The 56,016-nt window shown below is 37.6% G+C and carries 50 protein-coding genes and 2 tRNA genes (1 of these 52 cut by a window edge); 35 read left to right on the top strand and 17 right to left on the bottom strand.

Annotation, left to right across the window (positions count from 1 at the left end):
• Positions 1 to 240: hypothetical protein (locus tag BM084_RS19275; RefSeq protein WP_218152241.1), on the top strand; the 240-nt coding region annotated here is incomplete at its 5' end.
• Between the two features lie 137 nt (positions 241 to 377).
• Here the strand turns inward: BM084_RS19275 and BM084_RS07260 are convergent.
• The gene (locus tag BM084_RS07260; RefSeq protein ID WP_093303955.1) at positions 378 to 1,808 is read right to left on the bottom strand and encodes a hypothetical protein; all 1,431 of its coding nucleotides are present in this window, start codon (positions 1,806 to 1,808) and stop codon (positions 378 to 380) included.
• Between the two features lie 36 nt (positions 1,809 to 1,844).
• On the bottom strand, positions 1,845 to 3,389 hold the full coding sequence (locus tag BM084_RS07255) for a SulP family inorganic anion transporter (RefSeq protein ID WP_093303952.1): 1,545 nt from the start codon (positions 3,387 to 3,389) through the stop codon (positions 1,845 to 1,847).
• 357 nt (positions 3,390 to 3,746) lie between these two features.
• Here BM084_RS07255 and era point away from each other — a divergent pair, with 357 nt between their 5' ends.
• From era to BM084_RS07240, 3 genes are all read left to right on the top strand, one after another.
• Positions 3,747 to 4,628, top strand: a complete 882-nt coding sequence (gene era / locus BM084_RS07250) for a GTPase Era (protein ID WP_075325885.1) — start codon at positions 3,747 to 3,749, stop codon at positions 4,626 to 4,628.
• A gap of 189 nt (positions 4,629 to 4,817) precedes the next feature.
• Entirely contained in the window at positions 4,818 to 6,125 is a 1,308-nt protein-coding gene (gene der / locus BM084_RS07245; protein WP_075325886.1) for a ribosome biogenesis GTPase Der, read from the top strand.
• A gap of 106 nt (positions 6,126 to 6,231) precedes the next feature.
• Positions 6,232 to 8,994 carry a TonB-dependent receptor gene (locus tag BM084_RS07240; protein WP_093303948.1) on the top strand — a complete coding sequence of 921 codons (2,763 nt, stop codon included), beginning with the start codon at positions 6,232 to 6,234 and terminating at the stop codon, positions 8,992 to 8,994.
• Positions 8,995 to 9,211: 217 nt separating this feature from the next.
• Here the strand turns inward: BM084_RS07240 and BM084_RS07235 are convergent, their stop codons facing one another.
• Genes BM084_RS07235 through BM084_RS07215 form a run of 5 tightly spaced genes read right to left on the bottom strand, consistent with a single transcriptional unit; the run spans position 9,212 to position 12,357 of the window.
• Positions 9,212 to 10,006, bottom strand: a complete 795-nt coding sequence (locus BM084_RS07235; RefSeq protein ID WP_093303944.1) for a TPM domain-containing protein — start codon at positions 10,004 to 10,006, stop codon at positions 9,212 to 9,214.
• Positions 10,007 to 10,447, bottom strand: coding sequence for a TPM domain-containing protein (locus BM084_RS07230; RefSeq protein ID WP_093303942.1), 441 nt, complete (start codon positions 10,445 to 10,447; stop codon positions 10,007 to 10,009).
• Positions 10,448 to 10,452: 5 nt separating this feature from the next.
• Entirely contained in the window at positions 10,453 to 11,049 is a 597-nt protein-coding gene (locus BM084_RS07225; RefSeq protein ID WP_093303939.1) for a LemA family protein, read from the bottom strand.
• Between the two features lies 1 nt (position 11,050).
• On the bottom strand, positions 11,051 to 11,380 hold the full coding sequence (locus BM084_RS07220) for a MerR family transcriptional regulator (RefSeq protein WP_057480627.1): 330 nt from the start codon (positions 11,378 to 11,380) through the stop codon (positions 11,051 to 11,053).
• Complete coding sequence (locus BM084_RS07215; RefSeq protein ID WP_075325891.1) at positions 11,380 to 12,357, bottom strand: M23 family metallopeptidase; 978 nt, start codon at positions 12,355 to 12,357, stop codon at positions 11,380 to 11,382. Before BM084_RS07215 ends, BM084_RS07220 begins: the two co-directional genes overlap by 1 nt.
• 132 nt (positions 12,358 to 12,489) lie before the next feature.
• Between BM084_RS07215 and alaS the strand changes: the two genes are divergently transcribed.
• The 3 genes from alaS to BM084_RS07200 all read left to right on the top strand — a co-directional run bounded on the left by alaS (position 12,490) and on the right by BM084_RS07200 (position 17,122).
• A complete protein-coding gene (alaS, locus tag BM084_RS07210; RefSeq protein ID WP_093303936.1) occupies positions 12,490 to 15,099 on the top strand; it encodes an alanine--tRNA ligase in 2,610 nt (869 codons plus the stop codon).
• Between the two features lie 171 nt (positions 15,100 to 15,270).
• On the top strand, positions 15,271 to 16,218 hold the full coding sequence (locus tag BM084_RS07205; protein WP_093303934.1) for a GSCFA domain-containing protein: 948 nt from the start codon (positions 15,271 to 15,273) through the stop codon (positions 16,216 to 16,218).
• A gap of 289 nt (positions 16,219 to 16,507) precedes the next feature.
• The gene (locus BM084_RS07200; RefSeq protein WP_093303931.1) at positions 16,508 to 17,122 is read left to right on the top strand and encodes a DUF4230 domain-containing protein; all 615 of its coding nucleotides are present in this window, start codon (positions 16,508 to 16,510) and stop codon (positions 17,120 to 17,122) included.
• 35 nt (positions 17,123 to 17,157) lie between these two features.
• On the opposite strand, the gene BM084_RS07195 is transcribed toward BM084_RS07200, so the two are convergent.
• From BM084_RS07195 to BM084_RS07185, 3 genes are all read right to left on the bottom strand, one after another.
• Entirely contained in the window at positions 17,158 to 18,912 is a 1,755-nt protein-coding gene (locus tag BM084_RS07195) for an aromatic amino acid hydroxylase (protein ID WP_093303929.1), read from the bottom strand.
• A 129-nt stretch (positions 18,913 to 19,041) separates the two neighbouring features.
• The gene (locus BM084_RS07190; protein ID WP_093303927.1) at positions 19,042 to 19,584 is read right to left on the bottom strand and encodes a DUF4136 domain-containing protein; all 543 of its coding nucleotides are present in this window, start codon (positions 19,582 to 19,584) and stop codon (positions 19,042 to 19,044) included.
• Positions 19,585 to 19,595: 11 nt separating this feature from the next.
• Positions 19,596 to 21,593 carry a urocanate hydratase gene (locus tag BM084_RS07185; RefSeq protein WP_093303981.1) on the bottom strand — a complete coding sequence of 666 codons (1,998 nt, stop codon included), beginning with the start codon at positions 21,591 to 21,593 and terminating at the stop codon, positions 19,596 to 19,598.
• Positions 21,594 to 21,698: 105 nt separating this feature from the next.
• On the opposite strand from BM084_RS07185, the gene BM084_RS07180 reads away from it, so the two are divergent.
• Positions 21,699 to 22,157 carry a copper resistance protein NlpE gene (locus tag BM084_RS07180; RefSeq protein ID WP_093303925.1) on the top strand — a complete coding sequence of 153 codons (459 nt, stop codon included), beginning with the start codon at positions 21,699 to 21,701 and terminating at the stop codon, positions 22,155 to 22,157.
• Here the strand turns inward: BM084_RS07180 and BM084_RS19155 are convergent.
• On the bottom strand, positions 22,152 to 22,322 hold the full coding sequence (locus tag BM084_RS19155; RefSeq protein ID WP_177195671.1) for a C1orf53 family protein: 171 nt from the start codon (positions 22,320 to 22,322) through the stop codon (positions 22,152 to 22,154). The two genes, BM084_RS07180 and BM084_RS19155, sit on opposite strands and share 6 nt — an antisense overlap.
• A 32-nt stretch (positions 22,323 to 22,354) precedes the next feature.
• Here BM084_RS19155 and BM084_RS07175 point away from each other — a divergent pair, with 32 nt between their 5' ends.
• The 4 genes from BM084_RS07175 to hemL are packed head-to-tail and all read left to right on the top strand — an operon-like array spanning position 22,355 to position 25,779.
• A complete protein-coding gene (locus tag BM084_RS07175; protein WP_075325898.1) occupies positions 22,355 to 22,681 on the top strand; it encodes a hypothetical protein in 327 nt (108 codons plus the stop codon).
• 31 nt (positions 22,682 to 22,712) lie between these two features.
• Positions 22,713 to 23,651: a 1-aminocyclopropane-1-carboxylate deaminase/D-cysteine desulfhydrase gene (locus BM084_RS07170; protein WP_093303923.1), complete on the top strand. Its 939-nt coding sequence runs from the start codon at positions 22,713 to 22,715 to the stop codon at positions 23,649 to 23,651.
• Position 23,652: 1 nt separating this feature from the next.
• Entirely contained in the window at positions 23,653 to 24,483 is an 831-nt protein-coding gene (locus BM084_RS07165) for a glucosaminidase domain-containing protein (RefSeq protein ID WP_075325900.1), read from the top strand.
• Between the two features lie 6 nt (positions 24,484 to 24,489).
• The gene (gene hemL, locus BM084_RS07160; RefSeq protein WP_093303921.1) at positions 24,490 to 25,779 is read left to right on the top strand and encodes a glutamate-1-semialdehyde 2,1-aminomutase; all 1,290 of its coding nucleotides are present in this window, start codon (positions 24,490 to 24,492) and stop codon (positions 25,777 to 25,779) included.
• 166 nt (positions 25,780 to 25,945) lie between these two features.
• On the opposite strand, the gene BM084_RS07155 is transcribed toward hemL, so the two are convergent.
• The 3 genes from BM084_RS07155 to BM084_RS07145 all read right to left on the bottom strand — a co-directional run bounded on the left by BM084_RS07155 (position 25,946) and on the right by BM084_RS07145 (position 33,314).
• Positions 25,946 to 27,406, bottom strand: coding sequence for a glutamate synthase subunit beta (locus BM084_RS07155; protein ID WP_093303917.1), 1,461 nt, complete (start codon positions 27,404 to 27,406; stop codon positions 25,946 to 25,948).
• Between the two features lie 2 nt (positions 27,407 to 27,408).
• The gene (gene gltB, locus BM084_RS07150) at positions 27,409 to 31,932 is read right to left on the bottom strand and encodes a glutamate synthase large subunit (RefSeq protein ID WP_075325903.1); all 4,524 of its coding nucleotides are present in this window, start codon (positions 31,930 to 31,932) and stop codon (positions 27,409 to 27,411) included.
• A gap of 239 nt (positions 31,933 to 32,171) precedes the next feature.
• Positions 32,172 to 33,314: an acyl-CoA dehydrogenase gene (locus BM084_RS07145; protein ID WP_075325904.1), complete on the bottom strand. Its 1,143-nt coding sequence runs from the start codon at positions 33,312 to 33,314 to the stop codon at positions 32,172 to 32,174.
• Positions 33,315 to 33,407: 93 nt separating this feature from the next.
• Between BM084_RS07145 and BM084_RS07140 the strand changes: the two genes are divergently transcribed.
• From BM084_RS07140 to BM084_RS07105, 8 genes are all read left to right on the top strand, one after another.
• Positions 33,408 to 34,472 (top strand): anhydro-N-acetylmuramic acid kinase, encoded by a 1,065-nt coding sequence (locus BM084_RS07140; protein WP_075327914.1) that lies wholly within the window; start codon positions 33,408 to 33,410, stop codon positions 34,470 to 34,472.
• 65 nt (positions 34,473 to 34,537) lie between these two features.
• Positions 34,538 to 35,764 (top strand): Glu/Leu/Phe/Val dehydrogenase dimerization domain-containing protein, encoded by a 1,227-nt coding sequence (locus BM084_RS07135; protein ID WP_075325905.1) that lies wholly within the window; start codon positions 34,538 to 34,540, stop codon positions 35,762 to 35,764.
• 220 nt (positions 35,765 to 35,984) lie between these two features.
• On the top strand, positions 35,985 to 36,686 hold the full coding sequence (locus tag BM084_RS07130) for a MotA/TolQ/ExbB proton channel family protein (protein WP_057482149.1): 702 nt from the start codon (positions 35,985 to 35,987) through the stop codon (positions 36,684 to 36,686).
• Between the two features lies 1 nt (position 36,687).
• Positions 36,688 to 37,080, top strand: coding sequence for an ExbD/TolR family protein (locus BM084_RS07125; protein ID WP_075325907.1), 393 nt, complete (start codon positions 36,688 to 36,690; stop codon positions 37,078 to 37,080).
• Between the two features lie 8 nt (positions 37,081 to 37,088).
• Positions 37,089 to 37,907 carry an energy transducer TonB gene (locus BM084_RS07120; protein ID WP_075325908.1) on the top strand — a complete coding sequence of 273 codons (819 nt, stop codon included), beginning with the start codon at positions 37,089 to 37,091 and terminating at the stop codon, positions 37,905 to 37,907.
• Positions 37,908 to 39,128 carry a bifunctional folylpolyglutamate synthase/dihydrofolate synthase gene (locus tag BM084_RS07115; RefSeq protein WP_245764354.1) on the top strand — a complete coding sequence of 407 codons (1,221 nt, stop codon included), beginning with the start codon at positions 37,908 to 37,910 and terminating at the stop codon, positions 39,126 to 39,128.
• Positions 39,129 to 39,194: 66 nt separating this feature from the next.
• Positions 39,195 to 39,269: transfer RNA gene (locus tag BM084_RS07110), tRNA-Val, on the top strand.
• A 73-nt stretch (positions 39,270 to 39,342) separates the two neighbouring features.
• Positions 39,343 to 39,417 (top strand) — tRNA-Val (locus BM084_RS07105).
• 259 nt (positions 39,418 to 39,676) lie between these two features.
• On the opposite strand, the gene BM084_RS07100 is transcribed toward BM084_RS07105, so the two are convergent.
• On the bottom strand, positions 39,677 to 40,729 hold the full coding sequence (locus tag BM084_RS07100; protein ID WP_093303914.1) for a flavin-containing monooxygenase: 1,053 nt from the start codon (positions 40,727 to 40,729) through the stop codon (positions 39,677 to 39,679).
• Positions 40,730 to 40,823: 94 nt separating this feature from the next.
• On the opposite strand from BM084_RS07100, the gene BM084_RS07095 reads away from it, so the two are divergent.
• The 3 genes from BM084_RS07095 to BM084_RS07085 are packed head-to-tail and all read left to right on the top strand — an operon-like array spanning position 40,824 to position 42,641.
• Positions 40,824 to 41,597 (top strand): creatininase family protein, encoded by a 774-nt coding sequence (locus tag BM084_RS07095; RefSeq protein ID WP_075325910.1) that lies wholly within the window; start codon positions 40,824 to 40,826, stop codon positions 41,595 to 41,597.
• A gap of 7 nt (positions 41,598 to 41,604) precedes the next feature.
• A complete protein-coding gene (locus tag BM084_RS07090) occupies positions 41,605 to 41,937 on the top strand; it encodes a CidA/LrgA family protein (RefSeq protein ID WP_075325911.1) in 333 nt (110 codons plus the stop codon).
• Positions 41,937 to 42,641 carry an LrgB family protein gene (locus BM084_RS07085; protein WP_093303911.1) on the top strand — a complete coding sequence of 235 codons (705 nt, stop codon included), beginning with the start codon at positions 41,937 to 41,939 and terminating at the stop codon, positions 42,639 to 42,641. Before BM084_RS07090 ends, BM084_RS07085 begins: the two co-directional genes overlap by 1 nt.
• Here the strand turns inward: BM084_RS07085 and BM084_RS07080 are convergent.
• Complete coding sequence (locus BM084_RS07080) at positions 42,618 to 43,889, bottom strand: cation:proton antiporter (protein WP_093303909.1); 1,272 nt, start codon at positions 43,887 to 43,889, stop codon at positions 42,618 to 42,620. The genes BM084_RS07085 and BM084_RS07080 overlap by 24 nt on opposite strands.
• Positions 43,890 to 44,059: 170 nt before the next feature.
• Between BM084_RS07080 and BM084_RS07075 the strand changes: the two genes are divergently transcribed.
• The 5 genes from BM084_RS07075 (at position 44,060) to BM084_RS07055 (ending at position 50,481) form a co-directional block, all read left to right on the top strand.
• Positions 44,060 to 44,446: a hypothetical protein gene (locus tag BM084_RS07075; RefSeq protein ID WP_075325914.1), complete on the top strand. Its 387-nt coding sequence runs from the start codon at positions 44,060 to 44,062 to the stop codon at positions 44,444 to 44,446.
• Positions 44,447 to 44,457: 11 nt separating this feature from the next.
• Positions 44,458 to 46,824: a phosphoenolpyruvate synthase gene (ppsA, locus tag BM084_RS07070; protein WP_093303905.1), complete on the top strand. Its 2,367-nt coding sequence runs from the start codon at positions 44,458 to 44,460 to the stop codon at positions 46,822 to 46,824.
• A gap of 107 nt (positions 46,825 to 46,931) precedes the next feature.
• Positions 46,932 to 49,559 carry a cation-translocating P-type ATPase gene (locus BM084_RS07065; RefSeq protein WP_093303902.1) on the top strand — a complete coding sequence of 876 codons (2,628 nt, stop codon included), beginning with the start codon at positions 46,932 to 46,934 and terminating at the stop codon, positions 49,557 to 49,559.
• A 78-nt stretch (positions 49,560 to 49,637) separates the two neighbouring features.
• Positions 49,638 to 50,078 (top strand): hypothetical protein, encoded by a 441-nt coding sequence (locus tag BM084_RS07060; RefSeq protein ID WP_093303899.1) that lies wholly within the window; start codon positions 49,638 to 49,640, stop codon positions 50,076 to 50,078.
• A gap of 103 nt (positions 50,079 to 50,181) precedes the next feature.
• Positions 50,182 to 50,481: an HPF/RaiA family ribosome-associated protein gene (locus BM084_RS07055; RefSeq protein WP_075325918.1), complete on the top strand. Its 300-nt coding sequence runs from the start codon at positions 50,182 to 50,184 to the stop codon at positions 50,479 to 50,481.
• A gap of 102 nt (positions 50,482 to 50,583) precedes the next feature.
• On the opposite strand, the gene BM084_RS07050 is transcribed toward BM084_RS07055, so the two are convergent.
• Positions 50,584 to 51,081 carry a DUF456 domain-containing protein gene (locus BM084_RS07050; protein WP_093303896.1) on the bottom strand — a complete coding sequence of 166 codons (498 nt, stop codon included), beginning with the start codon at positions 51,079 to 51,081 and terminating at the stop codon, positions 50,584 to 50,586.
• A gap of 334 nt (positions 51,082 to 51,415) precedes the next feature.
• On the opposite strand from BM084_RS07050, the gene BM084_RS07045 reads away from it, so the two are divergent.
• From BM084_RS07045 to BM084_RS07015, 7 genes are all read left to right on the top strand, one after another.
• Positions 51,416 to 51,778 carry a BlaI/MecI/CopY family transcriptional regulator gene (locus BM084_RS07045; protein ID WP_057482135.1) on the top strand — a complete coding sequence of 121 codons (363 nt, stop codon included), beginning with the start codon at positions 51,416 to 51,418 and terminating at the stop codon, positions 51,776 to 51,778.
• Entirely contained in the window at positions 51,778 to 53,226 is a 1,449-nt protein-coding gene (locus BM084_RS07040; protein ID WP_093303894.1) for a M56 family metallopeptidase, read from the top strand. The genes BM084_RS07045 and BM084_RS07040 overlap by 1 nt, the downstream gene beginning before the upstream one ends.
• A gap of 22 nt (positions 53,227 to 53,248) precedes the next feature.
• Entirely contained in the window at positions 53,249 to 54,367 is a 1,119-nt protein-coding gene (locus tag BM084_RS07035) for a tetratricopeptide repeat protein (RefSeq protein ID WP_093303890.1), read from the top strand.
• 48 nt (positions 54,368 to 54,415) lie between these two features.
• A complete protein-coding gene (locus tag BM084_RS07030; RefSeq protein ID WP_093303888.1) occupies positions 54,416 to 54,814 on the top strand; it encodes an ExbD/TolR family protein in 399 nt (132 codons plus the stop codon).
• 68 nt (positions 54,815 to 54,882) lie between these two features.
• Positions 54,883 to 55,452 (top strand): hypothetical protein, encoded by a 570-nt coding sequence (locus BM084_RS07025; protein WP_245764353.1) that lies wholly within the window; start codon positions 54,883 to 54,885, stop codon positions 55,450 to 55,452.
• A gap of 71 nt (positions 55,453 to 55,523) precedes the next feature.
• Positions 55,524 to 55,688: a type II toxin-antitoxin system HicA family toxin gene (locus BM084_RS07020; RefSeq protein ID WP_093303973.1), complete on the top strand. Its 165-nt coding sequence runs from the start codon at positions 55,524 to 55,526 to the stop codon at positions 55,686 to 55,688.
• 6 nt (positions 55,689 to 55,694) lie between these two features.
• Positions 55,695 to 56,016 carry the 5' portion of a type II toxin-antitoxin system HicB family antitoxin gene (locus BM084_RS07015; protein ID WP_093303885.1) on the top strand. 83 nt of this gene lie beyond the right edge of the window, so only the first 322 of its 405 coding nucleotides appear in the window; the start codon lies at positions 55,695 to 55,697; its stop codon lies off the right edge, out of view.

Below are 56,016 nucleotides of genomic sequence, written 5' to 3'. Positions count from 1 at the left end.
CGAATGATGGTGATGAAAAGCTGGAAAAGCTGGAAACCTCTTCACCGACAACTAAGGCGTATGGGTTATAAGGGGAATTTTCTTAAGATATCGGTAACCCGATGGAGAAACTCCTCCACCAATTTAATACACTATGCCCTGCCAAATAAGTACTTCTCAGAATTAGGGTTGTACGCAATGGACACAGTTGAAGGGAACACTTTGCATCAGTACTATCAAACAGTACTGAATAAGATTTAACATGAGCCGTGTACGAGACCCGTATGCACGGTTCTGGAAGAGGGATGAAGGTAATAAATGCTCAAATATTTATTATCTTCACCCTACTTGATTATTCTTTACAAATACTTCTGAAAAAGGCAGAGGTGATTTTTTCTCTACTTTCCTCTAAAAAGTTCTTTTTCTTTAATCATTTTTGTAGTGCTTTCCGGCAGCATATCTTCCCATTCGGTTTTCCCTTCTCTAATCATTTGATGTACCTGCCTGGAGTGAATATCTAAGGTTTTAGGATCATAATCTTTAATATCTACAACCCGGCCATTATCTTTAAAATATTGATAAAGTTCCTGCATTCTTGGATGCACCTTTAGATTTTCACTGGTAATAATCTCGTCCGTTTCCTGGTCTTTAAGAGGATAAAGATAAATCTTTAAGCTTTTGAAGAATAATTTTCCAAAGGCTTCAAGAATTCCACCGCTTAAATGGCGGTAATATCTTTCGTCAAAAATGTCCTGAAGTGTACTTACACCCATGGTAAGGCCCATTCTTTCTTTTGTATGTTGGCCAAAATACTCTACCACCTTGTAATATTCCTGGAAGTTAGAAATCATTACCGTTTGGCCTAAAGAACCTAGTAAATCGGCACGATCCAGGAAATCCTGCTCGTCTATTTCTCCTTCGCCTTTTAAATTAGAAAGTGTAATTTCAAAAATAACTACCGTTTTATCCTTATCAACTTTTCTTTCATTCAGGAAAAGTTCTAGCGATTTTTCATACATCGCCATATTTACTTTAGTAACCGGTCTAAAACTTCCGCGTAGCGTTAAAATATTCTTTTTATAAAGTAAACTGGCCGGTAAAATATTGTTGCCATCGGGAGCGAACATAATGGCTTCTGTAATGCCTTTTTTAACCAATTCCAGGCTCATTAATCTATTGTCTACGTCTTTAAAAACAGGGCCGGTGAAATTAATAGCATCAATTTCAATCTTGTCGGTGGTTAGATGATCAAATAAATGATTGAGTAGCTTTTTAGGATTATCGTAGTGATAAAAGGCACCGTGAATAAGATTTACGCCCATTATCCCCAGGCTAATTTGCTGGTGCGAAGCATTGTTTTCGTGAAACTGCACATGCAGAACAATTTCGCTATAATCTTCTCCCGGTTTTGTTTGAAATCTAATTCCCAGCCAACCATGGCCTTTATATTTTTTTGCCCAGTCTATGGTTGCTACGGTATTGGCATAGCTAAAAAATAATTTATTAGGATGTTTTAGACGGGAAATACGCTCTTCAATAAGTCCGGTTTCGTAGCGCATCATACTCGTTAACCTGTCCTCTGTCACATAACGGCCATCATCTTCAATCCCGTAAATCGCATCGCTAAAATCCTTATCATAGGCACTTAGGGTTTTTGCAACAGTTCCGGAAGCATTTCCTGCCCGAAAGAAGTGCCGCACGGTTTCCTGCCCGGCACCAATTTCAGCAAAAGTTCCGTAGATATTTTCATTTAGATTAAGGCGCATTGCCTTGTTCTGCACAGAAGTTATTTCTTCGAACTTCTTTTCTCCTTCAGCAATTATAGACATCGTGTGTATTTTAGTTGAAGTATAAAGTTAAGAAACTTAAGCTTTATCTACCGCAACTTTATAGGTTGGATCTTCTAAAATGTTTACATCTATAATTGCATCTGCATTACTAAGCAGTCTTCGACAATCCTGACTTAAATGTCTTAAATGAAGTTTTTTGCCTTGTTTATGGTACCTCTCGGTAAGCTTATTTAAGGCTTCAATCCCCGACATATCTACTACACGACTCTCAGAAAAATCTATAATTACTTCTTCAGGATCGTTTAAAACATCAAATTTATCATTAAAAGTCTGCACAGATCCGAAGAATAGAGGGCCGTAAATCTCGTAATGTTTTATGCCATCTTCATCAATACGCTTTCTGGCTCTAATACGTTTTGCGTTGTCCCAGGCAAAAACAAGTGCTGAAATAATAACTCCTATCAATACGGCTAAAGCAAGGTTGTGAAGAATTACAGTTACTACGGTTACCAATACCATTACCAAAATATCAGATTTAGGCATTCTTCTAAAAGTTCTTAAACTGGCCCACTCAAAAGTTCCCACTGCAACCATAATCATAACCCCGGTTAAGGCCGCCATTGGAAGTAATTCAATAACCGAAGAGCCGAACATAATAAAGATTAATAAAAAAACAGCAGCAACAATACCCGATAATCGGGCACGTGCTCCAGAAGAAACGTTAATTAAACTTTGACCAAGCATTGCGCAACCACCCATCCCAGAGAAAAAACCTGAAAGTACGTTGGCAGTTCCCTGTGCCACACATTCTTTATTTCCGCTTCCCCGGGTTTCCGTAATTTCGTCTACAATATTTAGAGTTAATAAACTTTCAATTAAACCAACTCCGGCCATAATTGCGGCATATGGAAAAATAAGCATTAAAGTATTCAGGTTAAAAGGTACCATAGGAATATGGAAAGGAGGAAAACTACCTTTAATAGAAGCAATATCACCCACAGTTTTAGTATCTATTCCCAGGGCAGCTACAATCCCAAAAACCACTAAAATTGCAACTAGAGTAGCCGGCACTACTTTTGTAAGTTTTGGTAAAAGCCAGATAATTAAAATTGCAACACTTACAAGCGCAAGAAATGTATACATTGGTGGACCCGTCATCCATTCTAACTCGCCGGTAACAGGGTTTAAAGCTTTAAATTGGTCTAATTGGGACATAAAAATAATAATCGCCAAACCGTTTACGAAGCCAAATATCACAGAGTGGGGTACAAGCCTAATTAATTTCCCAAGTTTTAGAACTCCGGCTAAAACCTGTATTAATCCGGCTAAAACTACTGTAGCAAATATATATTCTGGTCCATGAGAAATTGAGAGACCCACTATAACCACAGCAACCGCTCCTGTAGCGCCAGAGATCATCCCTGGACGACCACCTAAAATAGCTGTTACTAATCCCATAACAAATGCGGCGTATAAACCTGTTAAAGGCGAAAGTCCGGCGATTAATGCAAAGGCAACTGCTTCTGGTATTAGTGCCAGCGCAACGGTAAGTCCGGCTAAAACTTCGTTTTTGTAATCTACTTTTTGTGAAAAATCAAACAGGTTGAAGATTTTTTTCATCAGAATATAATTTTAATAAATAAGGGAAAGCGGATTCTCTTCCGCAGGAAATAAATTTTCGGAATCTAATAGAAATGAAGACTTAACTGCCTAGGGCGGCGTAAGTGGAGACGATTGTATATTTCTTCTTTGCTTCATAAGAGCCGGCAAAATTAGCCAATTATTTTTGTTAGCCAAGTTTGTAGCCACTTTAGTAAGAATTTTTAATGTATTAATAATATGAAGCTATCTGATTATCAAATTACTAATAAATTTTAATAGAAAATTAATGCAAAACCTATTTATGAAATAAATTTAAATCAAAAGCAGATAACTGTAAGTGAATCGTCTTACCTTTGCAGCATAAAAATTATCAAAATGGCACATAAGGCAGGATTTGTAAATATTATTGGGAACCCTAATGTGGGGAAATCTACTTTAATGAATGCTTTTGTAGGCGAAAAATTGTCTATTATCACTTCTAAAGCGCAAACCACCCGCCACCGTATTCTGGGAATTGTAAATGGCGAAGACTTCCAGGTGTTGTTAAGCGATACCCCCGGAATTATTAAACCGGCTTACGAGTTGCAGGAATCTATGATGGGTTTTGTAAAATCTGCTTTTGAAGATGCCGATGTTTTGATATATATGGTAGAAATTGGGGAAAAGGAACTTAAAGATGAAGCCTTTTTTAATAAAATTATAGGAACCGATATTCCTGTTATTTTATTGCTGAATAAAATTGATAAATCTAACCAGGAAGAATTGGAAAGCCAGGTACAAATGTGGACAGAGAAAGTGCCCAATGCTGAAATTTTCCCGGTTTCGGCTTTAGAAGGTTTTAATGTTGCTGAAGTATTTAACCGAATTATTGAGTTATTACCAGAATCTCCGGCGTTTTATCCAAAAGACACGCTTACCGATAAGCCCGAACGTTTCTTTGTAAATGAAATTATTCGCGAAAAGATTTTAATGCATTACAAAAAGGAAATTCCTTATGCGGTAGAAATTGATACGCAGGAATTTTTTGAAGAAGAGAAAATCATTAGAATGCGTAGCGTGATTATGGTAGAGCGCGAAACTCAAAAAGGAATTATTATAGGTCATAAAGGTGCCGCTTTAAAAAGGGTTGGGGTAGAAGCCCGAAAAGATCTTGAGAAATTCTTTGGGAAACAGGTTCATCTTGAACTTTACGTAAAAGTGAACAAAAACTGGAGAAGCGATCAACGCCAGTTAAAGCGTTTTGGGTATAATGAATAATTTTTCTGAATTAATTTTCTAAAAGTTTTTATCTAAAATTTTCAATTTAAATACTTCAATTTTTTACAGAAAACTTCCGTTTTCTAAGTTTCGGGTAAACCCGAATTTTTACACTAATTTTGCAAACAATTGCATTTTCTGAATAAATTCAGAAAACAAACCTCTTTGAGGCAATAAAGAATAAATATTATGGGCAATATTGTAGCCATTGTAGGAAGACCAAATGTTGGAAAATCTACTTTTTTCAACCGATTAATTCAACGTCGTGAGGCGATTGTAGATTCGGTTAGTGGGGTAACCCGCGATCGTCATTATGGAAAATCTGATTGGAATGGTCGTAATTTTTCCCTTATAGATACCGGTGGATATGTTGTGGGAAGCGACGATATTTTTGAAGCCGAAATAGACAAGCAGGTAGAACTTGCTATAGATGAAGCCGATGCCATAATTTTTATGGTAGATGTTGAAAGTGGCGTAACCCCTATGGACGAGGATGTTGCGCAATTGCTTAGAAAAGTAGATAAACCTGTTCTTCTTGCTGTTAATAAAGTAGATAATAATAAAAGGCTGGAGAATGCTGTCGAATTTTATTCTTTAGGTCTTGGCGAATATTTTCCTATTGCCAGTACAAACGGTAGTGGTACCGGAGATTTACTTGATGCTTTAGTAGAAGCGCTCCCTGAAACCGAAGCCGAAGAAGAAACCGAATTACCAAGATTTGCTGTAGTGGGACGTCCCAATGCCGGGAAATCTTCTTTTATCAATGCACTTATTGGCGAAGAACGTTATATAGTTACCGATATTGCAGGGACAACCCGCGATGCTATGGATACTAAGTATAATAGGTTCGGGTTTGAATTTAACCTTGTAGACACTGCCGGGATTAGAAGAAAGTCTAAGGTTAAAGAAGACCTTGAATTTTACTCGGTAATGCGTTCGGTTCGAGCTATAGAAAATTGCGATGTATGTTTGGTAATCTTAGATGCTACCCGCGGATTTGACGGGCAGGTTCAAAATATATTTTGGCTGGCACAAAGAAACCGAAAAGGAATTGTAATTCTTGTAAATAAATGGGATTTGGTTGAAGATAAGGAAACCAATACCATGAAAGAGTTTGAGGCCATGATTAGGCGTGAAATAGAACCTTTTACCGATGTGCCTATCGTCTTTATGTCGGTGCTTACCAAACAAAGAATCTTTAAAGCTATAGAAACGGCGGTAAAGGTTTTTGAGAATCGTAGTAAGAAAATTAAAACCCGCGAGCTTAACGATATAATGCTTCCTATAATTGAGCAAAATCCTCCGCCGGCTTATAAAGGGAAGTATGTAAAGATAAAATTCTGTACCCAATTGCCTACCCCACAGCCGCAGTTTGCTTTTTTTTGTAATCTTCCGCAGTATGTTAGAGATCCTTATAAACGTTTTATAGAGAACAAGTTAAGAAAGGAATTTGATCTTACGGGAGTACCTATTTCAGTGTATTTCAGAAAAAAATAAAATTAGCTGTTAAACTTTGTAACAAATTGAGAGTCTAACTACCAATATAGTTAGTGAGGCATAACTTTGTCTTGATTTTTTTCAAATTTTAACACCTAAACCCTCCATGAGAATTCTTCTTTCCCTTGCCTTTCTGTTTTTGGCAGGAAATCTAACAGCCCAAAATTTTGAAATAAATGGTAAAATAACCGATCCGCAGGGAGCACCCCTGGAATCGGCAACGGTTTACCTGGAGAAACCGGCAGATAGTAGTTTGGTTACCTATACAATTTCAGACAATACAGGAGAATTTCAACTTTCTGGAAGTTCAGAAATTAAGGAATTAAATTTACTTATTTCCTATGCCGGCTTTAAGACTTATGCTCAGCAGGTGCAAATTAATAGCGAGGTAAATCTTGATGTTATAAAAATGCAGGTAGCCGATAATGCTTTAGATGAAATAACAATTACTTCTTCTCGCGCGCCGGTAACGATAAAGAAAGATACCCTGGAATTTAATGCAGCTTCTTTTAAAACGCGTAAAGATGCAAACCTGGAAGAATTACTTAAAGAACTTCCCGGGGTAGAAGTGGCTACAGATGGTAGTATTACCGTAAACGGAACCCCGGTTTCGCAAATTAAAGTGAACGGAAAAGAATTTTTTGGAGACGACCCAAAGATCGCTACCAAAAACCTGCCTAAGGAATTGATAAATAAACTTCAGGTGGTAGATAGCAAAACTAAATCTGAAGAATTTACCGGAAAAGAAGGAGATGCCGAAAACAAAACCATTAATATTACCATAGACGAAGATAAAAACCGCGGATTTTTCTCCAGGCTTACTGCAGGCGGCGGAACCGATGAGCGTTATGAATTAAGCGGAATTGGAAATTATTTTAAAAATGATATGCGCGTGAGCCTTTTGGCGAGTTCCAACAACATTAATTCTTCCGGGTTCTCATTCGATGAAATTTATGATGCGATGGGCCGTAATGCTTATTCCATCAGTAGGAGCAGAGGTGGAAATTTCAGCATTAACGGAAGTAATTTTGGATCAGCAAACGGGATTACAAAATCTGATAACGCCGGATTTAGTTTTGTAAACGAATGGCCACAGGAAACCGAACTTTCTTCTAATTATTTCTATAGTCGTGCTGATAATAGAACCGAAAGCCGAACTCAAAGAGAAAATATTTTGCCAGATAGAAGATTCTTTAATAATTCTGAATCTAGCGGAAACAGGGTGAATAATAATCACCGATTTAATTTAGGATTCGAGATTCAGCCAGATACTTTAACAAGGATTTCAGTGAGACCAAATATAAACACCAATAACGGTCGCTCTTCTAACCAATCTTTCACAGAATCTGTTGCAGAAGATGGTACCCCAATAAATACTGCTTTAACCGATAATTATTCTGAAGTTCACAGTGTGAATTTCTCGAACCGATTGAATTTTACAAGAAAATTTGGTAAAAACGGAGGTTATTATAGTTTAGGATTTAATAATCAGAATAATACACGTTCACAGGATAACAATTTCTTTTCTGAAAGAGAAATTTATAATCAGGAAGGTGAATTGGTAAATACAGATATTCAGGATCAATTAATTTCCGAAGAAAACAAGGATAATAATTATGGGGTTGATGTAAGTAGTCGTTTCCCTATTACCGAAAAATTAATGCTGGATGTAAGTTATAATTTTGATAAAGCCGACGGCCGAAATGAACGTCTGGTTTACGATGCTAATGATACGGGCGATTATACTTTACTTGATGATGAACTGAGCAACGATTTTAAATCTGAATCTTTTACGCATCGTCCGAGCTTAGGTCTTGCGTATAACGGAGAGAAATTAAGAACAAGTGTTTCTGGAGGTTTCCAGAGTATCAGGCTAAAGAATGAAGATCTTTTTACTGAAACTTCTATAGATAATACCTACGAAAATTTATTTGCAAACGCTTATTTTAGGTATAACCTGGCGCAGGGGAAAGCTATTTATTTTAATTACAATAATTCCTGGGATGCCCCGTCTTTAAACCAATTGCAGCCGGTTACAAATACTATAAATCCGTTGAATATCGTTACGGGTAACCCAGATCTTAGACCAACTTTAAGACATAGGTTTTACCTTAACTTCAATAATTTCGATTTTAAAACCCGTTCTGGTTTTTACGCTTATTTAGGTGGGAATTTTACTAATGACCAGGTGGTAACCAGAAGTACGGTTGACGAAGATTTAGTGCGAACCACCACATATACCAACGTAGATGGTGTTTACAGCTATTTTGGGGGAGGAAATATTGACAAAACCTTTGAGTTGGAAAACGAAAGCTCTATTAAAGTTCGAGGAGGACTCTATGGTAATTATAATAAAAATGTTGGCTTTACCAACGAGCAGCGTTTTATCTCTAAAACTTTAAATCTTACTCCTAATTTAGGGCTGGAATATAATTTTAGGGATTTGGTAACTATAGAACCCTTTTATAGCGTTGAATTTGTAGATGCTGAATACAGTTTTAACAACAGGGAAGAAAATTATAAAAATCAGAATATTTCATTGGCGCTAACTTCTTTTTGGCCAGAGAAATTTGTGATAGGAAGTGATATTGCGTATCAATCTATCGGGAACGCTTCTCCCGGGTTTCAAAATTCGTTCTACCTATGGAATGCAAGCTTAGGATACGAAGTTTTTGGAGATAATGGAACGCTAAAAATAAAAGTATTCGACTTGCTGGACCAAAACATTGCCACCCGAAGGTTTACCGGAGACGATTTTATTCAGGATACGCAAGAGCTTGTTTTAGAACAATATTTTATGCTAAGTTTTACGTATAAAATAAGCAAGTTTGGCGGGAAAGACCCGAATAATAATAGAAGAGGAAGGTAATTGAATTTTATCTGAAAGTGAAAAAGACTGTTTGAGATGTTTGTTTGAATCGTCATCCTGAACTTGTTTCAGTATCTAAGATGAAAATCAAGTTAGAAGCTGAAACAAGTTCAGTTTGACGGAACTAAAACCTATCAAACAGTCTTTATTTTTATAGGTGTTTCGGTTAAAAACATAGCCAACTGTAAACTCCCTACTAAATTACTACCAACTGAAATTACCAGCTTCCACCGGCACCACCGCCGCCAAAGCCTCCACCGCCGAAACCGCCACCAAAGCCGCCTCCGCCGCCAAAACCTCCGCCAGAGCTACCACCGCCAAAAGTACCGCGTCCCAGAGAACTTAAAATAATAGCATCTAAAAAAGTGCTGCCGGCACTTCTTCTGCCACCGTTTCTTCCACCTTTATTTTTATTGGCAAGGGAAACAATAATTACTAGCAAGATAATTCCCATTACAAGAAGCTGTACAGGTATTCCATTAGATTGGCTACGTCTTTGTGGTGTGCCTTCAAAAGTACCGGCCAGGACCTGGAAAATAGCAGTAGTTCCCGCATCAAGGCCGTTGTAATAACTGCCGCTTCTAAATTTAGGAAGAATAATTTGTTCTATTATTTGTTTACTTCGGGCATCAGTCATGTATTCTTCTAAACCATAACCTGTAGTAATCCAAATTTTTCGATCATTTTCAGCAACTAGAATTAAAAGTCCGTTGTCTTTTTCGCTTTGTCCAATTCCCCATTCCTGGGCCCATTCTGCAGCATAAACTCCTTCATATTCGCCCTGCAAGGATTCTATAGTAGCAATTACTATCTGGGTTGAAGTAGTATCTGCATAATTAACCAATTTCTGTTTTAATCGGCTTTCTTCCGAAGAAGATAAAATATCAGCCTCGTCATATACGCTCGTTTCTTCAGCTGGTTTTGGAGGAACATCGCGCTGCGCATATATAAACCCCGAGTAAACGAGGAAAAACAAAAATATTAGTTGGAATCTTTTAGTGAATTGTGGCATTTATCCTTTTGAAATTTCATTGGAGAGTTCGTCCCGGGTCTCGTCGCTATACGGGAAGTGTTTTTTAAGCTGCTGGCCTGCGGTTAAAATTCCGTCTACCAGGCCTTGCTTAAATTCTCCTTTTTTAAATTTTTCTACAATGGCATCTTTGGTACTTTCCCAAAAATCGTCTGGAACAACATCGTTAATTCCTTTATCGCCGTAGATCACAAAGTTATGATCTTCTACGGCAACATATATTAACACGCCATTATCGTGTTTGGTATTATCCATTTTCAGCATATGAAAAACCTCCATAGCGCGATCAAAAATATCCATCTCGCCAGTGGTTTTTTCCAGGTGAACCCTTACTTCGCCAGATGTATGGCTCTCTGCCGTTCTAATGGCTTTAATGATTTCCTCTTCGTCTTTTTTACTTAAAAAATCCTCTACTTTACCCATTTCGCTTAAAAATCAAATTCAACATCTGGAGCATTTTCTGCACCTTCTTCTGCTTCAAAAGCTGGTTTTCTTTCAAAACCGAACATTCCGGCAAAAATATTATTCGGGAATTTTCTAATATAAGTGTTGTATTGTCTTACCGCTTCATTGTAGCGATTTCTCGCAACGCTAATTCGGTTCTCAGTTCCTTCTAATTGCGACTGTAATTGAAGAAAATTCTGATTCGATTTTATATCGGGGTATCTTTCAACCGAGACCAAAAGCCTGGATAAAGCATTAGATAATCCGCCCTGAGCTTGCTGGAATTGCTGAATTTGCTGCGGATCTAAATTTCCCGCATCAACATTTACCGAAGTAGCTTTTGCTCGCGCCTCAATAACATCGGTTAAAGTTCCTCGTTCAAAATCGGCTGAACCTTCTACTGTGCTAACTAAATTCGGGATAAGATCACTTCTTCGCTGATAGGCATTTTCAACATCGGCCCAATTCTTAGATACATTTTCTTCATATTCTACTGCGGTGTTATTTACTCCTGCGGTGAGGCTGTAAACGATAATACCAAGAACTACGAGTACTATTACAGGGATTAACCATTTTTTCATTCTACAACTGATTTTTAAGATTGATTAGTTTTGCTTTTACTCCTTCCAACTTACGAATAATTTCGAAGTTGCTAAGGGTTTTGTGTTTTTCTTCTTTTAAATGTGTTTTGGCACCTTCCAGGGTGAATCCGCGTTCTTTTACCAGGTGATAAATAAGCTCTAAATTCTTAATATCCTCGGGTGTGAATTTGCGATTTCCCTTGGCATTTTTTTTAGGCTGAATTACATCAAATTCTTTCTCCCAAAACCTAATTAGGGAAGTGTTTACCTTAAAGGCTTCTGCAACTTCGCCAATGCCGTAATATCTTTTATCGGGTAAATTAAGATGCATTAATCCAGGGATTGGTTTTCTTGTTGTGCTTTTTCCAGAACCTTATCAAATTCTTCTGGCGAAAGGTTTCCATAGTAAAAATTAATCGGGTTAATTCGGTTATCATCTTTAAATATCTCATAATGTAAATGAGGTCCCTGGGATCTGCCCGTGCTGCCCACGTAACCAATAATATCCCCACGTTGAACCCGCTGGCCAACCCGTACATTATATTTATATAAGTGGGCGTAAAGGCTGGTGTAGCCATAGCCGTGATCTACTCTTATATGATTTCCATAACCGGTAGCGCGGTTATCTGCTCTTTCCACCCTGCCATCTCCTGTGGCGTAAACCGGCGTTCCTCGGGGCGCGCTAAAATCCATCCCGTGGTGAAATTTTCTCACTTTAGTAAATGGGTCGGTTCTCCATCCGTAACCAGAAGCAATTCTGCTTAAATCTTCATTTTTTACCGGTTGTATAGCAGGAACCGAAGCTAAAAGACTCTCTTTTTCCTTTGCCAATTCTGCAATTTCATCTAAGGATTTAGATTGTACCACCAACTGTTTGGTGAGAATATCCATTCGCTTGCTGGTTTCAATAATCAATTTAGAATTATCAAAACCTTCAAGGTCTTTGTAGCGGTTAATTCCGCCAAAACCTGCTCTTCTTTGCTCTTCAGGAATTGGGTTTGCTTCAAAATAAACCCGGTAAATATTATTGTCCCGATCTTCAATATTTGCCAGAACATTCTGGACCTGGTTCATTTTTTTATTCAGTAATCCATATTGTAATTCCATGTTTTGAAGTTCGCGTTTTAAGGCCTTTTCTTTTGGAGTTACAATCTGAGGAATATTTAAATAAATGACCAGTAATAAAAAACCAGAGAGGAAAGATCCCAGGATACTAAGCAGCACAATCCCTATGCGGCGGCCCTTTCGGCGCTCTATTTTTCTATAGGATTGCGTGTCGCTATCGTAATAATATTTAACCTTCGACATGAGTCAAATTTATGCTATTTTTGCCAACAATAATTAGCAATTACCGTGCTAAGTTTAGTCTGGTAAACGAACAAATATAGGAAATTGTTTCAGCACCAACACAAATTAATAATTTTAGATTAGAGCAGCTAGATGAAATCTCAGGAAATAAGAAGCCAGTTTTTAGAATTTTTTAAATCCAAATCTCATAAAATCGTTCCCTCAGCGCCTATGGTGCTAAAAGACGATCCCACTTTAATGTTTACCAACGCCGGGATGGTTCAGTTTAAGGAGTATTTTTTAGGAAATAGCGAGCCTTCCAGTTCCCGAATTACCGATAGCCAAAAATGCCTTCGCGTAAGCGGAAAACATAACGATTTGGAAGAAGTGGGAATGGATACTTACCATCACACGATGTTCGAGATGTTAGGGAACTGGAGTTTTGGTGATTATTTTAAAGAGGAAGCCATAAACTGGGCCTGGGAATTGCTTACCGAAGTTTTTAAAATTGCTCCTGAAAATCTTTATGTTTCTGTTTTTGAAGGAAGCGAAGAAGATAAATTAGGATTGGATACCGAAGCCCTGGAACTTTGGAAAAAGATTGTTCCTGAAGATCGCATTGTTTACGGCGATAAAAAAGACAATTTCTGGGAAATGGGAGACCAGGGACCTTGCGGACCTTGTTCTGAAATTCATATTGATATTCGATCTGAAGCTGAAAAAGCTAAGAAACCCGGTAAAGAACTGGTAAATGCAGATCACCCACAAGTGGTAGAGATCTGGAACCTGGTTTTTATGCAATATAACCGTAAAGCTGATGGTTCTTTAGTAGAATTACCGGCAAAACATATAGACACCGGGATGGGTTTTGAACGTCTTTGTATGGTTTTACAGGGAACACAATCTAATTACGATACCGATGTTTTTACGCCGCTAATTGCTGAACTGGAAAAAATCACGAATTCTCAGTACGGAAAATCTGAAAAAACCGATATCGCGATTCGGGTAATTGCAGATCACGTGAGAGCGGTAACTTTTTCTATAGCCGATGGGCAATTGCCATCAAACACCGGTGCCGGTTATGTGATTAGAAGAATTTTAAGACGTGCCATTCGTTATGGATTTACATTTTTAGATACCAAAGAACCTTTTATTTATAAGCTTGTTGAGGTGTTAAGTAAGCAAATGGGCGAAGCATTTCCTGAGCTTAAATCTCAAAAAACTTTATGCGAAAATGTGATTAAGGAAGAAGAACAATCTTTTTTAAGAACATTGGACCAGGGCTTGATTTTGCTGGAAAATATAATTTCAGAAACCAAAGGAAAAACGGTTTCGGGGAAGAAAGCATTTGAGCTTTACGATACTTTTGGTTTCCCTATAGATTTAACAGCACTAATTTTACGTGAACGCGGATTCGATCTTGATCAAAAGGAATTTGAAGTTCAGCTTAAGGAGCAAAAAGACAGGTCCCGTGCGGCAACCCAGGTTACAGCGGGAGACTGGGAAGAAATAAATTCGGTAAATGCTGAAGCCTTCGTAGGTTACGATCATTTAGAGGCTGAAACCCAAATTGCACGATACCGAAAAGTGGAAAGCAAAAAAGGTGCTTTTTATCAAATTGTGCTTTCGCAAACTCCGTTTTACCCTGAAGGTGGCGGACAGGTTGGAGATAAAGGTTTTCTCATGGATAGCGAAAACAACAAAATAGAGATTACCGATACTAAAAAAGAAAACAACTTAATTGTTCATTTTGCTAAATCGCTTCCTAAGAATCCAAAAGATAAATTTAGGGCGGTTGTAAATTCAAAAAACCGTGCGGCTACCGCGGCTAATCATACGGCCACGCACTTATTGCACCAGGCGCTTCGGGAAGTTTTGGGAACTCACGTAGAACAAAAAGGTTCTCTGGTTAAAGGAGATTATCTGCGCTTCGATTTTTCTCACTTCAGCAAAGTAAATAAAGAGGAATTAGAGCAGGTTGAAAAACTGGTAAATCAGCGAATCAACGAGCAATTACCTTTAGAAGAGCAGCGAAGTATTTCGTTTAAGGAGGCCGTTAACCAGGGCGCTTTGGCGCTGTTTGGTGAAAAATACGGGGATGCTGTTCGTGCCATTCGTTTTGGAGAATCTATGGAACTTTGTGGTGGAATTCATGTAAAAAATACTTCAGAAATATGGCATTTTAAAATCACTTCAGAAGGAGCTGTTGCTTCCGGAATTAGAAGGATTGAAGCAATTACCGGGGAAGCTGTAAAAGATTATTTTGCCACCCAGGATGAGGTTCTAGAGCAAATAAAAGCCGAATTGAAAAACGCCAAAGACCCGGTAAAAGCGGTAAATACTTTGCAGGACGAAAATGCAGCATTGAAAAAGCAGGTAGAAGCCTTACTAAAGGATAAAGCCAAAAACCTAAAAAGTGAATTAAAGTCTGAAATTTCTGAAATAAACGGGGTGAATTTCCTTGCTAAGAAAGTAGATCTTGATGCCGGCGGCATAAAAGATCTTGCTTTCCAACTTGGGGATGAATTCGAAAACTTGTTTTTATTATTCGGAACCGAGCAAAATGGAAAGGCACTTTTAAGTTGCTATATTTCTAAAGACCTGGCAAAAGAAAAAGACCTGCATGCAGGAAAAATTGTAAAAGACCTGGGCAAATATATCCAGGGCGGTGGTGGTGGCCAGCCGTTTTTTGCAACTGCCGGCGGTAAAAAACCGGAAGGAATAAACGAGGCTCTGCAAGAAGCACAGGCTTATTTAAAATAAAGCATGACGCTGTCTGAAAAGTCTATTTTCGTCAAGCTGAACTTGTTTAAGCTTCTAACATGTTTTTTGATTACCATTACGTTAGATCCCCGATAAAAAATCGGGACAGGCTTTGAAATAAATTCAAGATGACGTTTTTAAAACCTTTTCAGACAGCTTCTATATAATGCTATGGAATTCAGGACCAAAATACCTATAAAAAAGGCTGAGCCTAAGATAGATTATAAATCTAAAATCTTTCTTATTGGTTCCTGTTTTGTAGAGAATATCAGTAAAAAACTGGATTTCTATAAGCTGCAAAATTTACAGAATCCCTTCGGAATTCTTTTTCATCCTTTGGCTATTGCAAAGTTTTTTCGAAAACTTAACGAAGCCGCGTTTTATACTGAGAAGGATATTTTTCAGCACCAGGAGCGCTGGCATTGTTTTGATGCGCATTCTTCTTTAAGTAATCCTGATCCTGAGGTTTTACTAAATAACCTGAATTCCGCATTAAAAAACGCTCGTGAGTTTCTTCAGCAAAGCTCACATTTGGTAATCACTTTGGGTACTAGCTGGAGCTATTTTCATTTAGAAAGTGAACAGAGCGTTGCCAACTGTCATAAAGTTCCGCAGAAATCTTTTAGGAAAGAAATACAATCTATAGAAGAAATTGAGCGAGCTTTAAATGAGATTCTGGAAGAAGCACACCAAATAAACCCTGATGCTGAAGTGATTTTCACCGTTTCTCCAGTTCGGCATATTAAGGACGGATTTGTTGAAAATCAGCGTAGCAAAGCGCATTTAATTACCGCTGTTCATAAGGTTTGCGAAGAAAGCAAGAAAACCCATTATTTTCCATCTTATGAATTGATGATGGATGAACTTCGGGACTATCGGTTTTATACTGAAGATATGTTACACCCTTCTCAAACAGCCATATACTATATTTGGAAAAGATTTACGGAAACCTGGTTTTCAGAAGACTCTCTTTCGATTTTAAATGAGGTGGAAAATATTCAAAAAGGATTAGCACACCGTCCATTTAATCTCAATTCTGAAGCGCATCGTAAATTTCTAAAAAATTTGAATTCTAAAGTTTTAACACTCCAAAAGCGTTATCCGCATCTTCAGTTCTAAATTAAGTTATCGTCAAAAAAACATTAAATTAATTTCGGAATTGTTTATATATTAATTTTTTTTGTATTTTTATCTTAGAATTTTAGATATAAGTTATTGATAACGAATGGCTGAGAAGTCGTTTTTTATGACTGTATCTTAATTCGTTTTCTAAAATTTGTTGGGGTAGATTTTAGAAAGTTAAAAACTTATGGACGGGTGGGGCCGTCCATAAGTGTTTTAAAAAAGTAATGTTTTCTTCAAAAACTCCAAAATTCACATTCTTTGTACCTTTAGAAAAAATTGATAAATGAGAAATTTCCTTATAGGTGCCATTTTGGTCTTGCTTGTGGTTTTTGGTATTCGCTATTGTGAAAACAGAAATATTGAAAAAGATCAATTAGAAGAAAGTACAGCCTTACTTCAGCAGCAAATTAAAAATGTGGGAAAATTGGTGGTAACCGAAGGTACTTTTTCCCAGGTTTATTCTTATAAAAATTCAAAGAAGTTTTATCTCGATATTTTTTCGGCAAGAAAGAAAGCGCTTATCATTGTAAATGCTACGGCAACGGTGGCTTACGATCTAAGTAAATTAGAAACCGAAATTGATGAAGAAAATAAAATTGTACGCATCACTTCTATTCCTAAAGAAGAAATTACAATAAATCCCGAGATAAAATATTACGATGTTACCCAGGATTATTTAAACCAGTTTGATGCGGAAGATCACAATAAAATTAAGGGCCGAATTGAAAAATCTATTAGAGAAAAGGTAGAAGCTTCTTCGCTTAAATCTAATGCTGAAAACAGGCTAATTAGCGAATTGCAAAAGATCTATATTTTAACCAACTCTATGGGTTGGACGCTGCAATACAACGACCAGAATTTCAATGATTCCGAAGAATTCGAAAAAATAAAACTCTAGTCTGCTTTTTCGGAATTTAAAACTTGAATGTTATATTAACTTACCAATTGGCTGTTTATAAGGCTTATTCCGCCATCAATTAAATGTGAAATATCCGGTCTTAGAGATTTTACATCCTCTAAATTATTTAGAGCTTCTTTAGCGAGTTTTTCATCTTTCCCTACTGCTAGCTCATATATTTCTACGGAAAGCAACCAGTCTTTTGGGTGATGTTTTTTTACAAGTTCTAAAGCAGCGTCTAATGAAAATTTCGCATCTTTTCCTTCTCTTATATTTCTAACAGAAGCATAAAGTGAATTAAGTTCTTCGCGTTCTGGTGTACTTTTGCTTTTTATTGTAGTAGTTGAGGTTTTGTGGGTAATTAGATCAAAAGAAAGATTGTCGGCGGGGCCGGCAAAGGCTGAAATAACTTCTTTCCCAATCGCCATATCATATTTGCCCCATTCCGGTTTAAATAAAATTTCTTCGCCATAAGTCACAGTGCAATCTTTTAGGCTAATAATGATTATTTTCCCCTGGAGATTCCTGGTGCCGGTAATGATCTCACCTTTTACTTTTATCCCACCTTCAAATTCAAATTCAATCTTTTCACCTTCATAAATATCATAAGCCCTAAGATCACGCGGGCTCATATCTTCAATCGCTAAATTGATTCCTTTTAAAGAGCCAATTGGCGAACCAAATCCGTCAGGGTGATTTTTTACACCGTGACCTACCAGTTCCTTTTCACGATGGGAAAGGGCAGTTTTCCCTGAAGTTTGAATATAAATTGGTTTGCCATCGTGTTCAATAACTTTTGAAAAATCTCCTGAGATCTGTAAACCGGTACTTAATTCTATAGTTCCAAGATTTTTAGAATCTATCAATTTTTGAATTCCTTCAAGACCGCCTTTTCTTAAAGCCATTTTATTAGCAAATTCCTCTAAAACTGAGCTTAAATGAGCAAAATCTGGCGTTACATAAAGCTGAGGCTGAGGTTTGGTAATATCAAATTCCTGTTTGCAAGCTTCAATAGAATATGGAATCTTCTTCACTTTATCTGTCATACACCAGGCGCTTTCTCCAATAGAAGAGAGTAAACCGGCGCCATAAATTTTAGGATCTTCAAGCGTTCCAATCAACCCGTATTCAACGGTCCACCAGTGCAGGTTTCTTATCTGCGCCATCTCGCTGGGTTTCCCCATATTATTTTGCAGGTAATCTACTTTCTTTTCAGCTTCTTCAATTTCTTGTTTAGGTGTATCTTCAGCTTCCTTAATAATAGAAAGATGCCTTATGGCTTCATACATTTCATAATCTTTAGCGCTGGAAATAGCTTTACAGCCAATTTCGCCAAAGCGTCTAAGATATTCTGCGTATTCTGGGTTAGCGATAATAGGGGCGTGGCCGGCACCTTCGTGAATAATATCTGGAGCAGGAGTATATTCTATATGCTCGAGCTGACGAATATCGCTCGCAATTACCAAAACGTTAAAAGCCTGGAATTCCATAAAAGCAGCCGGCGGAATAAAGCCGTCTACCGCTACAGCAGCCCAGCCAATTTCTTTTAAAATTCGGTTCATCCCATACATATTGGGAATATGATCTATAGAAATGCCGGTTTGCTTTAAACCATCAAGATAAGATTCGTGCGCAACTTTGCTTAAGTAATCTACATTTTTACGCATTACATAACGCCAAACCGCGTGGTTTACCGGGGTGTAATCATCGTAATTCTGTGGTTTTATATATTGCTGAAGATGGGCCGGCAAGCGGTCTAAAATCGCATTAGATTCAACTTTATCGAGCATAAGTGTGATTAACTAAAATTCAATATAAAGATAAGAAATTAACCTGAAATTCATAAAATGATAACTAAAGCCGTGTAAAAATAAAAATGCTCCTACAAGAGGAGCATTTTTGTTGAAAAATTTGTGGGGTTAATTCTTTATTTCTGGAGGATACTTTTCAAGTATTTCAGAAACAATTTCGTTTATCCTTTTTTGTTTTTTATTCACATCATTGGCTAAAGCGGCAGTTCCCATTCCCTGCCAAACCAGTTCTTTTCCTTCAGCATCAATTAGATCTATATAAAGAGTGCCTTCGCTAGTGCGGTTTACGGTATTAAAACCTGAGCCCCAATACCAGGGATGCCATCCCCAGCCATATCCCCAGCCCATCATATTGTTCTGGTAGATATTAATATTTTCATTGGTTTTCGTAAAAATGCTTACTAAAAGATCTGGATCCTCAGATTTTGTAAAACCTTTACGTTGCATTTCAGCTTCTATGGCTCTAAGGATTCGTTTTTTATCTAGATCTGATATTTCAGCTTTATCTATTCCAGGTTTAAAAAAAGCGTAACTTTCATATTGGTTAAAGTTTACTTCCCTGTCATAATCTGAAGCAACTCTTACGCTACTACAGGAAGTTACCAGGATAGTTAGCAGTAAAAGAACCGGTGTAATTTTTAAGACTTTCATAAAATATTATTTTAGGTGTTAGTGTCAAAAAGAGCCGGATCTACCAGGTTTGGGATAGTTACTTTTAGTTTTGGTTCCATTTGCATAGCCCTTTTTGCAGCGAAGAGCGCTTCTTTGTTTCGGGCCCAGCTTCGGCGGGCAATTCCATTATTAACATCCCAGAAAAGCATAGACTTTAGTCGCTCCTCCGATGCTTTATTTCCTTCAAGAATCATACCAAATCCACCATTAATCACCTCGCCCCAGCCAACTCCGCCGCCGTTATGAATGCTTACCCAGGTGGCGCCTCTAAAGCTATCTCCAATTACATTTTGTATCGCCATATCGGCTGTGAACTGGGATCCATCGTAAATATTTGAAGTTTCCCGGTATGGAGAATCTGTTCCGGAAACGTCGTGATGATCACGTCCTAAAATAACCGTTCCTATTTCTCCATTTCCAATAACATCATTGAAAGCTTTGGCAATCTTCATTCGTCCTTCGGCATCGGCATAGAGAATCCTGGCTTTAGATCCTACTACCAGTTTGTTTTCTCTTGCGCCCTTTATCCACTGAATATTATCAGCCATTTGCTGCTGAATTTCCTCTGGTGAACTCTTTTTGAGTTCTTCTAAAACCTGAGTCGCGATCTTATCGGTTTTATCCAAATCTTCTTCTTTTCCGGAAGCACAAACCCATCTGAAAGGCCCAAAACCGTAATCAAAACACATAGGCCCCATAATATCCTGCACGTAGCTCGGATATTTAAAATCTTTGCCGTTTTCAGCTAAAATATCGGCTCCGGCCCGGGAAGCTTCTAATAAGAAAGCATTTCCGTAATCAAAGAAATAGGTGCCCTTAGCGGTATGTTTATTAATCGCCGCGGTTTGTCTTTTTAAACTTTCCTGTACTTTTTCTTTAAATTTTTCAGGTTCTTCGGCCATCATGGTATTGGCTTCTTTTAAACTTAAACCTACCGGGTAATAACCGCCGGCCCAGGGATTGTGCAATGAAGTCTGGTCACTTCCCAAATCGATATAAATATTTTCTTGCTCGAAATATTCCCAAACATCTACGATATTTCCCTGGAAAGCGATAGAAACTACTTCCTTATTAGCTTTGGCTTCCTGCACTCTTTTAGCAAGTTTTTCTAGATCAGAAATTACTTCGTCTACCCAGCCCTGGCTATGGCGGGTTTTTGTAGCTTTTGGATTCACCTCGGCACACACGGTAATACAACCTGCAATATTTCCGGCTTTTGGTTGCGCGCCGCTCATCCCGCCAAGACCGGAAGTCACAAATAATTTACCTTCCAGACCTTCTCCAGATCTTGATATTTTTCTGCCGGCATTTAAAACTGTGATCGTGGTACCGTGCACAATTCCCTGTGGGCCAATGTACATATAACTTCCAGCCGTCATTTGCCCGTATTGCGTTACACCTAGCGCATTAAATTTTTCCCAATCATCAGGTTTCGAATAATTTGGGATCATCATTCCATTAGTAACTACTACTCTTGGGGCATTTTCATGAGAAGGGAATAAGCCCATAGGATGTCCGGAATACATCACCAAAGTCTGATCGTTTTCCATTTCGGCTAAATATTGCATAGTGAGCAGGTATTGCGCCCAGTTTTGAAAAACCGCCCCGTTGCCCCCGTAAGTAATCAATTCATCGGGATGTTGCGCTACTTTAGGATCCAGGTTGTTTTGAATCATGAGCATGATTCCTTTTGCCTGTGTGCTATTTCCGGGATATTCTTCAATATTTCGCGCATACATATCATAGTCCGGCTTCAGGCGATACATATAAATTCTCCCGTATTTTTCCAGTTCGTCCTTAAATTCAGGTAGCAATTCCTGGTGATGTTTTTCTTCAAAATAACGAAGGGCATTTTGAAGTGCTAATTGTTTTTCTTCGGCGTTTAGAATAGCCTTTCGTTTAGGAGCGTGATTTACCGAAGTATCGTATTCTTTTTTAGGTGGAAGTTCACTGGGAATTCCCTGTAGTATTTTCGCTTTAAAGTCCATTGATTTTCTGTTTGCAATAGGTTTCAATAATAGGAAGAAATGTTAAATTAAAGAGTTTTAAATTTCATTTTCTATAAATTTAGCGCTCTTTTAAAGAAATAAATTATGAAATCTATTATAATTCTTCTTGCTCTTGTTTGTCTTGTTTCCTGTAAAGATGAAAACAAAGAATTGGAATTAGAAACTACTGAAATTTCAAAGAAAAGCGAAGTAACACCTTCAAATGATGTTTTTAGTGCCCGGGATTCACTGGATTGGGCCGGTATTTATGAAGGGTTTTTGCCTTGTGAGGATTGCGAGGGAATTGAAACATCTATTGAGATAGAGAAAAATCGTGATTATACACTTTCTCAGGAATTTAAAGGCAGAGCAGGTGATAACAGCCTACAGGAAACCGGAAAATTTGAATGGGATAAGCAAGGGAATACCATTAGTTTAGGAGAACGCCAAAAACTCTATTTTAAAGTAAGCCAAAATTACCTTTTACAGGTTTTTAAGGATGAATCTAAAGTAATGGGAGATTCTGCAATCAAATACCGTTTAACAAAAATTAATGAACTATGATTGCTTGCCGGTTTTTTTATTAAATCCGTAGGGGCAATGCCGGCAACCACTTTCGCAGCAATAGCCACGCTTTAAGTGATATTGCTCGGTAAAACAACGATAACCTTCAGGAGTGGTGTAGTAATCTCCTTCTTCTAACGGAATTCTTTTTTTGAAAAAACTCATATCGCAAAAATACAATTTCTTAACTTCCACACGTGATTCTAATCGTTAACAAATATCTCCTGGGAAAATCATTTAAGGGCGTGAGTTTATGGCCTTTTGTGATTCTTAAAAATAGTGAGCTAAAAGATGATTTTAATTTTATTAACCACGAAAAAATTCATTTAAGACAGCAGTTAGAATTACTTATTTTGCCTTTTTATATCTGGTATTTAATCGAATATTTACTGCGTTTATTTTATTATAAAGACCGCTTTCTGGCATATAAAAATATAAGTTTTGAGCGCGAAGCTTACAGCCAGGAAATGAAAGAGAATTATTTGGAGGAGCGTAAATTCTGGGCATTTTTAAAGTTTGTTTAGGTAGCTCGTCTTAGAATTCGGATATTTGCTTATGCCGAAATCTTCAAACATTTTTACTGGAATATCTTCTGAAAATCAGTTTGTTGCTGAGTTTCCTAATGAAATTTCGCTCTATTTAAAACGTGAAGATTTATTACATCCTGAGGTTTCAGGAAATAAATTTAGGAAATTAAAATATAATATTGCCAGAGCGCTTGAACAAAAGCAAAAAACACTGCTCACTTTTGGCGGAGCTTTTTCAAACCATATCTCAGCAACGGCCGCCGCCGGGCAACTTTTCCATCTAAAAACAATAGGAATTATTAGGGGAGAAGAATTAGGCAAAGATTTGGAAAATACTTTAGCACAAAATCCCACACTTAAGTTTGCTAAATCTTGCGGAATGCAATTTAAATTTGTTTCCAGGGGTGATTATAGAGCAAAAGACACCAGGGAATTTCAGGAGAAGTTAAAAAATGAATTTGGTGAATTTTATCTTGTGCCTGAAGGGGGAACAAATGATTTGGCCGTAAAAGGTTGCCAGGAAATTTTAAACGAGAAAGACGAGAAATTTCATTTTATAGCAGCTTCAGTAGGTACCGGTGGGACTCTTGCAGGCTTGATAAACGCTTCAGATATAAACCAGAAAGTTTTAGGTTTCCCGGCTTTGAAAGGTGATTTTCTTTCCGAAGAAATTGAAAAATACAGTATTAAAAATAATTGGGAATTAAAAACCGACTATCATTTTGGGGGGTACGCTAAGGTAGATTCGGAATTGATAAATTTTATTAATAATTTCAAAAAAAAATACAAAATTCAATTAGATCCGGTATATACGGGAAAGCTAGTTTTTGGTATTTTTGACCTTATAAAAGGCGGGTATCTCCCTTCTGGAAGTAAGATTATGGCCATTCACACCGGCGGTTTACAGGGAATCCAGGGGATGAATATGATTTTAAAAAAGAAAAAATTGCCTCTAATCACTTTTTAATATGAGAATTAACCGGTTTTTTGTTTTAATTTTTCTCGCCGCATTTGCGGTTTCCTGCGGAAGCAAGAAAAAAGTAGTCACCACTAAGAAAGATTCTAACAGGGAAAATACTTTCACTGAATCTTCAAATACCGCAATAGAACGGGTAAAACCTTTAGATGGAGAGCCTATGTTGCCCCCGGTAAATCCACGTCTTTATACGGTAGAGGATTATATTCGGGATTTTGCTGCGGTAGCGATGGAAGAGATGCGGCTTTACAACATTCCTGCGAGTATTACTCTGGCCCAGGGAATTTTAGAATCTGGTGGTGGTAAAGGAGATCTCACTATGCGCGCAAATAATCATTTTGGAATTAAATGTCACGACTGGAAAGGCGCTAGAGCTTATCACGACGATGATGCCCGCGGTGAGTGTTTTAGAAAATATAAAGATGCTCGTTATTCTTACAGGGATCATTCACTTTTTCTCACAGAAAGAAAACGTTATGCAGAACTTTTTGAATTAGATGAAGACGATTATAAAGGTTGGGCTAGAGGTTTGAGAAAGGCAGGTTATGCTACCGATAGACGTTACCCAGATAAATTAATTAGTCTAATTGAACGTTACAGGCTTTATCAATTTGACGCAGATGTACTTAAAAGGCCATCTCCAAGTTATACCTATACGCCCGAATCTCCAGAGTCGGTTACTTACAAGGTTAAAAAGGGCGATACTTTATACAGAATTGCAAAGCAACATAATACCACAGTAGAAGAATTACAGCGATTTAATAATTTAAGAGACACTAATATTTCCGTAGGGCAAATGTTGGTGATTATCTCTGTAGAATAAAAATTTATGATCTATAAAAGAAGTAGCGAATTGTTCGCTTCGGCACAAAAAGTAATTCCCGGCGGAGTGAACTCACCGGTAAGAGCATTTAAAGCAGTGGGTGGAGATCCCATTTTTATTAAAAGAGCCGAAGGAGCTTATTTATATGATGAAGACGGAAATAAATTAATAGACTATATAAATTCGTGGGGGCCACTGATGTTAGGTCACGCTCACAAACCGGTAATAGATGCGGTAATTGATATTGCCAAAAAAGGAACTTCTTTTGGAACACCTACTGAAATTGAAACTAAAATCGCAGAACTGGCGGTAAAACTGGTTCCCAATATCGATAAAATTAGAATGGTAAATTCGGGTACTGAGGCCACAATGAGTGCCGTTAGACTTGCACGTGGCTATACCGGAAAAGAAAAGATCATTAAATTTGCCGGTTGTTATCATGGGCATAGCGATTCTTTCCTAATCCAGGCCGGTAGTGGTGCGATCACTTTCGGTACGCCAAACAGTCCGGGAGTTACTCAGGGAACAGCAAAAGACACCCTGCTTGCAAGATATAATGACCTCGAAAATGTAAAATCTTTAATTGAAGCCAATAAAGATGAAATTGCCTGCATAATTATTGAGCCCGTTCCCGGAAATATGGGGTGTATTCCTCCAAACGAAGGTTTTCTTGAAGGTTTACGTGAACTTTGCGATGATCACGGTATTTTATTGGTTTTTGATGAGGTGATGAGCGGTTTTAGACTTGCTCCCGGCGGCGTTCAGGAACGAATGGGAGTGAATGCTGATATTGCCTGCTTCGGAAAAGTGATTGGGGGAGGTTTGCCGGTTGGCGCCTTTGCTGCCCGAAATGAAATTATGGATTATCTGGCCCCGGTTGGCCCGGTTTACCAGGCGGGGACTTTAAGCGGAAATCCATTAGCAATGGCCGCCGGACTTGCGATGTTAACCGAATTGGATAATAACCGAAGTGTTTTTAAAAGTATAGACAAGAAAACCGCATATCTTCACGAAGGAATAGAAAAAGTACTTTCAGAAAATAATGTAGCACATACCATAAACCGTGTAGGTTCTATGATTTCTATTCATTTTGGGGAAGAACCGGTAGTAGATTTTGAAACTGCCGCTAACTCAGCTGGAAATGGAATTTTCAACAAATTTTTCCACGGAATGTTAGAAAACGGAATTTACATTGCGCCAAGTGCTTTTGAAACTTGGTTTATAAGTGATGCTCTTTCTTATGAAGATTTAGACACTACAATTGAAGCGGTGAATAAAGTTGCAAAAACACTTTAATTAAGAAACCTCACAGATTTTTAAAACCTGTGAGGTTGCATTTTTTTTAATTCATCCTGAATTTATTTTCAGAAACAGGATTTCTTAATTTCGTCTGCCTCGTTTAAAAAAATAAAAGCGCCCGAAATCCGGACGCTTTTAACCTACAATTTATTTAAAATTCAAATTAAGCAGCGGGAAGATCACCTTCTCCTTTTCTTGGTAATAAGGATTTCCCCATTAAATATTTATCTACGTGGTAGGCAGCTTCCCTACCTTCAGAAATTGCCCATACAATTAGAGATTGGCCGCGTCGCATATCACCGGCGGTAAAAATATTAGGAATGTTGGTTTGATAAGCTTCGTCTCCCTTAATATTTGTTCTGCTATCAAGTTCCAATCCTAATTGTTCGCTTAACGTTTTTTCCGGACCTGTAAATCCTAAGGCTAAAAGTACCAGTTCACAAGGCCATTCTTTTTCAGATCCTTTTACTTCTTTTAGCTGAGGTCTTCCGTTTTCACCTTTTACCCATTCTATATTTACCGTTTTTAAAGCTTTTAAATTTCCTTCTTTATCACGAATAAATTCTTTGGTATTAATGCTCCAATTTCGCTCAACACCTTCTTCGTGAGAAGAAGTAGTTTTTAGTGTAAACGGCCAGTAAGGCCAGGGATTTTCCCTGTCTCTATGTTCTGCCGGCATCGGCATAATTTCAAAATTAATTACCGATTTTGCGCCGTGACGGTTAGATGTTCCCACACAATCTGAACCCGTGTCACCACCTCCAATAACAATCACATTTTTACCTTCGGCAGAGAATTTTTCGGTTTGTTCTTTTAAACCGTCTACAACTTCGTTGTTATTTTTTAGGAAATCCATTGCCTGCATCACACCATCACCTTCGGCTCCATCAATAGGAAGATTTCGGCGTTTAGTGGCGCCCCCACATAGTACTACGGCATCAAATTCTTTAAGTTTTTCGGCTTCATAATTTTCACCTACATGAACTCCGGTTTCAAATTTGATTCCTTCTTCTTTCATAATATTTACCCGGCGATCTATCACGTGTTTTTCCATTTTAAAATCAGGAATTCCATAACGTAAAAGTCCGCCGATTTTCTTGTCCCTTTCAAAAACAGTAACCTCGTGACCGGCCCTGTTAAGTTGTTGTGCTGCTGCAAGACCTGCAGGACCCGAGCCAACAACTGCAGCTGTTTTTCCTGTTCTGGATTTTGGAGGTTGTGGTGTTACCCAGCCTTCTTTAAATCCTCGCTCAACAATATATTTCTCAATAAGTTCAATCGCCACCGGCGGATCTGTGATTCCCAAAACGCAAGCCGATTCGCAAGGGGCTGGGCATAATCTCCCGGTAAATTCAGGGAAATTATTGGTGCCGTGTAAAATACTAAGTGCTTTTTTCCAGTCGTTTTTATAAACTGCATGGTTAAAATCTGGAATTAAGTTTCCAAGCGGGCAACCGCTATGGCAAAACGGAATTCCGCAATCCATACACCTTGCTCCCTGGTCTCCCAATTCTTCGGGAGACATTTCTTTTGTAAATTCTTTATAATCTTTAACTCGATTTTCAACAGCTTCTGTCTCTTCCACCTTGCGGTCGTATTCCATAAAACCTCTTATCTTACCCATAATTATGCTGTTTTGAGTTCTACTTGTTCTTTTAACATTTTCTCTTCTTCCATTTTTTGTAAAGCCTTTTTATATTCTGCAGGCATTACTTTTATAAACTTACCGGCATTTTCTTCCCAGTTTTCCAGGATTTCTTTTGCTACATCGCTCTCGGTGTAGCGGTAGTGATTTTCAATAAGTTCTTTTAATTCTTTTTTATTTTCTTCTGAAGGATCTTCTAATCCAATCATTTCCATATTGAAATTATGATTGTCTAAAGTATTATCGGCATTATAGATATAAGCGATTCCCCCGCTCATTCCAGCAGCGAAATTTCTTCCTATTTTTCCTAAAATAACGGCTATACCTCCGGTCATATATTCACAACCGTGATCTCCAATTCCTTCTATCACCGCTTTGGCACCTGAGTTTCTTACGCAGAAACGTTCTCCACCCATTCCATTGATATAGGCTTCGCCATCTGTAGCGCCGTAAAGGGCAACATTCCCAATAATTACGTTTTCATTAGATTTAAAAGATGCTTCTTTAGGTTTTCTTACACTTAAAGTTGCTCCCGAAAGACCTTTACCTAAATAATCGTTAGAATTTCCATTGATATTCATCGTTAAACCTTTGGTAGCAAAAGCACCAAAACTTTGCCCTCCCGAACCGGTAAAATTCAATGTAAGCGTACCATCGGGTAATCCTTTTGCACCGTGAATTTTGGAAATTTCATTACTTATAATAGCTCCGGTGGTTCGGTTTATATTGCTAATTGGGAAATCAAGACTCATTTTTTCCTTTCTGTAAATAGCCGGATGCGCCTGATTTAATATTTCAAAATCCAATACATTTTCCAGGTTGTGATCCTGGGTTTCTGTATTATAAAGCGGCATATCTTCATCTATTTTCGGCTTATACAGAATATTAGAAAGATCTAATCCCTGTGCTTTATAATGTTCTATTGCACGGTTCATATCCAGTTTTTGGCTTTGACCTACCATTTCATTTATAGTTCTAAAACCAAGATCGGCCATAATTTGTCTTAATTCCTGAGCGATGAAATACATAAAGTTGATCACATCTTCAGGGGTACCTTTAAATTTCTTTCTAAGTTCAGGATCTTGCGTTGCGATTCCCACCGGGCAGGTGTTTAAATGGCACGCACGCATCATAATACAACCTGATGCTACCAGGGGAGCGGTAGAAAAACCAAATTCCTCAGCACCAAGCAATGCGGCAATCGCTACATCACGACCGGTTTTTAACTGGCCATCACACTCTACAACAATCCTGTTTCTAAGATTGTTGATAAGCAGGGTTTGTTGAGCTTCGGCAATTCCAAGTTCCCAGGGTAAACCTGCGTGTCTTAGTGAGGTGAGGGGAGAAGCTCCCGTACCACCATCAAATCCTGAAATTAAAACAACATCTGCCTTTGCTTTTGCTACACCGGCGGCAATTGTTCCCACGCCAACTTTAGAAACCAGCTTTACATTAATCCTGGCTTCGCGGTTCGCATTTTTAAGGTCAAAAATTAATTGCGCCAAATCCTCTATAGAATAAATATCGTGGTGTGGCGGCGGTGAAATTAATCCTACATAAGGAGTGGAATTTCTTGTTTTTGCAATATCGGGGTTTACTTTTGGACCTGGTAATTGCCCGCCTTCCCCGGGTTTTGCACCCTGGGCCATCTTAATTTGAATTTCTTTAGCGTTACTCAAATAATTAATAGAAACTCCAAATCTTCCTGAAGCAACCTGTTTTATAGCTGAATTTCTCCAGTTTCCATCAAGATCTTTATGAAAACGCTGCGGATCTTCACCACCTTCACCCGAGTTGCTTTTTCCCTGCATACGATTCATCGCAACCGCAAGGTTCTCGTGCGCTTCTTTACTAATAGAGCCAAAAGACATGGCCCCGGTTTTAAATCGTTTTACGATCTCTGTCCAGGGTTCCACTTCCTCAATAGGAACAGGATTAAGGTCACGGAATTTAAACATTCCGCGAAGCGTCATTAAACGTTCGCTTTGGTCGTTTATTAATTTTGAATATTCTTCGTAAGCTTTAGTGCTGTTTTGTTTTACCGCTTGTTGTAGTTTAGCTACACTTGCCGGATTAAACATATGTCTCTCACCGGTTCTTCTCCAGCGATAATCACCACCAATTTCCAGATCCAGATCGGTATCTGTTTTCTTGGGAGCAAATGCGTTTTCGAAACGTTTTTGAATTTCTTTTTCTACTTCATACAATCCAATTCCTTCGATTCGAGTTGGTGTATTAGTGAAATACTTATCTACAAATTTTTGGTTTAAGCCAAGAATCTCGAAAATTTGTGCGCCGCGGTAGGAGTGAAGGGTAGAAATACCAATCTTATTCATAATCTTCACAATTCCTTTTCCAATGGCTACATTAAAATTCTCTACAGCAACTTCAGGATCATCAACTTCAATTTCTTTTTCTTCAACCAGGCTGTAAATAATTTCATTCACCATATACGGATTAATGGCGCTGGCACCATAACCAAATAACAACGCGAAATGATGCGGTTCCCGTGGCTCAGCCGATTCTATTACAATTCCGAAGGAAGATCTTCGGTTATGTTTTTTCACGCCGTGATGCACAAAAGAACAAGCCAAAAGTGACGGAATAGGAGCCAGTTTTGGATCGGCATTCCTATCAGTAAGTATAATTACATTACAACCTTTATCTACGGCATCGTTTATTTCGTAAATAATTTCATCCAGTCGTGTTTCCAGTCCGTTAAGACCTTTATTGGCCTCATATAAAATAGAAATTGAAGCGGTTTTAAAATCTGGATGTTCTATGTATTTTATTTTATCTAAATCCTCGTTGGAAATAACAGGATTTTGGATCCTAAGTTTCTTGGATTGTTCAGGAATGATATCAAATAAATTTCGGTCTTCCCCAATAGCTAAACTAATATCGGTAACAATTTCTTCCCTTATTCCATCTAAAGGAGGGTTGGTTACCTGGGCGAATAATTGCTTAAAATAATTAAATAAAAGCTGTGATTTATCTGAAAGAACCGCCAATGGAATATCGGCTCCCATAGAGCCAATAGCTTCTTTTCCCTGGAGCGCCATTGGGCTAATTATGGTTTTGATGTCTTCCTGGGTATAACCAAATAATTTTTGCCGGGTGTTAATATCTATTTTCTCTACCGGGGTTTTGTTACCGGTATAAGGAACTTCAGAAAGATTAAGTAAATTTTCGTCTAACCATTTTCTATAAGGTCTTTCAGAAATAATTTTTTGTTTTACTTCTTCATCGCCTATAATTCGGCCTTCCTGCATATCTACAAGGAACATTCTTCCGGGTTCAAGCCTACCGTGTAGTTCAACATTTTCGGGTTTAACCTCTAAAACACCGGTTTCTGAAGACATGATTACGTAACCATCTTTAGTAAGCGTGTACCTTGAAGGGCGTAATCCGTTTCTGTCTAATAACGCTCCTATATATTTTCCATCGGTAAACGGAATGGAAGCCGGGCCATCCCAGGGTTCCATAATACAAGCGTTGTATTCGTAAAATGCTTTTTTCTCATCAAGCATAGACGGATTTTTCTCCCAGGCTTCAGGGACCATCATCATTATTGCTTCTGGAAGAGATCTTCCTGTTTGTAATAATAATTCCAGCACCATATCCATAGAAGCTGAATCTGATTTACCTTCAGGAACAATAGGAATAACTTCTTTTAGATCTTCGCCAAATTTTTCGCTTTCAAAAAGCTCTTCCCTGGCTTTCATTCGGCTTAAATTTCCGCGTAGCGTATTTATTTCTCCATTATGACACATATATCGGAAAGGTTGTGCCAAATCCCAGGTTGGGAAGGTGTTTGTAGAGAATCGTTGATGAACCAAAGCAAGTTTGGTAACTACATCTGGTTCGTTTAGATCGCGATAGTAAACGTTAATATCCTGTGGCATCAACAAACCTTTGTAGATAATGGTATTGGTTGATAAACTTGCCAGGTAAAAATATTCTGATTCAGAAAGTTCTGATTTTTCAATACGATGTTCAGCGATTTTTCTCGCAGCAAAAAGTTTTGCATTAAAACTTTCTTCTGAAACATCGTCTCCTTTTCCTATAAAAACCTGTTGTACACTTGGTTCAGAAAGTGAAGCAATGCTTCCCAGGCAGGCTCTGTTTACGGGTACTTCCCGCCAGCCTATAAGATTAAGCCCCTGGCCAATAATCTCTTCTTCAAAAATCTCTCTGCAAATTTTTCGTTGATTCCCAGATTGCGGAAGAAAAACCATTCCTACCGCATATTCTTTAAAATCAGGAAGTTTGAATTCACATGTTTTTTTGAAAAAATCGTGAGGAATTTCTATTAAAATACCGGCGCCATCACCTGTTTTACCATCGGCACTTACCGCACCTCTGTGTTCCAGGCGAATAAGAATATCCAGGGCTTTATGAATTATATCATTAGTTCGTTTGCCTTTTAGATTACATATAAAGCCTGCGCCACAATTATCGTGCTCAAATTCGGGTGAATAGAGCCCCTGTTTTTTTAATTTCATGTCCTTTTCGTCCTTAAGTTATCGTCTCAAAATTACCTAATTAGATAAATATTATGAAGCGTTTCTAACTTAAAGTAAGAAGAAATTCAGTAAAAACAATTAAAATTGTTATAAATGATAATTATGTAATTTGACCCCTTTTCTATTATTGATTCTATAAACATAGCAGGTAGTCTTAGTCCATAAAAAAAGTCCGATTTTAGAAAAACCGGACTTAAATTCAATAATTAACAAGAAAATTAATCTTTAAGGATAGCCCTTGAAATTACAATTTTTTGAATTTCTGAAGTTCCTTCGTATATCTGGGTAATTTTTGCATCGCGCATTAAGCGCTCTACGTGGTATTCTTTTACATAGCCGTTACCGCCGTGTACCTGTACAGCTTCAGTAGAAACATCCATTGCGGTTTTTGAAGCATAAACTTTAGCCATAGCACCGGTAAGGTCGTAATTATTGCCCTGGTCTTTATCCCAGGCAGCCTTCATTACAAGGTGTCTTGATGCTTCAATTGAAGTATACATATCGGCTAGTTTAAAAGCAATTGCCTGGTGATTACAAATTTCGGTACCAAATGCTTTTCGTTGTTTAGAATAATCTAAAGCCAACTCGTAGGCGCCTGAAGCAATACCTAAAGCCTGGGCTGCAATCCCAATTCTACCACCAGAAAGTGTTTTCATAGCGAATTTAAATCCGAATCCATCTTCGCCAATTCTATTCTCTTTTGGAACTTTTACATCATTAAAATTTAATGAATGCGTATCGCTTCCGCGAATTCCCATTTTTTGTTCTTTGGGTCCAATTTCAAAACCTTCAACTCCTTTTTCTACTATAAAAGCATTAATCCCTTTATGTTTTTTCTCACGATCGGTTTGTGCAATTACAATATAATAGTCGGCTGAATTTCCATTGGTGATCCAGTTTTTTGTTCCGTTCAATAAATAATGGTCTCCTTTATCTATTGCTGTAGTTCGTTGTGAAGTTGCGTCACTTCCGGCTTCGGGTTCAGATAAACAAAAGGCTCCAAGTTTTTCGCCGGTGGTTAATTTAGAAAGATATTTTTCTTTTTGCTCCTGGTTTCCGTAGGTATCAAGGCCCCAGCAAACCAAAGAATTATTAACCGACATCACTACAGAAGCAGAAGCATCTATTTTCGAAATTTCTTCCATGGCAAGAATGTATGAAATGGTATCCATACCGCCGCCGCCAAATTCTGGAGAAGCCATCATGCCAAGAAAACCAAGCTCTCCCATCTTTTTCACCTGCTCTGCGGGAAACTCCTGTTTCTCGTCTCTCTCTATCACACCGGGCAATAATTCGTTTTTGGCAAAATCACGCGCGGCATCGCGAATCATTATATGTTCTTCTGTAAGTTTGAAATCCATATTATTATTTTAATTTAGGAAAATCTAATTTTGGTAGCCAAAGATAAAGTTTTGGTATGTAATTTTCAATTTAGTTTAATTAATTTTACGAATATGAAAAAAGCAAATTATAAAGTTATTGGTGTAATGTCGGGGACATCCTTAGATGGCATCGATTTGGTCTATGTGAATTTCGATTTTAAAAACTCCTGGAGTTATAAGATTTTGAAGGCTGAAACCATTCCTTACCCGTTAAATTGGCAGGAAACTTTAGCGGCCGCTATTAATTATTCTGAAGAACGCTTAGAAGAGCTTAACAAAAAATACACGAATTTTCTCGCCGGAATTATTTCCCGGTTTATTGAAAATCATCACATTAAAGATATTGATGCGGTTTGTAGCCACGGGCATACCATTAAACATGAGCCTGAAAATAATTACACCTTGCAAATTGGGAATTTACCAGAAATCGCTTACCTATCTGGACAAACCGTAATTTGCGATTTTAGAGTTCAGGATGTAGAGTTTGGCGGGCAGGGTGCTCCGTTAGTGCCAATTGGCGATCAATTGCTTTTTTCAGATTATAAATATTGTTTGAATTTAGGCGGATTCGCAAATATTTCTACCGACAAAAGTGGGGAACGTTTGGCTTATGATATTTGTGCCGTAAATACCGTTTTGAATTATTACGCTCAAAAATTAGGAAAAGAATTTGACGAAGGTGGAAAACTGGCGGCGGCTGGCAATTTGAATGAGGACTTGCTTAAGAAGCTTAATAAGCTTGCATTTTATGCGCAAAAACCACCAAAATCCTTAGGAATAGAATGGGTGAAGTCTGAAGTTTTCCCTGTTTTGGAAAAACACGAAGAAAACCTCCAGGATATTCTTCATACTTATACTGTTCACGTGGCTAAGCAAATTGCAAAAACCCTGGATAACGATCCCAATTCAAAAGTTTTTATGACCGGCGGTGGGACTTTTAATAATTTTTTAATCAGGCTTTTAAAAAATGAGTCTAAATGTCATTTCACGATTCCTTCAGATGAAATTATTAATTATAAAGAAGCTTTAATTTTTGGATTGCTTGGCGTTTTAAAGCTTCGGGATGAGGTAAATGTATTAAAATCGGTCACCGGGGCTAAAAAAGACCATTCTTCCGGAGTAATTTATGAGATCTAAACTTTTTGCTGAAAAATTAAAAATATACTACTTAGTTTATATATTTGCGAAAAATTAGAGTATAAATGAAGGAATTATTAAAATTATACGAAAATAAAGAACCCGAAATCGTTTTCAACTGGAAAGATTCTGAAACCGAAGCCGAAGGTTGGGCGGTAATAAATTCTCTACGCGGTGGTGCTGCCGGTGGAGGTACAAGAATGCGTGTAGGATTAGATCAAAATGAAGTGCTTTCACTAGCCAAAACTATGGAAGTGAAATTCACCGTTTCCGGACCTCCAATTGGTGGCGCTAAATCGGGTATAAATTTCGATCCTAATGATCCTCGAAAAAAAGGCGTTTTAGAGCGTTGGTATAAAGCGGTTTCTCCATTGTTGAAGAGTTACTATGGTACCGGTGGCGATCTAAATGTAGATGAAATAAATGAAGTAATTCCAATTACTGAAGATTGTGGTGTATGGCATCCGCAGGAAGGTGTTTTCAACGGGCACTTTAAACCCAGTGAAGCCGATAAAATTAATAGAATTGGCCAGTTACGCCAGGGAGTTATTAAAGTTTTAGAAAACACTCGATTTTCACCAGATGTTACCCGTAAATATACGGTTGCCGATATGATTACCGGTTACGGCGTAGCCGAATCGGTTAAACATTATTACGATATTTATGGTGGCGATGTAACCGAGAAAAAGGCAATTGTTCAGGGCTTTGGAAATGTTGGTTCTGCCGCAGCTTATTACCTTTCGCAAATGGGTGTTAAGATTGTTGGAATAATAGATCGCGTTGGCGGTTTAATTAACGAAGACGGATTTACTTTTGAAGAAATTAAAGAGCTTTTTCTTAACAAGGAAGGGAATACAATTAAACACGATAATTTAATTCCTTTTGAAGAAATTAATGAAAAGATTTGGGAGCTTGATGCGGAGATCTTTGCACCTTGTGCCGCTTCCCGATTAATTACCCAGGATCAAATTAATAATTTGATAGAAAGAAAGTTAGAGGTAATTACAAGTGGAGCCAACGTTCCTTTTGCTGATAAAGAAATTTTCTTCGGTTCGATTATGGAATCTACCGACGAGAAAGTCAGCTTAATCCCTGATTTTATTGCAAACTGTGGAATGGCGAGAGTTTTCGCTTATTTTATGGAAAGAAGAGTACAAATGACAGATGAGTCTATTTTTAATGATACTTCTATGACCATTAAAAATGCCATACAGAATACTTACGATAACAATAGTAGTAAAACCAATATCAGCAAAACAGCTTTTGAAGTAGCGCTGAAGCAATTGGTATAAGTTTTTGATTAATCTTGTAATTTTAGTTGATTGAGATTATTTCTGAAGATCCCGCTTTTGAGCGGGATTTTTTTATGAATAAAATCATTTAAAATGCGCTTTAAAAAATAAAAAACTGCCATTTGAGACAAAGCGGTTTGCACTGCTGATTATTTTACTAAATTTGGATTACAATTAAATCTGGTTTATCACGTTACATTAAAAACCCTAATAGAAACCTATGCTATACTTTTTTCAGCAGGACGGCGTTGCCGAAGCCGCCCAGGAGGCAGAACCGGTAGTGGAAGAAAAAACCCTGTCTTTATTCGATTTAATGCTTAGTGGAGGCCTTGGAGGCCAAATCATCATCCTTATTCTTTTTATCCTGTTGTTTGCGGCAGTTTATATTTACTTCGAGAGGCTGTTTGCGATAAAGTCGGCCAGTCAGGTAGATAAAAATTTTATGCTTCAAATAAAGGATAACGTTTTAAACGGAAATATAGAATCGGCTAAAATGCGCTGTGCACAAAGTGATTCTCCAGTGGCCAGGTTAACCGAAAAAGGAATTTCCCGAATTGGAAGTCCGTTAGAAGATATTAATACCGCCATAGAAAATGCAGGTCGCTTAGAAGTTTACAAACTGGAGAAGAATGTAAGTATTTTGGCTACTATTGCAGGTGCAGCTCCAATGATTGGTTTCCTTGGAACAGTTATAGGTATGGTAATTGCATTTCATGAATTGGCAACAAGTAGTGGACAGGCACAAATGGGAGCACTCGCTGAGGGTATTTATACCGCGATGACCACAACCGTTGCCGGACTTATTGTGGGTATTATCGCTTATATAGGTTATAACCACTTAGTGGTGAAAACCGATAAAGTTGTACACCAAATGGAAGCTACCGCAGTAGATTTCCTTGACCTGTTAAACGAGCCCGCTTAATATGAATTTAAGAGGAAGAAATAAAGTAAGCCCCGAGTTCAGTATGAGCTCAATGACAGATATTGTATTCCTGTTGTTGATCTTTTTTATGCTCACCTCGCCGGTAATTACTCCAGAAGCCTTAGACCTAATACTTCCAAAGGCTAAAGGAAAAACAACCAGTGTTCAAAATGTAGCGGTAAGCATCACTAAAGACCTTCAGTTCTATGTAGATGATGAACGTATTTCACAGTCGGCATTAGAAAGTACTTTAAAAACCAAACTGGCAGGCGAAGAAAAGCCAACCATTATTTTAAGAGCAGAAGAAGGTGTGCCAATAGAAAAGGCAGTAAATGTTATGGATATCGCAAACCGAAATAGTTATAAAATCGTTCTGGCGGTTAAACCCGAATAAATCTAATCATGTTAGAAACCAAACACGAAAAAAAATCTTTTACCATCACGGTTATCTTACACGTGCTGTTAATTGCATTGCTATTTCTGTTAGGCTTTAAATATTTAGATCCCCCACCAGAGAGTGGTATTGCTATAAATTTTGGAACTTCTGAAGTTGGTTCAGGAGAAGAGCAACCTACCGAGCCGGTACAATCTGCTCCTCAGCAAACTACCGTTCCTGAAACTCAAACGCAGCCAGAACCGGTTGTGGAAGAAGAAGTGGTGACACAGCAAATTGAAGAAGCTCCGGTAATTCAGGAAAAACAAAAGCCAAAGCCAGTAGTTGAGAAGAAACCGGAAAAGCCTGTAGAACAACCACCGGCTAAAAAGCCAGAACCCAAACCAGACCAATCTACTACCGATGCTATGAGTAGTATTTTAAACGGTCCCGAAAGATCGGGAACCGAAAGTGGTGGAGAAGGTAACGATAATCAGGCCGGCGATAAAGGCGATCCAGATGGTGATCCTAACGCGAGTTCCTATTATGGTAGTGGCTCTGGCCTGGATGGTGATGGTAATTATCGCTTAGGTGGAAGACGGGCAATAAATAAAGAAAAATTTGTACAGGATTGTAATGAATCCGGGATAGTGGTAGTGCGTATAGAAGTTAACCAAAACGGGCAGGTTATTAATGCCACGCCGGGTGTAAAAGGGACAACTAACAGTGCGTCCTGTCTTACAGATCCTGCAAGAAGAGCTGCAATGGCTACTCGCTTTAATAGCGATAACAACGCACCTTCGCGCCAGGTGGGCACAATTATTTATAACTTCAAACTTTCTGAATAAGTGGAAGCATATACCAAAACTGTTGAATGGATGTTTCAGCAGTTGCCTATGTATCAAAGAGTAGGAGCACAGGCATTTAAGAAAGATCTTTCCCGCACCATTAAACTTGCCAAACATTTAGGCAATCCTCATCAAAAATTTCAATCGGTTCATATTGCAGGAACTAACGGGAAAGGTTCTACAAGCCATATGTTAGCTTCGGTTTTACAGGAATCTGGCTATAAAGTGGGTTTATACACATCTCCGCATTTAAAAGATTTTAGAGAGCGCATTAAGGTAAACGGAAAATTTATTCCGAAGAAAAATGTTGTTGGATTCATCAATGAGAACAGAGATTTTTTAACTGAAAATGAACTTTCCTTTTTTGAAATGACCGTAGGGATGGCATTTGATCATTTTGCAAGGGAAAAGGTAGATATTGCTGTAATTGAAGTAGGCCTGGGTGGTCGTTTAGATTCTACTAATATAATTACTCCTGAAGTCTCGGTAATCACTAATATAGGCTTAGATCATACTGCGTTCCTGGGAGACACCTTAGCCAAAATTGCTTCAGAAAAAGCCGGAATTATAAAAGATAATATTCCTGTAGTTATTGGTGAAAAACAAAAAGAAACTACAGATATTTTTACTGAAAAGGCTAAGCAACATCACTCAGAAATTTATTTTGCTGAAGATTTAAAATTCGATAAATATCATACTGATCTTAAGGGCGATTATCAAAACAAGAATATAAAAAGTGTACTGGGAGCGGTAAAAGTATTACGTAAAAAAGGCTGGGAAATTCCCGAAGATGGTCTAAGAAACGGACTTAATAGTGTGAAATTGCATACTTCCTTGCAGGGGCGTTGGGATATATTAAAGGAAAAACCAAAAGTGATTTGTGATACTGCACATAATACCGAAGGTTTAAGCCTGGTTTTTAAACAGCTTAAAAAAGAAAAGTTTCAACGCTTACATATTGTATTGGGTGTGGTAAACGATAAAGATTTAGATAAAATTCTTCCATTATTTCCTACATCGGCGATTTATTATTTTTCAAAACCTGATGTTCCTCGAGGATTGGAAACTGAAATATTGCAACAAAAAGCTGCTAAATTTGGGCTGGAAGGAAGCTTATTTGATTCGGTTTCAGAAGCCTACGAAGCTGCGCTGGGAACGGCCTTAGATGAAGATCTGGTGTTTGTTGGAGGAAGCACTTTTACCGTTGCAGAAATAATTTAATTTTTTTGAAATTTTTCTTGGTGTAGATTAAAAACTAATCTATATTTGCATCCGCATTCAGGAATAGGGCGCGTAGCTCAGTTGGTTCAGAGCACTTGGTTTACACCCAAGGGGTCAGGGGTTCGAATCCCTTCGCGCCCACAGAATTAAAAAGGCTTCTATAAAAGGAAGCCTTTTTTTAGCTTATTGAAAGCTTTAGTTTTATTGATATTTAGGGCGCGTAGCTCAGTTGGTTCAGAGCACTTGGTTTACACCCAAGGGGTCAGGGGTTCGAATCCCTTCGCGCCCACAAGAATTTAAGATTTCCAAAATTTGGAAATCTTTTTTATTTTTACAGAAAGTTAGCTCAGTTAGTTCAGAGCATCCCGATTTTACATCGGGAGGGTCAGGAATCCAAATCCCTTCGCGCCCCCTTTTATTCCCAAAACCCAAAGTTTATCTTTTTTATGGATTTTTTTATGCCGAAATTTTATGGGATCAAGCTTAATTGTTGTGTTTAGGCAAAAATTATAGTTAAAATATTTAAGAAGAAACCTCACGAGGTTTTCTTAGGCTTGCGTTTTTTCTTCAGCTTCAATATAATTAGCAAGATATTGCGCGTCTTTTTTAATTCCACCTAAAGTTGCCGAGCCTCGTGTATGCAGCCAGGGAAGACCTATAAAGTATAGTCCTTTAATATTACTAATACCGCGATTATGTTTTGGGTAGCCGTCTTTAGAGAGTTCCAGGCCTTCTATCCAACTGAAATTTGGTCGGTAACCGGTGGCCCAGACGATATTTTTTAGCCCTTCGATTCTTCGATTTTTAGTAATTATAATTTCGCCTTTTGCATCTTTTGTTTTTCCAACAGGAATAACGTTCTCTCGTTTTAGAATACCTTTTACATCGGTCCCAATAATAGGTTGCTTAGACTCACTCAACTTTTTCCCTAGCCAGGTATTTCGGCTAAAACTTAGAAAACCAATTTTTGTGAACCACCACCATAATGTTTTTCCTAAAATTTCTTGTGGAAGTACTCGAACGTTGGTGGCGCCAGAAAAATAAGTGGTTCTGTTAGTTTGAGAGATTTCATCTAAGATTTGAAATCCCGAATCTCCTGCCCCTACAACCATTGCTGGACCTTCTTGTAATTGACCGGGATTTTTATAATAATTACTATGAATCTGGAAAATAGCTGTTGATATTTTCTTAGAAAAAGATGGCGTGTATGGAATATGAAACGGCCCTGTAGCAATCACTACATTTTTACAATGTATCTCGCCGTTTTGATGCTTCAGAATAAAATAATCTTCTCTTTGCGAAATATGCTCTATTAATGTATTTAACCTAATTTTAATATCAAATTCGGCTACATAATTTTTAAAATATTCAGCAACATCTTTTTTTGTTGGGTAATAACCTTTTTCGGCAGGGAACTCCATTCCCGGAAGCTTGTTAAATTCTGAAGGTGTAAAAAGTTTAAGGGAATCCCAACGGTTTAACCAGGAAGCACCAACTTCCTTTTCCTTATCTACCACAACATAATCCTTACCCATTTTATTAAGGTAATAAGCCATTGAAAGTCCGGCCTGTGCACCGCCAACAATTACAAAATCCAGCATCGATTTTAATTTTAATCAAAGATAGGTTTTAATTTCTGCCCTTTAAATCTTACAGAATCGCTTAGAATTATTAATTTTAAATGAAATTAAGTTTATGGAAAGAAAGATAAGGCCTTACGTTTTGGCCGAAACCAATTGGAAACATATTAAAAACGAAGATTTTAGCATAGCTGTTTTGCCCTGGGGAGCTACCGAAGCACATAATTATCATCTGCCGTATGCTACCGATAATATTCTTGCCGAAGAAGCTGCAATAAACTCAGCCCACAAAGCCTGGGAAAAAAATGCAAAAGCCGTAGTTCTACCTACCATTCCGTTTGGAGTTAATACCGGCCAAATGGATGTGAAATTATGTATGAATCTTAATCCCAGTACCCAATACGCTATTTTAAAAGATTTAGCGCAGGTTTTAGAAAAACATAATATCAATAAACTGGTGATTTTAAACGCCCACGGCGGTAATAATTTTAAACAACTAATCAGGGAATTAAGTCTTGAATTTCCAGATATCTTTGCCTGTGCGGTAAACTGGTGGCAGGTTACAGATGCAAAACCTTATTTTGAAGAGCCTGGTGATCACGCCGGAGAATTGGAAACCGCGGCTGTTATGCATTTGCGGCCTGAGCTAGTCTTACCTTTAGAAGAAGCGGGAGACGGCAGCGCCAAAACTTTTAAGATTAAAGCTTTAAAAGAAGGTTGGGCGAGTGCACAACGGGAATGGACTCAAGTTACCGAAGATACAGGGGTAGGAAATCCTAAAGCTGCAACTGCTGAAAAAGGAAAGATTTTCTTTGAAAAAGCAACCGATATGATTGGCGAATTCTTCGTAGACTTACACGAAGTCGACCTGAAAGATATGTATCAATAAACCAGAGATGCTCAAAGCTTTAGCTTATATTTTTGGATTTTTACTTTTAGGTGAGTTAATCACCTATTTTTTTGAAATCCCAATCGCCGGCAATATCCTGGGAATGTTTCTTATTTTCCTGGCTTTACGGTTAAAAATCATAAAGCTTCAGAATGTGAAACCGGCCTCAGATAAGCTTATAAAATACCTGGTGTTATTCTTTATTCCTTATGGGGTTGGCTTAATGGTGTATTTTGAGATTATCGCCGATTACTGGTTACCCATTTCAGTAGCTGTAATTGCCAGCACCGTAATCACTCTTTATATTTCAGCAATAATTATTGAAAAATTCGGGAAATAATGCAAGAATTTTTTCAATTACCAATATTTGGTGTTTTTATAAGTCTAATCGCTTTTGCGGGTGCACGTAAACTTCAGAAAAAATTTAATTACGCGCTACTGACTCCAGTTTTGGTAGCCATTGTTTTTATTATTTGTTTTCTGTTGATTTTCAATATTGATTTTGAAGATTATAATCGCGGCGGAAAATTTATTAGTTTCTTCCTGGGACCATCGGTAGTGGCGCTTGGTGTGTTTTTTTATGAAAAATATGAAGAGGTAAAACAGAATTTAAAAGTGTTCTTGCTTTCGGTAGCCGTTGGTGGAATAAGCGGAGTTTTAACTGTAATCATTTTTCTTCTACTTTTAAAAGTCCCTGATTTTATAATTGAATCGTTGGCGGCAAAATCGGTTACTACGCCAATTGCTATTGAGATCACCAAACTTACCAATGGAATTCCAGAGATTACCGCCGGACTTGTAATTGCCGTGGGAATTTTTGGAAACGCTTTTGGACCATTTATTCTGAAGAAATTAGGAATAAAAAGCAAAATTGCTATTGGTACTGCTTTAGGTACAGCTGCCCACGGAATTGGCACCGCCCGGGCCTTTGAAGAGAGCAAACTCGCCGGGGTTTACAGTGGGTTGGCTATGTGTGTAAATGGGATTATCACCGCGCTTATTACTCCGTATTTACTTCAGTTATTCCTTGGGAGTTTCCCCTGATTCGTTTTTGTTTTGTTCTGTTTTTCGTTTAAAATATTCAATAATTGAAGGAGCAGTAAAACCGTGAACCACTATAGAAATTAGAATAATATATGCGGTAATAGAATAGAGTTCATTTTTATGTTCAAAACCTTCAAATTCAACGAAAGCCCAGGCGAGATAAAATACGGAGCCAATTCCCTTAATTCCCAGGAAACTAATGGCAAGTTTATTCTTAAAACTGTCTCTAATCCCCGTCATACTTATAATTCCTGCCAGGGGCCTAATAATTAAAACAAAAGCAAAAGCGAATACAATTCCACGCCAATCGGTAAGGCTTAACATTCCATTCATAATGGAGCCACCAAAAAGAATAATCCAAACCACGAGTAAAATGCGTTCTATTTCGTGAACAAAATCGTGCATTTTTGTCTTGTAATCTCCGCTAACTTTTTCAAAATGTCTTAGGCTTAAACCGGTAAAGAAAACAGCAAGAAAACCATACCCATGCAGGAGCTCTGCTGCGCCATAACTAAAAAGGGTAAGAGAGAGTGCAAGAAAACCGTCAAATGTTTTTATACCCGTGTATTTATGTACCCTGTCCAGTATAAACCCAATAGCCTGTCCTATTGCAAAACCTATTAAAGTGCCAATAATTATTTTTAGAAAGAACTTATCTAGTATCCAATCGGTAAAATCAAAAGCCGCCCAACCTCCGGCTTGTGCAACCAATACAGCCATATAAGTGAAAGGAAAAGCGAGACCGTCGTTTAAACCGGCTTCTGCAGTAAGTGCAAATCTAATTTTGCCTTTATATTCTTTTTCTCTTTCGGGATCATCAAGTTGAGTTTCAGCGGCTAAAACAGGATCGGTAGGAGCAAGTACTGCCGCAAGTAATAAAGAGGAAGGAACACTAAGAAATAGGAAATTTTGTCCCAGGAAATATGCCGAAATCATACACAGGGGCATAGTTAGAAATACGAGTAACAAAGGTCTTTTCCAGGCTTTAAAACTATAATTATTTCCAATTTTTAAACCAGCGCCCATTAGGGAAATAATCACTATCATTTCAGAAAAATACATGAGTCCCTCATCTGCCCATAAGGGATCTGGCCATCCAATAGGTAATCCTAATCCCACTAAAAGAAAGCCAATGAGTAGTAAAATTATAGGACCGCTAACCTTTATTTTTTTTGAAATTGAAGGCAGCCAGGCCATGATAAGGGTGGTGAAACCAATTCCCGCTAAGATCCAGTAATGTTCTTTCATATAATTATAAAAATAGCTGAATTTAATTGATCTTGTTGAAAGCCTATTAAATTTTTACAAAAGTCTAACAGTTTAAATAAGATGAATTATTAGTTATTCAGCTGATATTTATCATATTAAAATCTTTTTATACAGGTTAACTTTGAGAGAATAACCAAGGCCTGTAAAAGATGGATACTTCCTTATTTCTCGCTAAATTCTGGGGTTGGTACCTTTTAATTTTCTTCTTTGTACTAAGCTTCAACCCTAAAAGAATAAAACAAATTTTTGAAGATTTAAAAGATCAAAAATTTGTGATATTGGCTGCCTTTGCTGCTATAATTATAGGTTTACTCAACATTTTATTTCACAATATCTGGGAACTAAGTTGGAAGTTTATAATAACCGCCCTGGGTTGGACCTCCCTTTTTATAGGTCTTGGCCTCTTTGTTTTTCCTGAATCTACTACGCGCAAACTTGCTGTATTAAATTTCAAATTTGTACAGACAATTTATGTACTGCTTTTCCTATTGGGAATTTTCCTACTCAATATGGGTTATGAACTCGTGTTACAATAAAAATTAAGCTTATGAAATTCATTAAAAAATTTAGAGAGATATCTATAAAAGATGTCACAAAGGTTGGCGGGAAAAATGCTTCTCTGGGCGAAATGTATAACGAATTATCTTCTGAAGGTGTTCTGGTGCCAGATGGTTTCGCTACCACTTCAGAAGGTTTTTGGGCCTTTTTAAAGTCGAATAATATTGAAGAAGACATAAAAAGTTTATTGAAAAGACTTGATAGGAAGAATTATGAGAACCTTAGCAGTATTGGCTCTGAAGCCAGGGAGCTGATTTTAAGGGGAGAATTTTCCATAGATTTTTCCGAAGAAATTGTTGCCGCATATAACGATTTGGGAAAAGGAGAAAACATCCAGGTTGCCGTGAGAAGTAGTGCCACGGCCGAAGATTTACCGGGTGCGAGTTTTGCCGGCCAGCATGACACCTTTTTAAATATTAAAGGAAACGAAGCATTGCTTGAGGCGGTTAAGAAATGTTTTGCTTCCCTTTATACCAATAGGGCTATTAAATACAGAGAAGACCAGGGCTTTTTGCATCACGAAATAGCACTTTCGGTAGGTGTACAAAAGATGGTTCGATCTGATATTAGTTGCTCGGGGATTGGTTTTAGCCTCGAACCCGAATCTGGTTTCAGAAATATTATTCATTTATCCGGTGTTTGGGGATTAGGTGAAAATATTGTGCAGGGATTGGTGAATCCAGACGAATTTGATGTTTTTAAACCAACTATTGATAAAGCTGAAAATCCGATTATTCAGAAAAAACTGGGGCACAAAGAACTTTCTATGGTTTATGCCGAATCCAGCGGCCATTCTTCAACAGTGAACATTGAAACTCCGCTCGAAAAACAGGATAGTTTTGTTTTAAGTGATGATGAGGTAATTAAACTTTCCCGATGGATTTTACTTATCGAAAAACATTATAACCGCCCAATGGATGTGGAGTGGGCAAAAGACGGTTTAACCAACGAACTTTTTATTACCCAGGCCCGCCCCGAAACGGTACATAAGGATGAAGATAAACGCCTTTATATTGAATATCACCTAAAGCAAAAAGGCGAAATTTTAACTAGCGGAAGCGCTATTGGTTCCAGCATCGCCACCGGTAAAGCGCGATTTTTGAAGTCACCTGAAGAAGGACATAAGTTAAATCCCGGGGAGATTCTTATTACCAATAACACCAGCCCAGACTGGGATCCGCTATTAAAATTGGCAGCTGCAGTTGTAACCGATAGAGGCGGAAGAACCAGTCATGCGGCAATTGTAGCCCGCGAACTTGGTGTGCCGGCCATAGTGGGTACAAACGATGCTACTACAAAAATTAAAGACGGGGAAATGATTACCGTTTCCTGTGAAGGCAAAACCGGTTTTATTTATAAAGGTGCCCTGGAGTTTGATACCAGGGAAATTGATTTTGGAAAAATTTCACTTCCAAAAACCGAAGCTAAATTCATTCTATCAGATCCAGACCGGGCCTTTCAACTTTCTTTTTATCCAAATACAGGAATTGGATTATTACGAATGGAATTTATAATTACCCATAAAATAAAAATTCACCCAATGGCTTTGGTAAAATATGATGAGGTTAAAGAAAAAGCTGCAAAAAAAACCATAGACGAACTTACCTGGCAATATAAAAATAAAAGTGATTTTTTTGTTGAAGAATTATCCCGCGGAATAGCCGTAATGGCGGCCGCATTTCACCCAAAAGAAATAATTGTTAGGCTTAGCGATTTTAAAAGTAACGAATATGCAAACCTAATTGGAGGCCGTCAATTTGAACCTTTAGAAGAAAATCCTATGCTTGGTTTTAGAGGCGCTGCGCGTTATCCTCATCCTAACTATAAAGAAGCTTTTGAGCTTGAGTGCAAAGCTATTAAAAGAGTTAGGGAAGAAATGGGTCTTGATAATTTAAAAGTGATGATTCCTTTTTGCAGAACGATTGAAGAAGCAAAATCCGTAATAAAGCTTATGAAAAAATTCGGTTTGGAGCGCGGAAAGAATTCCCTTGAAATCTATATGATGGTTGAAATTCCCTCTAACGTAATTCTCCTTGAAGAATTTGCAGAACATTTTGACGGATTTTCCATAGGATCTAACGATCTCACACAACTCACGCTGGGTGTTGATCGCGATTCAGAATTAATGGTAAGTGTTTTTGATGAAAATAATGCTGCTGCTAAAGAAATGGTTTCCAAAGCGATACAAAAAGCCAGGAAAGTCGGGAAGAAAATAGGACTTTGCGGGCAGGCGCCCAGTGATTTCCCCGAATTCGCTTCATTTCTGGTAAAAGAACAAATAGATAGTATTTCGTTTAATCCTGATGCACTTTTAAAAGGAATAGAGAATATTAATAAGGCCGAGGCCGGGCAGTAAACAACTTCGGGGGCAGGCTCAGGAAGCATTGATATTGGAAAATATAATCTGATTTCGAGGCAATCCCCGGAATATTTAATTTCGATTATCGAGTAAAATACTAAGAAATGTCTAAAGATCTGCACACGCTCGCTGTTGAAAAAATCTTGTCGGAATTTAATGTAGATCCCAATAAAGGATTAGATAGTTCTGAAGTTAAATCAAGATTAGAAAAACACGGAGCTAATCGATTAAAAGAATCGAAATCTAAAAATATCGGACTCATATTTTTAGAGCAATTTCTTGATCCTATAATTTATATTCTGGCTGCCGCGATGGCATTGGCTTATTTCTTTGGCGAATGGCTGGAAGGCACGGCGGTTTTAATAGTGATCCTTATTACTGCGCTTATTGGATTTTTTATGGAATGGCAGGCGCTTCGCTCAGTAGAAGCTCTGCAGAAAATGGTAGAAACTCAGGCCAATGTTTTGCGTAGTGGTAAGGAAGAGCAAATTAAGGCGGCAGGATTGGTTCCCGGTGATATTGTAATTCTGGAGAGTGGCGATGTTATTCCTGCCGATTGCCGAATGCTGAAAACCGAAAGTTTTGCGGTAAAAGAAGCTATTCTCACCGGGGAAAGTAATCAGATAGAAAAAAATATTGAAACACTTCCCGAAAAAGTTCCTCTGGCCAATCGTAAAAATATGTTATATAAAGGTACGATTGCGGTTAGGGGAAAAGCAAAGGGCATTGTAATAGCAACAGGAATTAATACCGAAATTGGCCGTATTAGCGAACTCACCAGTAGTGCTAAAAAGCAAAGTACGCCTTTAGAAAAAAAGTTGAAAAAATTAAGCAGATGGCTTATATGGCTCACGTTAATTCTAGCTATGCTAATTGTAATAACCGGCTACTTCCAGGGCAAAGATTTAATGTTGATGATAAAAACCGGAATTGCCTTAGCGGTAGCAGCAATTCCTGAAGGTTTGCCCATTGTGGCCACCATAGCTCTTGCAAGGGGAATGCTTCGACTTTCTAAAAAGAATGTAGTGATTAAAAAATTGGAGGCGGTTCAAACTTTAGGCGAAACCGGGATAATTTGCACCGATAAAACTGGCACACTTACCGAAAATAAAATGAGCGTTCACCATTTAATGTTGGGCACTTTAGATTTTCCGGCAACCGAAGCTGCAAATTTCAAAACAGATCCTGCTTTTGAAAAACTGATACAAATTGGTAGCCTCTGTAATAATTCAAAATTAAAAGATAATAAATTCACTGGAGATGCCGTGGAGATCGCGTTAGTTGAATTTGTTGCCGAGATGGGATTTGATTATAAAAAACTTCAGCAAAAATATCCGAAAATACAGGAGGTTCCTTTTGATGCTGAAATCAAAAAAATGGCCACTTTACATAATTTTGAAAGCAAATATTTAATTTGTGTGAAAGGAGCTTTGGAGGCTTTGCTTGATTCCTGTGATTTCATTTTAACCAAAGATGGGGCAAAGAAATTTCTGGATAAAGAGGAATGGCAAAAACAGTCAAAATTAATTGCAGCCGAAGGTATGCGTGTTCTGGCTTTTGCTTTTAAACAAACTGATGCAAAGCCAGATTATGAAGATTTAATGAATAATCTCACCTTCGTGGGAATTTTAGGATTTTTAGATCCGCCGCGAAAGGATATTAAACAAGCAATTGAAACTTATAAAAACGCGGGAATACGGGTGGTAATGGTAACCGGCGACCATCCTGATACTGCTAGAAAAATAGGAGAGGAAATTGGGTTAATAGCTGAAGACGCCCCTGAAGAAATGGTTGTACATGGTGCCGATCTCGAAGAAATAGGCAGTTTACCTGAAGATAAACAAATGACCTTGATGCGGGCGGGAATTTTCGCAAGAATGGTTCCCGGCCAAAAATTAGATTTAGTAGAATTTTATCAAAAAAATAAAGCGATTGTGGGAATGCTGGGAGATGGGGTAAACGATGCCCCGGCCCTTAAAAAAGCAGATATCGGCATTGCCATGGGAATTAGAGGAACCGAGGCTGCCAAGGAAGTTGCCGATGTGATCCTGATGGACGATAAATTCACCTCTACCGAGCTTGCCATAAGACAGGGACGTACCATTTTTGAAAATATCAGGCAATTTGTGATTTTTTTACTTTCGTGTAACCTGGCAGAGATAATCTCGGTAGCCCTGGCATCCTTTAGTAACTTGCCCATGCCCTTACTTCCGCTCCAAATACTTTTTCTAAACCTGGTAACCGATGTTTTCCCGGCATTAGCGCTGGGTGTGGGTAAAGGAGATCCAAACATTATGAAAGATCCTCCCAGGGATCCGCAGGAGCCAATACTTACTAAAAAACTCTGGACCGCTACAGTTTTATATGGTTTAAGTATTACAGCGGCGGTAATTGGCGTTGTGGCCTACACACATTTTAAAATGGGTCTAAGTGCTATTATGGTAAATAATATTGCTTTTTATACCCTTATTTTAGGTCAGTTACTGAATGTCTTTAATCTACCCGGACGAAAAATATCTTTCCTGAAAAATGAAGTTACCACCAACCCGTGGGTTTGGGGAGCATTGGTTTTTTCGGTTTTAACTATGGTGCTGGTTTATCATATTCCTTTAATGTCAGAAGCTCTATCACTGGTACCACTTTCAGCGAATCACTTTATAATTATCGTGGTTTTTGGGTTTGCTTCATTAGTGTTATCCCAAATTTTAAAGTTCCTGAAATTGGCGAATTAAACTTACCTGCGACTGACGAAAATCATACTTTTTTAGATCGTATTATATTAATTTCAATGTATTATAAAACTATTAATTATGGAAAGTATAAGGAAAAGGCCAAAAGGTGATTTTATTGCCGAAGCCAATATGGAGCAGCTCTATACGCTCACTAAACACTGGAATTCAGATTTACATTTTTTCAGGGACGATCTCACTTTTCTACATAAACTTTTAGATAGCTATTTTATATGGATAGATAAAGATGAAAATTATAAGGTGGCCTCAAAAATGAAGAATGAGCTTCTTGAATTAAAAGAGCGTTGCCAGGATCTATTGGAGAAAACTGATAAGCATAGGCAGCAAATAGGAAAAATGATTCTTGAAAAAATGGAAGATTCCAGGGTTTTTAGAATGGAACACGAACATTTGGAAGATGAAATCGCAAGTTTTGTAAAAGCCTTCAGGTTAAACAGGTTAGAACTTTTTAAAATTACAGAGTATATAAAAGATACCGACAAGCGGCCTGAATACTCATAAATTGATCGTTATGATTTGGTCTAATTGAATCCAAAGTGACCTTTATCATATTTAATAAGAAACCTTAAACTTAATTTTGAACTAACAATTAAAACCTACTACTATGTTCATCAATATTCAATTTATAAAAACAAAAGGAAGTCAGAATTTAACTCAATTTGTATCAGAACACTTAGATAAATTATCAGAAAAATATGAATGGCTTATTAGAGCCGAAGTTTATTTTAAAGAAGAAAATGACCCAACGGGAAGATCAAAAATTTGTGAGATCGAGCTTAGTGCTCCCGGCCCCAGGATTTTTGCTTCCTCTACAGAAGAAAGTTTTGAATTAGCCATCAAAAAAACCATCTTCGAACTTGACCAGCAGCTCAAGAAAAGAAAGGCTGTTTTTGTAGCACATTAAGATGCTTGCAGAGGCTGTTTAAAAATAACAGGTTTTACATCTCATTTTGTTTAGCCCAAATTTACCAGACTTTAGTTAAACCATTTTTAAACAGCCTCTTTTTTAAAATATCAATTCCCTAAATTCCCAGGCTTTATAGCTGAAGAAAATTAAAAATCCTACCGCTACTACCAACTCCATAAATGTAGAAGCAAGAAGACCAATAAAAGATCCGTAGGCTGCCCGTAAAGCCGATTTAGAATCAGATTTATTAATAATTTCCCCAATAAAGGCTCCTGCAAAAGCTCCTATTATTATTCCCAGCGGGATTGGAACAAAAATCCCGATTACCAATCCAATAGTAGCGCCCCACATTCCGGCTGTACTTCCGCCGTATTTTTTTGTTCCCATTGCCGGAATAATAAGTTGAAGGGCATAAATTATGGCAGCGAGGACAAAAGCGATGCCTAAAACCCAATAATTTATAGGGACAGACGGTGCTAAATAAAGAAGCAATAATCCCACCCAACTAAACGGTACACCGGGCAAAACCGGTAAAAAACTTCCCAGAATTCCAAGGATCATTAAAACCGCTCCAACTCCAAATAATATTAGATCCATAGTCTTTTAAATGTTTTGATTATCAAATATAATTTAATTCCGAAGAAGTTTTAACTAAATTATTAGGTTAAACTAAAATGTTAGTTTATATTAGCAGTGTTGAACTTGAATTTTACGACATCCTGAACTTGTTTCAGAGCCTGCTCCGAATAGATTCGGAGATCTAGTTTCAATTAATCCTGGAATCCCGAGTTAATTCGGGATAAAGTCTGAAATAAATTCAGCTTGACGTGGAATAAGAATTAAAGGTTTGGATATAGATTCGACCTGCGTGGGAATGACAAATGAATATAATAAGAGATTTCCGCCTGCGCGGAAATGACAAACATTAATTATGAAACAACTAACCAAAGCCGAAGAAGAGATTATGCAAATTCTCTGGAAACTGGAGAAAGCCAATGTCGCTTCAATAATAGAAGAAATGCCAGAGCCTAAACCGGCTTATAATACGGTTTCTACCATTGTGAGAATCCTGGAAGACAAAGGTTTTGTAGATCACGAAAAGAAAGGGAAGGGCTATTTGTATTTTCCGCTTTTGGCTCGTGAAACTTATAGCAATCAAAGCATCAATAAATTGATGAACAATTATTTTAACGGCTCCTTTAAAAGTATGGTTTCTTTTTTTATGAAGAAAAACGATATGGACACTAAAGACCTGGAAGCCATTTTAAAAGAAATCAATAAAAAAGAAAAGTAATGTTAGATTATATACTTCAGGTAGTTATGTTTCAACTCGGTTTTTTGCTGATGTATGAACTGCTGCTAAAAAAAGAGACATTTTTTACGATAAACAGGCTGTATTTATTAGTAACACCGCTTGTTTCACTTTTACTGCCATTATTGAAATTTGAAAGTTTATCGGCGCTTGTTCCGGCAGACTCTATTTCTGCACTTTCACAGGTTTTGCTTCCCGAAGTTTATATTGGCGGACAACCAGAGAATATTCAGCAATTGCCTGCTGTAAACTTAGTGCAGGAGCAGGGTTTACAAATAAACTGGTGGCTGGTAACCTATGTTTCAGGAGTGGTACTTAGCTTAATTTTATTGCTGAAAAAATATCAAAACTTAAATCATCTATTCCGTTTTAGAAGAATTTCAGAAGATAAAGAGCTACGAATTATTGAAGTTCCAAACTCAAACATTGCCTGTACTTTTTTCAAAACCATCTTTTTAGGTGATAAATTATCTGAAGCAGAAAAGCAGCAAATTTTGTCTCACGAGCTAGTTCACGTAAAACAAAGGCATAGCCTGGACCTGGTATTTTTTGAAGCTTTAAAGATTATATTTTGGTTTAATCCGCTGGTTTATATCTACCAAAGCAGGATTGCCACTTTGCACGAGTTCATCGCCGATGCAAACGTGGTGAAAACCACAACCAAACGCAGCTATTATGAACAGTTGCTTAACACCGCGTTTAACACGCAGAATATTTCATTCATCAATCAATTTTTTAATCATTCATTAATCAAAAAACGAATTATTATGTTACAAAAATCAAGATCAAAAACAATTGCGAAATTCAAGTATTTATTTGTGCTGCCTTTACTCTTTATGATGCTGACTTATGTTTCCTGTTCAGAAAATAGAGAAGGTCTGGAAGAGAATCAGTCCATTTCAGAACAATTAGCAGAAATTAAAATGGCCATTGATGATGGTAAGAAATTATCAGACACCGAAAAGCAGCAATTATTTGAAATTCTAGATGCGATGAGTCAAAATGAAAAGGGATCAACGCCACCACCACCGCCATTGCCGCCTATCGTTACAGAAAAAGAAGTTGGGGTGCCATTTGCAGTAGTAGAAGATGTGCCGGTATTTGTTGGTTGTGAAAACCTAAGTACTAATGAGGAGAGAAAAGAATGTATGAGTCGCCAGATTTCCCAATTTGTAAATAAAAATTTTAATACCGGTTTAGGAAAACAATTAAACTTAAAAGGTGTTAATCGCGTAATTGCTCAATTTAGAATAGATAGAACCGGAGAAGTAGTAGATGTAAAAGCACGAGCTTCACATCCAGCTTTACAGGAAGAAGCCATAAGAGTTATTTCTGAACTTCCAAAGATGCAGCCGGGGAAACAAGATGGTAAAGACATAAGTGTTATGTATTCTCTTCCTATAGTTTTTCAAGTAGGTAGCAGTGAATAGAGTTAGTCTAATAATTATTTTAATGTTAGTAGCCTTTAAAGCCGAAGCTCAAACTTCGGCTTTGGCTGTTTCAGACAGTTTGTATGCCGTGGGAGAATATGCTGAGGCCATAAAAAAACTTCAGGAAATAGCTCCTCAAACAGAGAAAACCTACTTAAAACTGGCTAAAAATTATGCTGCCAACCGGCAACCGGAGATTGCACTTGAGAACTATAAAAAAGTTTTAAGTCAAAACCCCAACCGTGTTTTAACCACAATAGATTATGGCGAATTACTGGTGAAAAGTGGGAAACTAAAGTTAGCCGATAGTCTTTTTAAAGATCTAACCGAGAAATATCCCGATAATGCCAATTTTAAATATCAGCTAGGTTTGATCAAGGAGAAGTTAAAAGATAGTACGGCAATAAGTTATTTTATGTTCACTATAGCCTTAGATAACACGCATCAGGGTGCACTTTATAAGCTGGCAAAGGATAAATTAAAGCACCGTCAGTATACGATGGCTGAGCACTTTAGTAAAATAGGATTGAAGGTGAATCCAAACAATCCTTCCTTGCTTTCCATCCTGGCACAAACCTATTCTTCACTGAAGCTTTATAAAGAAGCGCTTCAACCTTATGAAAAGCTGATAGAAATTGGGCAGGATTCAGAATTTATCTATAGTAAACTTGGGTTTGCGTATTATCGACTTAATGAGTATGAAAAAGCAATTAAAAACTATAATAAAGCTTTGGAGATCGAAGACCGAAATTCAGATACACATTATACTCTCGGGAAATTATATGCCCTAACCGGGGATTTTGATAAATCTGAAACCCATTTATTAATGTCTATTCTTATAAAGAAGCAACCGGTAGATGCCGAATATTTGAGTTTGGGACTAACCTATAAGATGCAGGAAAAATATAAAGACGCGTTAGATTATTTTAATAAAGCCCTGGAAGAAAACCCAGATAAAGAGAGAGCTTTATACGAACGGGCCGTAGCTGCCGATAATTATATGGCTGACGATTCAACCGTTATAAAATATTACCTGGCTTATTTTAATAAATATGAAACCATTGGTAACGATGGAATGTTATACAGGGCGAAAACCCGGGCAAGCGACCTGAAGAAAAAGATGCATTTAGCTGAGAATTAATTTAATTTTCCCCATCGAGCATTTGAAAATAACTTTGAATCAACACCTATGAAATTTAAAATCACTTTACTTTTTTTTAGTCTTTTTCTCATTGCCAATACAGGGCATTCCCAGGAAGCTTTTGAAATCAATGTTTTTGTAGACGCCGATAAAAATATCTATTTGGAAGAGCAAAAACTGAGCATGAACGAACTTTTAGAAGAAACAAAAGCTTTGGTTTATAAGCAGCCAGCGGTGAAATATAACCGGCTTGTTTACAATATCTATGCAGACAAAAACTTGAAACATGGTTTTATTATGGATTTAAATCATCAACTTTTACGAGCCGTGGATGGTTTGAAATCAAAGACGAATAAATATCTTTTAGAGTATAAAAACCTGGATCTTGATGAGTCTGCCTGGCAGTTAGAAATAAAGTCTTTAAAACTGGATGCAATAGAAGATTAGCTTTTTATTTTCGCCAGGCTTTCTCCTAATTTTCCTTACTTTTGCTTAAAGTCCAAGTGCGTTTGCCAATGAAAAAAGCTTTACTCGATAATCGAGATTTAAATGCTCTGAAACCTATCTCAAGATTTAAGTCTTATTTCTTCTGCCATTCCATTTTGATTTTGTTTCGGCGTGGATTATTTGTAATTGCACTTTTACTAATTTCCTCCTGTAATTTTGAGACCAAGAAAATTTCTTCTGAAGAGGTGCTGGAACTGGAATCCCGAACACTTAATTGGAAAGAAGTAGACGAATACCCTGCTTTTGAAGACTGCCAGGACGAAACCGAACTACTTGCGGCCCGGGAATGTTTTGAGCGGGAAGTGGCCGAAAATATTTATGCTTATCTTTCTAAACAACAACCGGTAGTTACAGAATCTATATACGATACGCTTTATCTTTACCTGGAAATAAACAGTGCGGGCCGTCCAGAGATCGATTCGGTTAAAATAGATTCTACCTTAAATAATCAATTGCCAGAATTGCGAATGTGGTTAGACCAAAGCATAGATTCTCTTCCAAAAATTTACCCGGCGAGTAAACGTGGCGTACCGGTTTCAACTGTTTTTAAAATGCCAATTGTTATTAAGGCTGAGTAACAATTCACATATAACAGTTTTGTTATATAACATTTTTGTTATAAATTTAAAGAGTAAATTCGGTTTCCTTAATTAAAGCAATTAAAAAAGATGGTTGGTACCTCGTAAGAACAAAAGGAAGTCACCATCATTTTAAACATCCTAAAAAGAGAGGGATTGTTACCATTCCGCATCCTAAAAAAGATCTTCCTAAGGGAACGGTGAATTCAATTTTAAAACAAGCCGGAATTAAGTAAATTACAATGAAAAAGATTAATGTATATGTTGAAAAGGCCGAGGATGGGACTTACTGGGGAAGTACTCAAAATATCCCAGGCGGAGTAAGTGCTTTTGGAAATTCATTAGATGAATTAAAACAAAATCTCAAAGTTGCGTTTGAGGATTATATAGAAGTAGCAGAAGATCTTAATGAAGAATGGTTAGATGAAATTAAAGGTTTAACTGAATTTGAATATAGGCTGGATATAGCTTCATTTTTTAAGCTTCTTCCAATAAAAATTTCTGCTATCGCCGAAAAATCCGGTATAAATCCTTCACTTATGAGGCAATATGCCAGTGGAAAAG

The organism is Salegentibacter agarivorans (assembly GCF_900113135.1).
Lineage (GTDB): Bacteria > Bacteroidota > Bacteroidia > Flavobacteriales > Flavobacteriaceae > Salegentibacter > Salegentibacter agarivorans.
The sequence above is the reverse complement of the archived record's forward strand: the minus strand, read 5'-3'. Positions and strand labels throughout refer to the sequence as shown.

Bases quoted from the DNA above. Each gene is read 5' to 3' on its own strand.
- BM084_RS07170 (WP_093303923.1), top strand. From the start codon at position 22,713: ATGCCGAAATCTTCAAACATTTTTACTGGAATATCTTCTGAAAATCAG.
- BM084_RS07145 (WP_075325904.1), bottom strand. From the start codon at position 33,314: ATGGATTTCAAACTTACAGAAGAACATATAATGATTCGCGATGCCGCG.
- BM084_RS07060 (WP_093303899.1), top strand. From the start codon at position 49,638: ATGGAAAGTATAAGGAAAAGGCCAAAAGGTGATTTTATTGCCGAAGCC.
- BM084_RS07045 (WP_057482135.1), top strand. From the start codon at position 51,416: ATGAAACAACTAACCAAAGCCGAAGAAGAGATTATGCAAATTCTCTGG.
- alaS (WP_093303936.1), top strand. From the start codon at position 12,490: ATGAAATCTCAGGAAATAAGAAGCCAGTTTTTAGAATTTTTTAAATCC.
- BM084_RS07055 (WP_075325918.1), top strand. From the start codon at position 50,182: ATGTTCATCAATATTCAATTTATAAAAACAAAAGGAAGTCAGAATTTA.
- BM084_RS07090 (WP_075325911.1), top strand. From the start codon at position 41,605: ATGCTCAAAGCTTTAGCTTATATTTTTGGATTTTTACTTTTAGGTGAG.
- BM084_RS07195 (WP_093303929.1), bottom strand. From the start codon at position 18,912: ATGCTCGATAAAGTTGAATCTAATGCGATTTTAGACCGCTTGCCGGCC.
- BM084_RS07035 (WP_093303890.1), top strand. From the start codon at position 53,249: ATGTTAGTAGCCTTTAAAGCCGAAGCTCAAACTTCGGCTTTGGCTGTT.
- BM084_RS07190 (WP_093303927.1), bottom strand. From the start codon at position 19,584: ATGAAAGTCTTAAAAATTACACCGGTTCTTTTACTGCTAACTATCCTG.
- BM084_RS07230 (WP_093303942.1), bottom strand. From the start codon at position 10,447: ATGGGTAAAGTAGAGGATTTTTTAAGTAAAAAAGACGAAGAGGAAATC.
- BM084_RS07100 (WP_093303914.1), bottom strand. From the start codon at position 40,729: ATGCTGGATTTTGTAATTGTTGGCGGTGCACAGGCCGGACTTTCAATG.
- der (WP_075325886.1), top strand. From the start codon at position 4,818: ATGGGCAATATTGTAGCCATTGTAGGAAGACCAAATGTTGGAAAATCT.
- BM084_RS07030 (WP_093303888.1), top strand. From the start codon at position 54,416: ATGAAATTTAAAATCACTTTACTTTTTTTTAGTCTTTTTCTCATTGCC.
- BM084_RS07165 (WP_075325900.1), top strand. From the start codon at position 23,653: ATGAGAATTAACCGGTTTTTTGTTTTAATTTTTCTCGCCGCATTTGCG.
- BM084_RS07125 (WP_075325907.1), top strand. From the start codon at position 36,688: ATGAATTTAAGAGGAAGAAATAAAGTAAGCCCCGAGTTCAGTATGAGC.
- BM084_RS07180 (WP_093303925.1), top strand. From the start codon at position 21,699: ATGAAATCTATTATAATTCTTCTTGCTCTTGTTTGTCTTGTTTCCTGT.
- BM084_RS07025 (WP_245764353.1), top strand. From the start codon at position 54,883: ATGAAAAAAGCTTTACTCGATAATCGAGATTTAAATGCTCTGAAACCT.
- BM084_RS07065 (WP_093303902.1), top strand. From the start codon at position 46,932: ATGTCTAAAGATCTGCACACGCTCGCTGTTGAAAAAATCTTGTCGGAA.
- hemL (WP_093303921.1), top strand. From the start codon at position 24,490: ATGATCTATAAAAGAAGTAGCGAATTGTTCGCTTCGGCACAAAAAGTA.
- BM084_RS07235 (WP_093303944.1), bottom strand. From the start codon at position 10,006: ATGCCACAATTCACTAAAAGATTCCAACTAATATTTTTGTTTTTCCTC.
- BM084_RS07205 (WP_093303934.1), top strand. From the start codon at position 15,271: ATGGAATTCAGGACCAAAATACCTATAAAAAAGGCTGAGCCTAAGATA.
- BM084_RS07260 (WP_093303955.1), bottom strand. From the start codon at position 1,808: ATGTCTATAATTGCTGAAGGAGAAAAGAAGTTCGAAGAAATAACTTCT.
- BM084_RS07075 (WP_075325914.1), top strand. From the start codon at position 44,060: ATGGATACTTCCTTATTTCTCGCTAAATTCTGGGGTTGGTACCTTTTA.
- BM084_RS07255 (WP_093303952.1), bottom strand. From the start codon at position 3,389: ATGAAAAAAATCTTCAACCTGTTTGATTTTTCACAAAAAGTAGATTAC.
- BM084_RS07040 (WP_093303894.1), top strand. From the start codon at position 51,778: ATGTTAGATTATATACTTCAGGTAGTTATGTTTCAACTCGGTTTTTTG.
- BM084_RS07225 (WP_093303939.1), bottom strand. From the start codon at position 11,049: ATGAAAAAATGGTTAATCCCTGTAATAGTACTCGTAGTTCTTGGTATT.
- BM084_RS07200 (WP_093303931.1), top strand. From the start codon at position 16,508: ATGAGAAATTTCCTTATAGGTGCCATTTTGGTCTTGCTTGTGGTTTTT.
- BM084_RS07140 (WP_075327914.1), top strand. From the start codon at position 33,408: ATGAAAAAAGCAAATTATAAAGTTATTGGTGTAATGTCGGGGACATCC.
- BM084_RS07050 (WP_093303896.1), bottom strand. From the start codon at position 51,081: ATGGATCTAATATTATTTGGAGTTGGAGCGGTTTTAATGATCCTTGGA.
- BM084_RS07185 (WP_093303981.1), bottom strand. From the start codon at position 21,593: ATGGACTTTAAAGCGAAAATACTACAGGGAATTCCCAGTGAACTTCCA.
- BM084_RS07135 (WP_075325905.1), top strand. From the start codon at position 34,538: ATGAAGGAATTATTAAAATTATACGAAAATAAAGAACCCGAAATCGTT.
- BM084_RS07130 (WP_057482149.1), top strand. From the start codon at position 35,985: ATGCTATACTTTTTTCAGCAGGACGGCGTTGCCGAAGCCGCCCAGGAG.
- gltB (WP_075325903.1), bottom strand. From the start codon at position 31,932: ATGAAATTAAAAAAACAGGGGCTCTATTCACCCGAATTTGAGCACGAT.
- BM084_RS19155 (WP_177195671.1), bottom strand. From the start codon at position 22,322: ATGAGTTTTTTCAAAAAAAGAATTCCGTTAGAAGAAGGAGATTACTAC.
- BM084_RS07155 (WP_093303917.1), bottom strand. From the start codon at position 27,406: ATGGGTAAGATAAGAGGTTTTATGGAATACGACCGCAAGGTGGAAGAG.
- BM084_RS07080 (WP_093303909.1), bottom strand. From the start codon at position 43,889: ATGAAAGAACATTACTGGATCTTAGCGGGAATTGGTTTCACCACCCTT.
- BM084_RS07240 (WP_093303948.1), top strand. From the start codon at position 6,232: ATGAGAATTCTTCTTTCCCTTGCCTTTCTGTTTTTGGCAGGAAATCTA.
- era (WP_075325885.1), top strand. From the start codon at position 3,747: ATGGCACATAAGGCAGGATTTGTAAATATTATTGGGAACCCTAATGTG.
- ppsA (WP_093303905.1), top strand. From the start codon at position 44,458: ATGAAATTCATTAAAAAATTTAGAGAGATATCTATAAAAGATGTCACA.
- BM084_RS07085 (WP_093303911.1), top strand. From the start codon at position 41,937: ATGCAAGAATTTTTTCAATTACCAATATTTGGTGTTTTTATAAGTCTA.
- BM084_RS07215 (WP_075325891.1), bottom strand. From the start codon at position 12,357: ATGTCGAAGGTTAAATATTATTACGATAGCGACACGCAATCCTATAGA.
- BM084_RS07120 (WP_075325908.1), top strand. From the start codon at position 37,089: ATGTTAGAAACCAAACACGAAAAAAAATCTTTTACCATCACGGTTATC.
- BM084_RS07095 (WP_075325910.1), top strand. From the start codon at position 40,824: ATGGAAAGAAAGATAAGGCCTTACGTTTTGGCCGAAACCAATTGGAAA.
- BM084_RS07220 (WP_057480627.1), bottom strand. From the start codon at position 11,380: ATGCATCTTAATTTACCCGATAAAAGATATTACGGCATTGGCGAAGTT.